Genomic DNA, 45,786 nt, shown 5'->3' with positions numbered 1-45,786 from the left:
GCTAAGTCAGCCCCTGTTGCTCCGGTATCTCCTGTTGCTCCTGTTGCTCCGGTATCTCCTGTTGCTCCTGTTGCTCCGGTATCTCCCGTTGCTCCTGTTGCTCCTGTTGCTCCTGTTGTTCCTGTAGGTGAAACTATATCATATTCTATATTTAAAAATGGTCTTTGTGTTGGTCCCATCCATTCTTCAGATAAATATCCTATGATAGTGTCAATTATATTTTCTATTCCAACTAATGTAATACCATTGTTAGGTTTTACTTCATTAATCCAGTCAACTACTAGATTTGTTATATCAATACTAATAAAATTATTAATATCCGCATCTGTTACATCCACAGAATAAATTGTTGGATCTATTAAAGGTGCATTATTCCAAGTAACTGTATTTTGAAAAAAGTCGGTTTGATTTGTAAATACATTAACAGTTTGTGGCGATAACACTAAATCAGGGGAATCTTTTCTATAAACAAACAATTTTAAATAAGCATTTAATATACTACTTCCTGGAGGAATAGCATTAGTTAAATTAAATTTTAATAGGCTTCTGTAACTATCGTTAGGCTGAACAAACCTTCCTGTAAACAAAACATCTGCACTACCAAAGTTTACATTAGCATTTAACTTAGATATATATGCATCATCCGTAGGCTTAACTTGTACAAATGACATAATTCCATCTCCTTGTTACTTTATCTTTTATCTTTATTTCATTTATTTTTATTGTTCACTCTGTCAATAACTATAGTATGAATTACTATAGTATATGCAGTTATGCTATATGTGTTTATAATAGAATTGCACTTACAACAACAAATATTTCATATTAAGTCTATATTTTAATCATTTTAGCTTTGAAGCTATTTTAATTTTGTATAAGTAAACAAAAATTTATATTATGAATAATATAAATTAGATAATGAATTAAATTTTTTTATACGAGGTGAAAAGCTAATGGACAAGAATATAAGAGTTCTGATTGGAAGCCCTATACGACAAGAATATGAGATATTAGATAACTTTATAAGTTCTCTAAAATATTTGATAAAAGAAAATGTTTTAGTAGAGTATTTTTTTATAGATGATAATGATGATACTAATTCAAGCAACCTTCTTTGCAAATTTTCTAAAGAATCCAATGAAAGAGTAATTATCGAACAAGGTGAGAAAATAGATAATTACATCCGAACAGAAGATACTCATTATTGGAAAGATAATTTGATATGGAAAATAGCAGAATATAAAAATAGAATTATACAATATAGTATACAAAAATCCTATGATTATCTATTTTTAATAGATTCCGATATAATATTGCATCCCAAAACATTAATTCATTTAATTAGTCTTAATAAAGACATCATATCTGAAATTTTTTGGACTAAGTGGAAAAATGATTCTGTAGAATTACCACAAATTTGGTTATATAACGAATATTCACTAGTTCCTAAGAAAAGCTTTGAAGTGTTAAGTCAAGCTGAATCTGATAAAAGATATATAGACTTTATAGAACAATTAAAAAAACCTGGTACTTATGAAGTAGGAGGATTAGGAGCTTGTACACTAATAAGCAAAAAAGCACTAGCTAAAGGTATTAACTTTAATAAAATTTATAATTTACATTTTTGGGGAGAAGATAGGCATTTTTGTATAAGAGCAGCAGCTTTAGGTTTAAAGCTTTATGTTAATACTACTTATCCTGCCTATCATATATATCGGAAAGAGGATATAAAGGGGGTAAAGGAATTTAGAAATAAATGTAAAAACGATTTAAATTCATTGGATAAAAAGTTTTCTGCTGATATGTCTAAATTGGATATCAATGTCTTTATTAAGGAATTTTTAAAAAACTTTTACTCCTATGACTACAGGTATATTAGTACAATTGAGAAAACTAAATACCTGTCTCCTCAATATTTAAACATCTTTAAGCTAAATGAAAATATAATTAAAAATTATATTTTAGAGAAAAAACTACTTTGTACTATAAATATATTAGATATTGCTATTGATACCTTTATGATTGGTGATTCAAAAATTAAAGCAACCTGCAAGTTTCAACTAAATAGTAACGTTAGTACAGAGAATTTATCTAAAAATTACTACTGTCAATTAGTATTGAATACGCAATGTAATAAAGAATGGTTTGTAGATACTATAGAAGTTGAAAATAGTAATAACAAACCGATTTTTGGATTTTTACTTTTAGATTTGTTAGAAGAGAAAGAGAGGATAAATAAAGAAAAAGGTAACAAGTTGACCCTTTCAATGCTAGTAAGAAATGAAAGTAAAAATTTTTTACAAAGAGTTTTAATGCATGCAGCTAAATATATAGATAATGCAGTAATTTTAGACGATGCTAGTGAGGATAATACTGTTGAAATATGCAAAGAAATACTAAAAGATATACCATTAACTATAGTTTCAAATAAAGAGCATAGTTTTAATAATGAGATTATTTTAAGAAAGCAACTATGGAGAATGACTATAGATACAAAGCCCGATTGGATCTTAAGTTTGGATGCAGATGAAGTTTTTGAAGATAAAATACTTGACAATATTAAAATATTAATGAATCAACCTAATTTTGACTATTATGCCTTTAGACTATACGATATGTGGGATGAAAACCATTATAGAGAGGATATCTACTGGCAGTCTCATAAATGCTATAGACCATTTCTAATAAGATATCAGCCAAATTTTAATTATATTTGGAGTGAAAGGCCTCTTCATTGTGGAAGAATTCCTGAAAATATATTCAATCTAAATGGTTGTGTATGTTACACTAGATTAAAACATTTAGGATGGTCAACGCCTCAACTAAGAGAATCTAAATATACTAGGTATTTGCAACTAGACCCAGAAGGAAAATACGGTATCTTAGAACAATATAAGTCTATACTTGATGAAAATCCCAACTTAATTAAATGGGACTAATACTATTATTTAAAAGCGGTTAAACAAAATACTAATACTTTATTAGCATCAGCGCATCCCGAATATCAACAATATGTTTATAGATATTTGGGATGTATATTTTTTCAAAGGTTTTACAAGTATTATATATTATCGTGTTATAATTTCAAATAGTATCATATAGGAACTATATATTCATAGAAAAGTAAACATAAAAAAATCCCGGTGTAGAAAATCCACACTACGGGATTCTGATGGATTTAGGAACAATAGTTGAATGCCCCTAACTCAAAGTTAACTAAACTATTTAGTTTTTGTGTATAATTCTTAATTTTTAGCAACATCCACCTGTACCAGATGCTGCAACTGCTCCAAGAGTCGCGTTATTGATAGCAAGAGTTCCAACTGTAACGGCGCTAGTAACAGTTGCTACTACAGTATAGGTACAACACTCATCATAACAGAAGTTGCAATCACAAATGAAGAATGAGAATGTTTCAGCAAAAAGCAGTGCTGTTTCACTTAGTGTCCATGCAGGTCCAACTGGAACTGGAGTAAGCTGTCCTCTACAAATTTTAAATACTTGAAAATTTATAGTACCTGTAAAAGCAACTGCAGCAACGATATTGCTTGCAAATTCTAATTTAACAGTTGGATCACATAATTTAGAAGTGTCTAAAGTAAGCGAAGTAACTGTAAAAGTAGTTCCTGCTACAGTAGCAGCTGGAATTGTAGTTGAACTAGGGGATCCACATTTTACAACAGTTGTACAGTGTTTTTCTTCTTTTTTGCAAGGATTACAATCATCACTAAAATGAGTTCTTGACATTGAATTCATAATAAAATCCTCCTTTTAATTAAAAATTACTACATGAATAATTGAGCTATCTAGGTATCTATTGAATGTTTCTACTATAATATATGAATCGTGTATAAAAAGGTGATGATAGATACGAACTTTAGTGAGAAATATAACAATATGCCCAAAAACTATTATCACACTTCATGCCTACCTAAATTTTATAGCATTACATTATTCATTTATTAGTAGAACTATCGCTTGGCCTTTCAATTATGAGAAAGATGATAATAGGATTTAATCATCCTCTTCGTCATTATCGTCACAGTCAGGGAACAATGGGTCTAAGTTCTGATCTGGATAGAACTTAGGAATTGGAGCCTTTTCAAATCTTTCACATGGGTCCTCCTCAGGTTCTTCTTCACATGGTTCTTTTGGAACTGGACAATAATCATAGGCCGGAATGAGAAGTTGTACAATAAGCTCACATTTTACAACAATGTAGTAACCTAAAGTGATATCTAGAACATCGTTGCCCTCTTCATCTTGTAGTAATTCACCGCCTAGGGCATCAGCAACCATTTCAAGTTTTATAATATCAGAATCTAAATCTTTTGCTCCATGAACTGGTACAAAACTAGCAGAGATTTGAGCTATAGAATCAGGGCAGTAGAATTTTCCGACTACATCTGTTCTATTAATTTCATAGAATTCACTTTTGTTTACACCATTACAATCAATATAATCCGAATAGAAAGAGATTGTGTAACAAATAACTATTTTTTTAAAACCTGGTTTTCCCTTAAGTGGAGTTTTATCCACAGAGATCAGCTTTATATTGAAATCCCTACTGCCAATATATCTCTTAGGATCTGTAAGGGGCTCACTTCTTAATTCGCAATCTGTTGTATTTGTGTCAGGACCTTCACCATATACAAGACATCTTTTGATTAAGCATTGATCAAAAATCTTAGGTACTTCAATGCAAACTAGTTCAGAAGGATCCGGTAGGCGTCCTTGTTTATTTACAAGACCAGGACGTGGCACAAATCTCTTGAAGTTAATGGACATAAATTCTCCTCCTTTTCAAAAAGTTATAATAAACATAAATTTATTTTAGGTTTACAATATATCATATGTTAAAAAATAAAAGTGGTTACAATAATTACCCTCCCATTTAAAATTTATAACAAATGTTAATTTATTCAAGACCTATAATATATCATATGTCAAAATATAAAAGTGGTGACAATTAAGAGATTATATTAAAATAATTTTTTATTTTATAGAAGAGCATAATGGGTTTCCGTTAAAAATATAATTTCATAAGAGGGGGGAGTAGTCATGAGTAGAGTATATCCCTGGATATATGTCGATTATGCAAATAATATATGGAAGTTTTTTCAAAATAACAATAAAGAATTATGTTACACAATTATGTACGAAGAAGGAAAATGGACAAAAGAAAGTCTGATTGATAAGGAGGTACTAGACTTTACTGTTTACATTACTAATGATGAGACAATACATATAGTATATAGCAATATTAACGGAAATCTAAAATATTGTACCATGAAGAATAAACAATGGTTAGGAAAGAAGCTCTCTCAAATAGAAAGTGATGAATTTGAAATACAGAACTTAAAAGTTGAAATTATCGGTGATGAGATGCATATCTTTTATTTATTAATAGGTAATGATGGTAGCGATCATGGGGTATTAATGCATTGTATATGGAATGGAAAAGAAACAACCGATACTTCATTGCAGGATATTATATTAATACCTAATTTAAACGAACACTATTCAATAAATGTAACTAAAAAGAATAATATTAATGTGTTTTTTATTACCGATGAAGGAGATGAGGTATCTTTAAACTATTGCAGCTTTGAAAATCATAGATGGTCTACTATAAAAAGGCTTTATGGTATTCAAGGAGACGATATATGCTTTGATGTGTTAATGAATCAACAAGATATTCATATATTAAATAAGTCTAGAGAAGATTCTATATATTTTCTGGATCATGTTTGTATAGATATAAGTGGAGAAATCCAAGAATTTAAAGTTCATGAAAGCAGCTCAGAATTAGTAGATCCTTTACTATTTATTAAAAATAACAAATTGTATTCTTGCTGGTTGGAACAAGGTAGGATTTTTTATTCAGGTTTTGATGATGAAAAATGGAATAGTGCAGTTTACTTTAATAGAGGTGATGAACATAAAATCGAAAGATATAATTGTTTTATTTGCTGTGATAATGAGGATTCTATTAAAGCAAGGAAAGTTTATGGAACTAATGAAGTAGATTTGTGCTTGTTTATTCCAAGTCAGTTTGCAATAAATACTAAAGATTCATTAAAATATGAGGTAAGTAAAGTTAATGCAGATACACCTTCTGAAACAGAGATATTTCAGAGTTTAAAACTTGAATTATCTCGTGTAAAATCAGAGAACAAAATATTAGAAAAGAAAATTGCTTCTTTAAGTATGCAGGCAAAGAAGAAGCAAAGATTCATAGAAGAATATGAAGAACGAGTTGCTAGAATATTAGAACAAAAACGAAAGGTAGATGAGAATTGCGCCTTATTCTTTGAATTAAAACAGAACATTCAGAAAGAGTTAGAGGTTACAAAGCAAAAGTTTTTAGAAGAAGAACTTCTCACAACAAATCTTAAAAATGAGCTGAAGGAAATAAAAAAACAATTATCAGAAAGATACGTAATTACAGAAAATTACCAAAGAGAGCTAGAGAATACAAAAGAGCAATTATCTCAAAAAGAAATTTTTATAGTAACTCTTCAAAAAGAACTGGAAGACACAAAAGAAAAGTTATTAGGGGAACAAAATATTAAAACAAGTATTGAAAATAAATTGAAAGAATGCGAATCAGAAAACTTAAAAATTCGACAACAAGTTGAGACGATAACTGAAGAAAATAAGAAACTATATGAAGAACTTAAATTTGAGAAGAATCAATCTATTATGGAACGATTATTAAGAAAGAGATCAAGTGGAATGTAAATCACTTCTAAGCTTTTTTAGCATATAATAGAGTAGTAAGTCTTTACAAATTATATTAGGCGGATACAAAATAGAGGTGATTAATATGAAAACCGAATACTATGATTATATAATGATTTTTACTTCTCATCATAGAGCATTATATATGTATGAACGTCTAATCCGAAAAAATATTAAGGTAAAACTCGTTAATGCTCCTAATAAAATTAATATTAGCTGTACTCAGGCTGTAAAGTTTAAAGAAATTGATATAGAAGTTGTCCAAACCGAATTGAAAAGGAACAATATTTATCCTACTTCAATATATAGGATTATGAGAGAAGGAAAAAATGAAACTTATGAATTAGTTGAATAAGATCTGGTTAAAACCAGGTCTTTTCATGTTTCTATTGCATAATAAACATGTACAAAGCATATTTTTTAGTATAAGTAAGTGATGGGGTGAAATAGAGTCTATGGTTGATAAAAGAGAAAATACTATCTATTATGTATCAAACTTAGGTACGGGTATGGTGTCTATTATTGATGGAGATAGTTATCGCATTATAAAGGAAGTTGAAATTGGTCCAAGGCCTCAAAATATCATCGTAGATGACAAAAATAATGTGTATATAGCCAGTGATAGGAATAGTACAGTCACACTTATTCATGATTTATATGATCTCAATAAAACATGGCATATGCCCAATAATGGAAATATACAAGTGGACTCCTTCGCTCAGAGGATATATGTTTGTAATACAGAAGAAGTATGTATTTATAGTTTAAGAACTGGTGAAAAGATTGGTTGTATAACAGGCTTTATTGCTGCGGCTAGCTTGGAACTTGATAAGAATAGAGAAAAGCTGGTTGTATTAGATATTTTAAAAAATGAACTAAAAGTATATTCTACATCAGATTTTCATTTAATCAAGCTATACAAAAATGTTGGTACTGCACCTAGTTGCTTTCTCATAGGAGAAGATGAAAAGCATGCCTATATTGCTAATAAAGGAGTTACTAAAGGAAGTAATAAATATAATATCTCCATATTGAATCTTGAAGACGGGAATAGTTCGTATATAGATTTGCAAAAGGGATCTATTATTACGGCTTTAGAGAAAAGTGAACTTTTTTTATATGCAGCAAATAGCGGATTACATAGAATTGAAGTTATAGACTTACTAAAAGGAGAGCGTACAGCAATAATCAAAACTACTCTTCCAGAATTGCAAAGACTTCGATTATCTCCTGATAAAAAAATACTTCTTGCAACTAGTCGAAGTAATGATGGAAAAGGCGTACTTGACAGGATTGATACTTATAGTAACGTTATTTTAGATACCTTTACTTTTCAACGAAATAATAGCATTCCATACGATATTGGAATAGTCACTCAGCGCAAGCTTCAAATAGATGAAGAATCTTTTATTTTTACAAGTTCGGAAGACAAATGGAAACAAAAAAATGGAACTATAATACTAGCAAAAAAAATTCTATCTACCTATCAAGAAAAAATGATTTTTTCTGAAGTATTAACTAAATTACCTCTAAAATTAGAAAACATTTCAAGTATAGAAGAAATTATATTCAAAAAGTGTGAAATTATAGATGAAACAAAAAATAGAAAAATTATAGATGCTCGAAAAGAATACTCCATGCTACAATATGACTTTTACATACCTTACTACATAGAGTATAAAGATCAACAGGAACAAAAATCTGTTATTGAAGGAAGGCTTGAAGGAAAGCAGAAAGCTACATTATATATACCAGCTTATGCGGAACAACAGGGGGTTCAATTCGTTGTCAATTCCTTTACTATGTTAACAAATGCTCCAGTGATCATAGACAAAAACTTGAAGTTTGACGTTAGTACTTTAATTTCGACTAAAGTGATTGTAGATGAAATGGTATTTATTCCACTTTGTAAGAACTGTGAAGTCTGTCAAAAGAGAGGTGAAATAAAAGAGTGAGAATAATGACTAACCAAAAATATGATTATTATTTAATTAAGCAGAAAGATGGAAGAGTTCTAAAATTTTGCTATGATAGTCATCAAGGTATATCTTATCAGATACTTATGAAACGAAGCTGGTCAGAGAAGATTAGTATTTATAAAACATGTTTGGAATATTTTTGTGTTCTTGAGGAGTGGAACGGAAAAATTCATGTTTTCTGCCAAGATATTTGTGGTGACCTTATTTTATGCACATTGAAAGAAACAGAATGGAAGTATAAAATTCTTCTTCATATGAAGTATGATGTAATCACACCTATATACATTAGCGCATTCTTTCACTTAGATGATATACACTTGTTATATAATATAGTCGATAATCATACTTATTCGGAAGTACTAATTCATCAAATAGTAAAAAATGGAATACAGAAGAGTTGCCCACAAATAATTACCCAACTAGATTATTGTTCTAAATTTTCATATTGTATTTCTCAAGATTCTAAATCTAACCTAGTTCTATTGAACACTATGTTAGTTGAAGGATACCAATTAATTTCTAAAACTTTTCATATTATTGAAGGGAGATGGGGAAAGGAAGAAGTCATATATACATCTCTCTTACCTTACATAGATTTTACTTTTTGTGTAGAAGAAAATAGAGACCACTATTTGTTTATCACTCAAGACAATAAGTTTAATAGATTGATTTACCAATATAAGGAGATAGGATTACAAAAAAATACTGTACTGTTTCAACATAAAAAAATTGATTCTTGTCTATTAATACTATCCAATAAGGTATTATGGGCTCTGTGGATTTGTGAGGATAAACTTTATGGATGTTTTTCTACAAATTATGGACAAAATTTTAGTATTACAAGGGTATACAGGCACTTTGATAAGAGATTACCTGTAAAAATATTCTATCAGGAATATTCATCAGATAATCAAGATAAATACACTTACCATGAGATATATGCACTGAACCAAAATGGAGAGGAACAATTATTTTTACATGAATCTCTAGAAGATTTAGTTGCTATAGGAGTTGATGATAACAAAAGCTTAAAAATGGAGGTGGAAAATGTAGATTATGATGTAGAAAAGTCAGGAGATTCCTTTACTAAATTGAAAATGCTTGAAATAGAAAAAGAAGAATTGCAACAAAAACTTAGGAGTTCAAAAGAAGAATCAAGAAGATTAAACAAGGCTATAGAGTATGAAAAAGAGGAAATGTCAAAGCTTAAATACCAATTTTATAAAGAAAAGGAAAAAATCAAGTTGTACACAGATGAGAATAGTAAATTAAAAGATAAAATTAGCTATTTAGAGCAAAAGTTATTATTAAAGGATAAGGAAAAAATAATAATTGAAAGAAATTTAATTGAAAGTAAAAAGGAGACAGAAAGTCTAAAACAACAATTAGATTTGCTTAAAATCCATAATTTACCAGCTTCAAAAGAAGCTTCAAAGAAAAGTCCTAATGAGAGCCCTAAACAATCAAAATTTTCCTTAATTAGATGGTTATTTGATGACGAAAATAATTAATAATGAAATTAGAAAACATAACTTGCTATGGGGAGTAATCCTAATAGCAAGTTATAAATAAATTAGGATGTCCAAATAAACCAATGTCCATTATTCCCATCTATAGACTTATCAGCATTCAACCTATCAAGTATTTCTATATCTTCGGGACTTGTGGCACATATGGCAAGCATCCCTCCTTTATTAACCTTTTCCTTCATCTTATTAAAGTTATCAGCAGTACTAATAATCTTTTTAACATTTGCCTCTAATAAGATGTAATCAAAGGAAATATCCTTAAAAATATCAGCTGTTATCTCAAAGACATGTCTTACATTAGTGCTGTATGCTTGCAAATCAGGAACATAGCGCTCATCATCTGTTACAAAAAACAATTCTGTCTCCTGGTTTCCTACTTCTCTATGCAATGTTTTAATCTTGAGTGAATTTGACCCGAAACCAGAGTTTATCCCTAACACATTTACTCTCCCTTTTTCTTTTACGGTCAATACTTCTATAAATTTAGGGTCGTAACAAAAACCGATATTCCATGCGTCTACTCCATACCTGTCAATAAATAATTTTCGACTTTTCCCAAGTGTATTTTCTTTGATTTGTGCTTCTCTTAGTGTCACACTTCCAAAATGATGACAATAGCAATCTTTTGCTAAAATCAACTTATACCCTGCACGCCTTAGTCGCAATGATACTGCATCATCAGAAAATTCGCTATATATAAAATATTTGTCAATAACCCCCACTCCCTTGGATGAAATAACAGTATCACTCCTATAAAAACTAACTGGATTACATAACCTTGTTCGCTCCTCCCATCGAATTGGGTTTGAAATATTATTTGCTTTTGCAAAAGCATTCATTTCATCAAAAGTTGAATATTTTACCGGTATTGTCTGACAATTAGATATATTAGGCGTTGTAGGAACTACCATAGCTATTTTAGGATCTGACTCAATACATTTTATTAAGTTATCTAAGTAATTTTCAGTAACTACAATATCATTTGAGATTAATAATATATATCGTCCTTCATAAATCCTTGAAACTGCACCGAATACCATATTCAAAGAATTAAGTTTCAGTTTAAATATTTTTGTAGGCGACAGGGATTCAAAATATTCATAAGTTCCATCATTAGATCCATTATCTATAAGTATTAACTCATAATTTATATAACTTGGTGTATGTTTTATAATGCTTTCAACACATTGTTTCGTATATTCTAATTTGTTATAAGCAAATACTGCAATTGAAACATCATATTTATATTTGCCAGTTTTCATACTTTTGTCAATGTAGCTATTTCTAGTCATTGGCACAAACTCTTCTTGATAATGTTTTTTTTCTTTTTCTTTATTTCCAAATACACTAGTAAAAAAATAAAAATCATAATAGAAATCTTGTAAAATTGGAATTAATTCAAATTCGATTTTTGAACAAATTTTTTCAGATCTAGTTTTCACCAATTTTAAAATATTATTAATAGAATATATGAGATTCTCACAACTTGCAGATACACTAATAAAGGCATTTTCTTGTTTTATCTGATATGCAAGAGTCTGCAATGTCTGTATCATATTTGTTGCAGACTTTTCAAGTTGTTCAAACTTTCTTGACTCTGCACAACTATTCATATATTCTGCCGCTTCAACTAATTCACTAATGATTTTAAGTACTTGAGCAATTTGTGGTTGGTCTTTAAGCATGTTGGTTATACCTCCTTTAATAACTTTCTTTACAAGTTTCACTATCCTTTGTTTGCAAAACTTTTCTTTTTTTCCTCACAATAATTCTGTTTAATTTAAATATATGACAATGAAATTTATAATATGTTTAAGTTAAAGAAGACTTTAGACTTTTTCACAGTCATAGTCGTTTATGAATATAATGCAAGTAAAACTATTTAAAATAAATTCAGTTTTTAAATAAAAACTATTAACAGTGAGGTGCAATATGAAAGTAGTTATTCTTTGCGGAGGAAAAGGAACAAGAATGAGAGAAGTCACACAATATAGGCCTAAACCTCTAGTTAGCGTAGGAAGTCACCCTATAATCTGGCACATAATGAAGTATTATTCGCACTTTGGTTTTAATGATTTTGTTCTATGTACAGGTTATAAGGGAGAGATGATAAAAGATTATTTTATGAATTTAGAGTGGATGAACAACGATATATCAATTTATATGAATAGAGATAAAAAAATAGAATATTTAACGAAAATAGAAGAAGACTGGAAAGTGACAATTATAAATACTGGGCTAGAAACCCTTACTGGGGGTAGAATAAAAAAAATACAAAAATATATTGATGAAGACAATTTTATGCTTACCTATGGAGATATTTTAAGTAATGTAGATATAAATAAACTACTAGAATGTCATTATAAGAAATCAAAGATTGCTACAATAACTGGTATAAATCCTGTATCCCCTTATGGGGTTTTACGTATAGAAAATGGTATAGTTAAAGGTTTTACTGAGAAACCAATATCACAGGATTTCATTAATGGCGGCTTCATGGTTTTAAACAAAAAAGTTTTTAATTATATTCCTGAAAAGGATTGTTTCTTTGAACAGGAACCTTTAGTAAAATTAGCAACAGAAGAACAACTGTCTATATATCACCATAAGGATTTCTGGACTGCCATAGATACCTTTAAAGATGTTGAAAGAGTAAATACTATGTGGAATGAAAAAAATAGGCCTTGGGCTGTATGGAATTAATGGGAGCGTATACAGATTTGTGTAAATCAAATCTGTATATGCTTTTTTTATGTATGTATAACTGGTATTTGTGGAATAAATAACCACAAAGGATTATGATAGGAGAAAATAAAATGAAACAATTACAAATACCAGATATAGACTTAAAGGCTGTATATCAAGCTACTAGTGAGAAAATAGCCCTAAACGGGCTTCAAACATTAGTTAATTCCCCCCAATCTTTATAAATGCAAATATTCCGAAAGTTATCTATGCGTGTAGGTTGTTTCAGTGTTTATATAACTGATATTAGTCTCTGTAGAAAATTCAATAATGCCTTTTTCACATATTCGTTTTACTACTTTATAACTAAAAGCATTATAGTTCAAAGCCCGTCCACAAGCATAATTAACAGTCTTAGCGTCATAGTTCTTTCTTAGAGAATTTTTCTTTTTAAAATTCATAATCAGAAATTTCTTTACTCTGTTTTTCATAGCTCACTTTACACTACCAACTTTAAAATATTGATAACATTTTTCTTGCATTTTATAAAGATTTAGTTTATCTTAATTATTTTATTTGTTAATTTATCATCTTTAATTTGTCTTTCAATATCATCACTATAATATATTGAACAAATAAATATTGGTTCATCATAAACTTTTAATTGTTCAGGAGATATTATCTTCACTCCAATCATACTTTCACCCTGTTTTTTTCTATCGTTATCCACAAAAGCTTTTATATTCAATTTATTTAAATTAGTATTAGCTAATAACCATGAAGTGTACATCCCCGTTCCCCATACTACCACATCTTTAAACTCAATCAACATATTTTCTAATTCAGTATTTATTCTAATGTGATTTTCTTTTGATTTTTCGATATAAGTATCAATTTCTTTTAAATAATCATCATAAATATAGTTATCTGGCAATAATTTATTATCATTCTTCTTTTTGTAAAATCCAGTTAGAACCGGATAACTTTGTTTTAAAGTTATTATATCTTCATTTTCCTTCAAACTAATGCATGAATACCCATTGATTAGTAATAAATTATTTAAAGATATATTATCAAAATGATTAATATGTTCAATATTAAAATATTGAAAAGGCAAAGTAAAATATTCAAAATACTTTAATACATTAGGCACTTCTATACATAATATGCCATCATCTTTTAGACATTCTATAACCTTTTTTATGGCGTTAGACAAATCATAAATATGCTCTAAAACATTAGATAATACAATACAATCAAATCCTCCATATTCCTTGGAAAGCTCATAAAGTTCAGATGATAAAATATTGCCTTGTAAAGCCTTTATTCCTTTATTCATTACATTACTGACACATACTTTAGATGGATCTAATCCTACAACATTTTTGTATCCTCTATTTCTTAAAGAAAACAGCAGTCCACCATTTGCACATCCTAAATCTAATATACTAGCATCCTTATTATTTAATACCTCCTCTATATGTTTTGATATATTATCAAATCTTACATTATCTCCTTCTGTTACTCCGCTTCCAGTTATTGTAGTATCACTTTCATATTTAGATAAACATTCATAATAGGTATCATAATCTTTTTGTACTGACTTACTATCCAAATATATAAAACCACACTGAATACACTTAACAATATCAAAATTGCTATCTAATAAGTAGTCATCTGGTAATATCATTTTTTGACTATGCAAAACATATCCTTTATTGCAATTACATATAGGACAAATTCTAATTAAATTTTTCTCTCTACATCTATCAATATTTTCATAGTTTCTTTTCATTTTTTACCTCTTTTCAATATTAAAAATTATTAACTTACAATCATAAACACCATTTGGAATATATTTATGTTTCAGCCTAAATTCAGCAACAATACCACGTAAAAAAGGTGTCCGATCATTCAAATCTCGAAGAACATTTATAAAGCTCTTATCATATAATCCAACGCCTGTAAAATGTTCTATTTGCTCTACTTCGGACATCCTTTTTATCAACTTATAATAACTGGAGCGTAAGAAATATATGATTTTACTTTCTTTTGCTGCTCGACTATTGCTTCACTTATTGGAACAACATCGTCTTCTTCATTTATTATTCTTCTTATACCATTCTATAGTCTTACGTACTCCTTCTTTAAATGTTACCAATGGAACAAATCCAGTATCTGCAGTAAGACTTCCTATATCTGCACAAAGAAACATGACTTGATTGGGCGGATATGGTAAATCACCTATTCCAATTTTGACACTAGGGTTAATTTGGTTAATAATTTCTGTAACTGCGTCTTTTAGCAAACATGTATTGCCACTTCCGAGGCAGTACGTTTTTCCATTAACTCCTTTTTCTCCAATTAAATAAAATGCGTTTGCTGCATCTTCACTATAGAGAAAATCCCAGATTTGCTCGCCACTAGTAAAATGCGTCTGCTCACCATTTATAAGTTTAACAATTGTTGACATTGTCAGAGAATACTCATTATCCATTGGACCATACACACTCAAAATACGAGTCCATATATGCCTCAATCCAAGTTGCTTACATAATATGCGACTCATATGTCCTGCACATAATTTCGCAATGCCATATCCATTTTCCGGAAAGGTTGGAGTATACGGTGTCAATTTTCCTTCAACTCTCCCATATTCAGCCTGCGATCCAGCACCTATAAATGTATGACACCCAAGCCGTTTTGCCAAATGTACAGCATCAAGTGTATATTGAACATTTCGATTTTGCAGGTACATGTCATTTCTAGCATCACCAAAAGTGCCTTCCCATGCAAAATGATAAAAAACATCATACTTGTTATCACTTTTTAATACAAAACTTGACATATCAGCTAAACTGCAGATCTCCTTTGTTACAAGAGGATGATCGGGTATCCTATTAGCACGCAACGAATTATTTCTATAAAGAACCAATACTTCAACATGCTTTTTTATAAAATATGAAATCAATGCCATTCCAATAGAACCAGTTGCACCTGATATAACTACTTTTTTTAATGATGCCATATTGAGGCAGCTCCTTTCATTTAACTATATTAAATCTAAATTTTTATTTTCAGCATATTCTGTTTTATCAAGGAACGGGAACATATCATCCATATATGGTGAAACGATTTTTCCATCCGGCAACACCTTTGACGATAGTTTTGGCTCAAAGTTCTGTGATGGGTCAATAATCACCTCACAGATTACAGGTCCTTCAATATCTAACATTTTTCTTACTAAGGTTCTCACTTCATTTATATTGTTGATTTTTATATATGGTATACCATAAGCCCATGCAATTTTATTCATGTCAGGGAAACTTACACCGTTCTCATCGCAGACGCCCACAAGTGGTGGATCAAACAGATTATTCTGAGTTTGTCTTATGGAAAGATATCCATCATTATTTAAATATAATATTTTAATGTTCATTTTGTTATAAACAACAGTTTGTAATTCTTGAATATTCATTTGAAAACTACCATCACCATCTATACAAATTACTCGTTTTCCATCAGTTCCAGTACATCCACCTAATGCTGCTGGAAACCCATATCCCATTGAAGCACATCCTGAATTAGTAAAAATACGCTGCCCTCTTTTTATTTTAGCTGCTTGAAAAGTAATAACACATGCACTTCCATTGCCAGTTATAATATTTTCTCCTTCTTCTAACTCTTCAAATAGCTCATTAATAAATGCATATGGATTTACTGGATTTATCTTTTCATAGTATTTTGGTAATACTGCAGGATACTTTGCATTTATATTCCTGCACCATTTAAGCCATCTCGAGTGTGATTCCTCTTCAGCTTTGTAGTCAGAATCTACAATATCAACCATTAAGTCTTTAACATTCGCCCATACAGGTAAATCTGGCTTGATTGTCGGTTTCTTCAATTCATTTTTGTCAATATCCACTATAATTTTATATGCATTTTTAGCGTAATTCCTATAGTTATAACTAATTTGTCTTATATTAAGTCTACATCCAAGAACAAAAATAAGATCGCTGTTTTCAACAATAAAGTTACCTCCACGGGTTCCTATTGTTCCTGGGCGTCCACAAAACAATGGATGGTCATCCCATAACAAGTCGTGCGCATTCCATGCTGTTGTAACTGGAATTTTAAGTTTTTCGATAAGCGAAATAAATTCATCATATGCACTTCCAAGACGAATGCCTGAACCAGCTATAATTACAGGTCTTTTGGCTTGTTTGATTTTCTCAAGTATCTTACTTGTTAGGTTTTTATCATAAACTGGGTTTTCAATCGGAATTTCATTAGAAGAGAACCCTACCAGATCATCTGTTTCAACAATAGCAGCTTGAACATCTAGTGGAACATCTAACCACACTGGTCCTCCTCGTCCATTTAATGCGAGATAAAGTGCTTTTTCCAAATGATATCTTATTTCTAATGGTTCTGTTATCATATGTGCATATTTAGTCATCGATGAAACAGAAGCTACTATATTATATTCTTGATCCCCAAGCTGCCTAAGTGGAACCTCTGTTGACCACGTTGTTGTTTCTCTTTTAACCTGTCCAGATACAACAAACATTGGAATAGAATCAAGCCAACCTCCTAGCACCCCAGTAATTGCATTTGTACCACCAGGCCCACTAGTAACACAAATTAATGCTAACTTTCCTGTTAATCTTGTATAACCTTCTGCTGCAATTGAAGCTGCTTGTTCATTATGATTATAAATACAATGTAACTTATGATGATGACCAAATGCATCATTCAAATGCATTGCTCCTCCTCCAGTTATCGTAAATACATGTTTAATCCCATTCGCAACCATAAAATCAGCTATATATTTTGCTACTTTTATTTTCATTTCTCCCCTCCTTCTATATGAAACTCTTAATTTCATATACATTATCTGCAGAATACAAACCTCAAACTATAATAATTTTATATTCATTTTTCTATTCTTTGATATTACTTAAGAATGTTAGAAACAAAGCTAATTGCCTGCTTTATCTCCTTTTTTTCTAAATCATGATAGACTTTTAATTGCATATTACCATATAATAGAACTGCTGTTAAATTGTCATTAATCTGCTTCTTGTCTTTACGCATGGCATCTACTATTTTATCCAAATTAAATGAAGTTTGAAGTAAATCAACATTAATTATTTTTTTAATTATTGTTTCTATCCTAGTAACTATATCTTCTTTTAACAATCCACGTTCAAAGGAAATACGATTTGCAACAAGTGTTCCAATAGCAACAGCTGTTCCATGAGGTATCATATAATTACTTACAGCTTCGAATGCGTGTCCAAAAGTATGAGCGAAGTTAAGATGAATACGAATTCCTTTATCAAATTCATCCTCTTCTATAAAACCTTTCTTAAATATTAGTGATTTCTCAACAAACTCGTCTAATGTTTCTTTATTACGTGCTAATAATTGCTCAATATTATTCTCTATTTTTGTTATCCCCTGTTCTCCATACATTATATTAAACTTAACTATTTCTCCTAATCCACTCTTAAAATCATAATCCGATAATGTATTAAAAAATTGAGAACAAATATATATTTGATCTGGTGGATAAAACGTTCCTAATAAGTTTTTATATTGCTTATAATTTAATGATGTTTTACCACCAATGCAGCTGTCACATGAAGCTAAAAGCGTTGTAGGTACAAAGGTCCAGCTTATTCCTCGGTATAAAATATTTGCAACAAATCCTGTAATATCCTGTACAATTCCTCCTCCAAAAGATAACAAATGCACGTTTCTCTTAGCAGGAATTTTTGTCATAACTTCGCATATACTCAAAGCAGATTCAATAGTTTTATTTGTTTCAATAGCTTCTATAATATATATTTTCTCCTTCTGAATATCTTGAAACAAAATGCGGTAATATAAATTATACAAATTTCTATCAATCACAAATAATGCGTTTTCCTTCTTTTTCAACATTTCAACAAACTTAAAATCCTTCTCAATATTAACTATATACTCTTTTGTACTTGATTTAATAATCATTTTCCAGTAAAACCTCCATCTACTACTAACTTTTGACCAGTAATATACGTGTTAGTTTCATGTCCTAAAAAGAAAACTGCTTCTGCTATTTCTTTTGGTTCAGCCATTCTTCCAATTGGAATATTCTTTACTATTTCAACAATTGCATCTGGAGAATTGTTCTTCTTAGTCATTTCAGTGAGCGTAAATCCAGGGCATACTGTATTCACTAGAATATTATGAGCTGCCAGCTCTACAGATAATGTGTTAGTCACTCCATGAATTCCATTTTTTGTAGCACTATAGATAGTCCTGCCTTCCTTTGATACTACTGCCCAAATAGAGCCTATATTTACAATTCTTCCATACTTATTTTCTTTCATTTTTCTAACAAATCCTCTAATCAGTTTTATTGGAGTTATAAGATTAACAGCCATCATTCTATCAATTTCATCATCTTTTATTTGATCAATAATATTTATGTCATTGCAGCCTGCATTATTAATAATAGTGTCAAAATATATATCCTTATAATCATTAATAAATTCTTTTATAGATGCTGAATCCTCCAAATTAAGTTCCACACGAGCAGGTGCTGTTACTTGGTATCCATTCGCTGCAAATTTCTCAGCTATAGCTTTTCCAATTCCTCTGCTCCCACCTGTAATCAAAACTCTTCTCATTAAGTCTCCTTTCCATAATCTAACACAATTTTTTAGTTCTTCATCTGTACATCTATAATCACATATCATATTTTTTCATGATCATATCTCATAATATGAACTTGTAACAAACTCAACATTTATTCTTTTTTTATAATCACTTAGAAAAATCTTTGCATAATTGTTAAGATATTGTGCCTTTTCTTTAGCAAAACTGTATTCCATGTTTGTATTAAAATAGTTCATTTCACTTTCTGAATATCCATCGAAACCAGCAAATCCTATATTTTTAACACCAGCTTTTTCAAGAGCCTTTAACAACATAATAAAAGAATTATCTGGAATTTCAGTTTCTTTATCAATAAGTGAACTATAATTTAACACATAAGAAAAACTTCCATTTGTTTTAGTCACATTAGAAGTGGCTATTGTCTTTAATGTCCTGTAATTATCCTCGCTTAATTTTGTTGCCATCTGAACGTATCTTTTTGAATTTGTTATGAACAAATATTGTGGTGTATAAGCACTACATATATAGTTAATGGAAATGATAATAGGATTTTGTGCATTTATATAGTTTTTTATCTTATCTACATCTGATGCAATGCTCTTCCCCGGACCTATAAGCAATACTAATCTATCCCTAAGCTCAATTTCTAAAGCTTTTATTGCATCAGTATCATCACACTCATTGCGTTGATAATCAAGATATAATGCTTCAATATAGTTTTTGTTATAAAGCAATTTTTTCTCCTTATCAATGCATTTTAATATTTCATTGATTGATTTAATTGATAGTGTTCGTTTATTTAACAGGTACGATACATAATTTGGATGACACTTATTTGCCGCCGAAATATAATAGAATAAATTATAGCCCCAAGGTATCTTATTATATATCTCAATAATGTTAATTTCTATTGCTTCCAACATCTGATTAATGTCATAGCTCTTTTCAAAATTTTCGTTCATATACATACTTATAAGTTCTATAGGTGTATTGCCTGCACTTTTTCCCATACCATAAAGAGTTCCATCAACTAAAATTGTACGATTTACATTCTTATTCAAAACCTCAATGCAGTTGGCATATCCCATTTGAAAGTTATTATGTGCATGATATCCAAGACATATTTGAGGGTTAAGATTCGTATCCATAATATCGAAAATATGAATTAAGTTATCCTGATGCAAGAGCCCATAAGTGTCTACCATTGATATAGCATAAGGCTCCAAATCATTTACAAGTCCTATAAGTTCAAGCAATTCTTCATCATTGTAGCTTGTTATTGAAACAGCTTGTGTAAATACCTTATATCCAAGTGTCTTAATCTGTTTACAAAAATTAATGGCTTCATGCATAATATGCTTTTTAAATATAACCCTAATACCATCAAGATATCCCTCATTGCATGGCTGTATATGCTCAATAGAACATGTTCCATAATCAATCATTCCTACTACCATTGCATTTCCCTTATCAATATTTCCGTATATTCTCTTGACAGATGCAGTGTCCGGCATTATGCTGCGGTTTATATCGAAATCTCTCCGCTCATCCAAAAAACCAACTTCAATTACATCAATACCGGAACTTACTAACCGCTCAAGTATGCTTGTCATAGTATCGTGCCCAAATTCCCAGTCATTCAAATATCCACCATCACGAAGCGTACAGTCTAAAAGTTTCAATTTACTCATGTAATTTTCTCCTCTTTTTACGATCTAAAGATTTTCTTTAAGTTTCTTGTAGTCTTACCTAAATACCTAATATTGGCTAAGAAAATCCTTCAAACACTTAACCATATAATCTAATTTTTCATTATCAATTCCTGGATATACTCCTATAAAAAAAGTATTGTGCAATACCTGATCTGAATATTTCATCTCTCCTGATATTTTACATTCAATATTCTTATATCCTGGATGTTTTAATATATTACCTGCAAATAGGGAACGAGTTTCTATTAGTTTATTTTCTAAATAAATTACAAAATCTCTCTTTGTAAATTTTGCATTTTCTCTTACTGTAAGAGGAAATGCAAACCAAGCTGGATCTGATTTAGGTAATGATTTAGGTAATATCAATCTATCTTCATACTTTTTAAGACAGTCATATAATATTTTAAAATTATATCTTCTTCTTTTGGTAAACTCAGTAAGTTTTTCAAGCTGTTCTATACCCATGCTGCATTGAATGTCCAGTGGCTTTAAATTATAACCTATATTACTATGGACATATTTGTGATCATAACCTTCTGGAAATCCCTCAAACTTAAAATCAAACCTATGTCCACATGCACCATTAGGATTTGCTTCACCAGTCTGACAAAAGCATGCTCTTCCCCAATCTCTTAAGGAAACTGCATTTCTGTAAAGCTCTGTGGAGTTAGTACAAACAGCTCCACCTTCACCCATAGTAATATGATGAGCTGGATAAAAACTGAAAGTAGAAATATCCCCAAAGGTCCCACAATGTTTTCCATCATATTTTGAATCTAATGCATCGCAGGTATCTTCAACAACATAAAGATTATATTTTTTTGCTATTGCCATTATTTTATCCATTTCTGCTGGGTTGCCAAGCATGTGTGTAAGCACAATTGCTCTTGTTTTTTTTGATATTGCATTCTCAATTTTAGAAGCATCTATATTATAAGTATCTTCTTCTATGTCCACAAATACAGGAATAAGACTATTTTGAATTATTGGTGCTACCGTTGTCGGAAAAGCCATAGCAGTTGTTATAACTTCTTCGCCTTTTTTAATAGGATTGTCTATATTAGGCGAACATAATGCACCTATAGAAACTAAATTCGCAGAAGATCCTGAATTTACAACCAAACAATTTTTTATACCTAAATATTCTTTTAGTTTGTCACAAAATTCCTTACCCTTAGGTCCTAGTGTAAGCCAGAAATCTAAAACCGAATCAACTACAGCCATCATTTCTTTTTCATCAAAAACACGACCTGAATAATGAATTCTAGTTTTTCCTGGAATAAATTCTTCTTTTTCTTTTCTTAAGTTATATACTTCTTTAACTCTTTCAAGTATTTCTTTTCTTAAAATACTCTCATCTTTCATTTTTATCCCCCTCAAAGTATATATCTAAAATCAAATATTTTTTTATTATTTAATTTATTATCATTTTTAAATTCATCCCATTTAGTCAATATAACAAATTTATCAGCTTTATTTACAATATCTTCAATATTTTCTGCATACTCGATTGGTAATTTAAATGCTATTTTAAAGTTCTCATTTGCAATAGGATCATAAGCTATTATTTTATTATGTCCCCTTTTAATCATCTCCTCTATTATATCCTTTGCAGGGCTTTCCCTAATATCATCCGAATTAGACTTAAATGAAAGTCCGAGTACTCCTATATATTCATCTTCTTTAATTTCTGAAATAACCCTATCTACAATATGCTTTTTTATGATTTTATTTACATATATTACACTTTTTAAAAGTTCTGCTTTAAAACCTAATTTCTCTGATAATGAATACAAAGCCTTTGTATCTTTTGGAAGGCAATATCCGCCGAATCCACACCCTGGAAAAACATAAGTCGATATATTAGCAGGTGATCCAGACCACCTTCTATCAAGATGTAAAATTTCAAAAGCATTTTTTATATCTATATCTCCAATTTCATAAGCAATCATAGATAGTTCATTAGAAAAACTTATCATAGAGGCCAATAAAGTATTAGATAAATATTTAATATATTCTGCAGTATTTAAAGAAACTCTAAAAATTGGGCAATTAAAAATTTTATAGAGTTTTTCAACTTCCTTTCCTGTTTCATCATCAAATTGTCCTATAACTATTCTATCTGGATTTATAAAATCCCACCATGCACAACCTTCTCTTAAAAACTCTGGATTATTAGCAAGTCCTATATTCTTTCCAACTTCAAATCCACATTTTTCAATAAAGGGAGCAATTTTAGCCGAGGTAGTAGAAGGAGGTACAGTAGACTTCACTATGAATATTTTTGAATCTACTTTTTTTATAATTTTCAAAGTATCCTGCACTGCATTTAAAATATAAGTTAAATCTGCATTTCCCTCTTCATCACTAGGGGTACCTACACAATAAAATATATATTTGCTATTTTGAACTGCTTCTTCTAGGTTATTTGATACTAAAAAGTTTTTATTTAAATTTCTGTTTAATACTTCTTCTAGATTTTCCTCATAAAAAGGAACTTTACCATCTTTAATTAACCTTGTTTTCTCCTTATTTATATCATATCCATAAACCTTGTAGCCTTTCTCGCTAAATCCCAGAGCAGTAGTTAAACCAACAAATCCTAAGCCAACTACTGTAATCACAAATATCACTCCTCTGAATAACTTTCTTCTTTATTAAATTTTATAAACTTTAAAAATCTCTCAACTCCTTCTTCAACATAAATTGATGGATTATAATCAAGCAGTTTCCTTGCTTTACCTATAACAGGACATCTCCTTGAAGGGTTGTTTATTAAATACTCCTTGTCACTAGCCACTTCAAATTTAATATTTATACTATGCCCAAAAATTTCTTTTGCTTTTTTCCTGTAAATTTCAGCAAGTTCTTTTATCGAAATTTCTGGTGTATCTATACCTATATTGAAATAATCAAATTTTCCATGAGTTAAAACTTTTAGATATCCTATTATGGCATCAGCTATATAACAGAAAGTCCTTGTAGGATTTCCATCTGAATACATAACTATATCTTTATTTTCAGAAACAGCTTTTGCAAAATCTGCTGGTACTCTTTTATCATTTAATCTCATACCAGGTCCATAATTATTAAAGGGTCTTGCTATGGTTATTGGTAAATTATATTGTTTTGCAAATAAATAACATATAGTTTCACCAAATCTCTTAGCTTCATCATAACAAGCTCTTGGCCCAAGCATTGAAACATTCCCATTATATTCCTCAGGTGTTGGAATAAAGTTTGGAAAAGGGTCACCATATATTTCACTACTTGAAAAAAATAAGAATCCCTTTATTTCCTTATCTTTATAAAGGTTCAGAAGTCTTCTAAGCCCCCAAACATTAGCATCCAGTGTTTCTATAGGATATTTCCTATAAAAAACAGGAGATGCTATAGATGCCATGTGAATTATAAAGTCATATTGGCAGTCATCTCCTGTTTTTTCTATGTTATCCTTTGTTATATCAAAGTCATATATTTTTATATCTTTATTTTCATTTAATATCTGATAAAGCCAGGGTGCTTTTCCAAGTTTAAAATTATCTAACCCTGTCACGGACTCAATACCAAGTTCCTCCTTTTTATTTAAGAAAAAATTCATAAAATAATAACCTAAAAACCCAGCACAACCAGTTATTAAGATTTTACTTTTTTTAAATTTGTTCTTTTCCGCTTGTGATAAATTATTGTATATATACTGCATATCTTCTAGTACAATCTTGTTTTTTATCATAAAAAATTATTTAGCCTCCAATCCCTAATTATTGCTTTTACATGTACAGTTCCATAATTTTTTAAAAAGCTCTACTAAATATTTATATTCAGTATTGTTATATTTTATTACATTCCACAATAACCTTGAAACAACTTTTATACAATAAATATACTTAATAATCCGCACATAAAAATAAAATCCGAACTAATTGAAAACAAATTAGTTCAGATTTTATTTTGTGCTATCATTTAAAAACGGGTGTTTTTGTTTTTTTTCCTTAGCTAAGTTTATTTGATTTTCCACTAATCTATGCTGCAAATCTATCATTTTATATTTAGCCGATTGAACTTGAAACTTATATTCTTTATTTTCAGCTTTAAGCTCTGCATTTTCCTTTATATATTTCTGAGCTGTTTCTTGAGTTAGTTCTAATTCCTTTGTTAGCTTTTCTATATCTTGCTTCTTTTGTTCCAAGTGCTGATTATTAGAATTGCTTTTTAACTTTAGCTGAAGTTCATCGTTATATTCTTCCATATGCTTAAGTTGCTTCTTTAAAGAGTCTATTTGTTCCATATAACTTTTTTGAGCTTTCTCCATTTGATTTACTTTATTAACAAGTTCCTCATATTCTTTCTGTCTTTTAAGCATATCGTCAACTACATTTACAGCAGAAAGAATAGCTGCAGATGACGTGCTTAATTTGGCATTATTATCCATTATGTTTTTCACTTTTTTGTCTACATAACTAGCCACTTTATGTAAATACTCTTCTTGTTCATCACCTTTTAAGTTATATTCAATTCCATTTATCTTAACTGTTACTATATTCATGTAAACACCCTCTTAGATACTAACTCTTTATTCCAAATTTTTATAACTTTATTCTATCATAAAATCCATATGTATTAAACATTTTATTTTAACTTAGATATAATAAAAAGCAGTATGCTACGCTTTATTTAGTTCATACTACTTTTTATCATAACTTCTATGTTTTTTCTCTTATCTTAGTTGAGCTCCAAGTCTACTTTCTAGGGTTCTAACTATCTTATCATGAACTTTATTCACATCTGCATCAGTTAAAGTTCTATTTTCTACTCTATAAACCATAGAATATGCTATACTTTTCTTTCCTTCTGGGATTTGCTCTCCCTTATATACATCAAACAATTTAATATTCTCTAATATATTTCCACCTTGTTTCCACATTATATCTTCTATATCCTGTACAAGCACTGCATCATCAATTAGTATTGCCATGTCTCTCGTTACAGCTGGAAACTTAGGGAGAGGCTTGTATTTCTTGTCTAAATTTGAATATTTGTATAATATATCAAGATTTAGCTCTGCAATATAACATCTTTCCTCTACTCCATAATTTTCTGCTACATCTGGATGTATTTCTCCTAATGTACCAACAAAATCTTTCTTTATATAAAGTGCTGCTGTTTTACCTGGATGGAAACTTGGGTTTTCACTTTCTCTTTTAATAGAAGCTTTATCAATTCCCAATGCTTCTAGTATATTTTCAACTACTCCTTTTATATGGAAATAATCAACATCGCCATATAATCCGATAGTTACTAAGTTTCTTTCTTCTGGAAGTTTGTTTAAATCTTCGTTTGGTATATAAACCCTTCCCATTTCAAACAATCTGGCATACTCATTGTTTCTTGAATAGTTTCTTGCAAGTGCCTCCATCATAGATGGGATAGTAGTAGTTCTCATTATACTATAATCTTCACCTAATGGATTCTTTATAGCTACCGCATTTCTGAGAATATCATTCTCTGGCAAAAGTATTTTATCAAATACCTTTCTACTTACAAAAGAATATCCTATTGATTGATTTATACCACTTCCTATTAATGCTTCTATTACTTTATCGTCTAAATGTTGTTTCTTACTTTTTCCCCCTCTCATGCTAACACTTTGTATAAGTGTTATAGGAATATTGTTATAACCATATATTCTTGCCACCTCTTCAGCTATATCTTCTTTTATATTAATATCAGCTCTAAAAGTAGGTACATTTATAAATAAAGTATCATCTTTTATTTCTGTACATAATTCCAATCTGTCTAAATAATCCTTCATATCCTCTTTACTAATATCTGTTCCAAGAAACTTATTTACCCATTTGTAATCTACTTCTAAAGAATGAGGTTGACGTCTTTCTGGATATACATCTACTGTTCCATCCATTATTTCTCCTGCACCTAACTCTTCTACAAGATTACATGCTCTATCAATCGCAATTTGGGCCAAGTTAGGGTCTAGATCTTTTTCAAATCTTGAAGAAGCCTCAGTTCTTAGTCCTAGTCTTTGAGAAGAAACTCTTATATTTGTTCCATCAAAAGTAGCAGATTCAAATATTATATAAGAAGTATCATCTTTAACTTCAGAATCTAAACCTCCCATTATTCCGGCAAGGCCTATAGTTGTTTCTCCATTTTTTATATTTAACATATTTGAAGTCAATATTCTTTCCTGACCATCCAATGTAGTAAACTTTTCTCCATCCTTTGCTCTTTCAACCACTATGGTCTTTGATGTTATTTCTCTGGAATCAAATGCATGCATTGGCTGTCCAAGCTCTAACATAACAAAGTTTGTTATATCTACTATATTATTTATTGGTCTTACTCCGGCTTCCAAAAGTTTGTCTTGCATCCATCCTGGTGATGGCTGTATTTTAATATTTTTTACTCCTTTAGCCATATATCTTCTACATAGGCTGTCTCTTACTTCAACTTTTATTTCATTTTCAATATTATCCTTACAACCTACTTTATAGCTTAATTTAGGCATTTTATAAGTTTTATTTAATGTTGCAGCAGTTTCTCTTGCTATGCCTACTACACTTAAACAATCTGGTCTATTTGATGTTATCTCAAAATCTATTATTGCACTTGTCATATCTAAAACTTCTTTTATGTCTTTTCCAATAGGCGTATCTTGTGGTAATATCATAAGACCATGTACAGGCTCATCTCCTGCTATCCCAAGTTCCTCTTCAGAACAGAACATCCCATTTGAAACTACACCTCTAAGTTTACCCTTCTTTATTTTTAAACCTCCAGCAAGGGTAGATCCATGAAGAGCAACAGGTACTACATCTTGTTCTTTCATATTAGTTGCACCTGTAACAATTTGAACAGGTTCAGCTTCCCCTATATCTGCTAGACATACTGATAATTTATCAGCATCAGGATGTTTTTCTATCTTTATTAATTTACCTGTAACAACATTTTCTATTTCATCACCTGTTGTTATAACTTCTTCAACTTTAGAACCACTTAAAGTCAATCTGTCACCTAACTCCTTTGGTGCAATATCTATATCAACATAATCTTTTAACCATTTAACTGGAACTTTCATTTAGAAATCCTCCTTCTCTATTTAAAATTGATAATATTAGAATTGATTTAAGAATCTCATATCACTTTCATAAAGCTGTCTTATATCATCTAATCCATACTTAAGCATAACCATTCTGTCTACTCCCATTCCAAATGCAAAACCACTGTAAACTTCAGGGTCTATTCCACAATTTCTTAGAACTTGCGGATGTACCATTCCACAACCTAGAAGTTCAATCCATCCTTCTCCCTTACATACTCTGCATCCTTTTCCACCACATACAAAGCATGTAGCATCCATTTCTGCTGAAGGCTCTGTAAATGGGAAATGGTGTGGTCTAAACTTAGTTATTACCTCTTCTCCTAACATCTTCTTTGCAAATAATTCTAATGTTCCCTTTAAATCAGCGAAAGTTATTCCCTTATCTACAACCAATCCTTCAAATTGATAAAATATTGGTGAGTGAGTAGCATCAGCTGCATCTGAACGATAAACTTTACCTGGTGACACCATTTTTATTGGTGGCTTTTGATTTTCCATAGTTCTTACCTGAATCGGTGAAGTTTGAGTTCTCAAAACTATATTATCATTTATATAAAAAGTATCTTGTTCTCCTCTTGCTGGATGATTTTTAGGTATATTTAAAGCTTCAAAATTATAATAATCAAGCTCTACTTCTGGACCTTCCTCTATAGTGAAACCCATAGATATAAATGTTTCCTTCATTTGGTCTAATGTTTGTTCTAAAGGATGTCTCTTACCTAAATTTTGTTTTATACCTGGCATTGAAATATCAATTATTTCATTTTGAAGTTTAGCATTCTTTTCTTTATTTTTTGATTCTCTTGAGTATTCCTCTAAAGCACCTTCTATATCTGCTCTTACTTCATTTGCCATCTTTCCAACTAGAGGTCTTTCTTCAGCAGATAATGCACCCATACCTCTTAATATCTGTGTTAACTCTCCTTTTTTTCCGAGATATTTAACTCTAATGTTTTCAAGTTCACCACTATTCTTAGCGCTTTTTAGTTCTTCAAGAGCACTATTTTTTATAGCTTCTAAATTTTCTTTCATTTTTTATTCTCCTTTCAATTGTTCTTTTAAAAAAACAAAAAAGTTCGTCCCTAACAAGGGACGAACTTATATCCGCGTTACCACCCAAGTTGATATTATTAAAATAAATAATATCCTCTCTAATAAATTATCGGTTTTAACCGCTAACTGCTAACTTATCTTCACAATTAGAACTCCGAAGCGAACTTCAACATATAAGCTTTTAAGAAGGCTTTCAGCCTTGACCCTCTATCTCTAAAAAAGCTGCATATATTTACTCTCTTCATCATAGTATTATATGTAATTTTATATTTTTTTATTTTACCTTTATACTCATAAAATGTCAATGCTAATTTGAAATTAATTTTTGTCTTACAGCCTCAAACATCATAATAGATGCTGCTACGGAAACATTTAAGGATTCTGCACCACCAGGCATTGGAATTTTCACTTTAATATCTGCTATATCAATTAATTCAGTACTTATACCATTTCCTTCGTTTCCTACTGCTATTATTACTTTATTATTTAAATCTATATCATAAAAACTTTTATCTGTATCTAATGAACTAACAATTAATCTAAATCCATTGTCTCTTAAGTTCTTTATACTTTTCAAATTATCATCATGTATTACAGGTATATGAAAAATTGATCCCATGGTCGCTCTTAAAGTTTTTTCGTTATATATGTCAACAGTACCCTTTGTTATAACGATTCCTAATGCTCCTGATGCATGTGCTGTTCTTATTATTGTCCCCATATTTCCTGGATCTTGAACTTTATCTGCTAATACATAAAATCCCTGTTTATTTTCTACCTTTATGTTTTTATTATTTACTACTGCAACAACTCCTTGAGGAGTATCTGTACTACTTATAAACTTTAATACTTTATCTGTAACTAAATATACTTCACTGTTTTTTTGCAGCTTATCTTCCATATCAAAGCTTTTCCATTTATCTAAAGCACCTTCACTTATAAATAGTAAAGAAACCTCAAATTTAGATTGTAAAGCTTCTTCAACAAATCTAAATCCCTCAATCAGAAATCTATTACTTTCCGTTCTATATTTTTTTTCCTTTAATTTTTTCACTTCCTTAATTAGGGAATTATCTTTACTCTGAATGATTTCCAAATCATATACACTCCTATCCGCCTATAACATCTAATTTATTTAAATGCTTATACTTACCAATTGCCACTATTATATCACCTTTTAAAATTTTGTAATCAGGAGTAGGCGCTATATTAATATCATCACTTCTCTTTATTGCTACTATGTTTATACCATAACTTGCTCTCAAATTTAATTGTTCTAAAGTTTTATCATTCCATTGTTCACTAGGTATGATTTCTGCAATACCATATTCTGATGATAAATCAATGTAATCTAAAATGCTGCTTGAAACCATATCTTGAGCCACTCTTATTCCTGTATCCCTTTCTGGAAAGACTACTTTATCAGCCCCTATTTTATATAAAATTTTTGCATGAACATTAGTATTTGCTTTTGCAATCACATACTTTACTCCTAATTCTTTAGCTAATAAAGTTGCCATAATGCTATCTTCCATATTCACTCCTATTCCTATAACTGCTACATCAAAATTGCTTATACCTAAAGATTTTAAGCTATCTTCATCTGTAGCATTAGTGCTAATTGCATGGGTTACATACTCGGATATCTCTTGAATTATTTTCTCATTTGAATCTATTGCTAAAACGTCATTGTTTAATTCATACAAAGTCTTAGCAACAGCAGTTCCAAATCGTCCAAGGCCTATCACAACATATTGTTTTTTGTCCATAAGTTTCACCCTCTATCCAATTAAAATTTTATCTTCAGGATACTTTATTGTTCCTGGAATAGTTTTTTGTGCTAAAGATAATGCTAAAGTTAGAGTTCCAATCCTCCCCGCATACATAATAAGGCTTACTATTATCTTACTTGGCACACTTAAATGTGGGGTTAATCCAAGAGTTAATCCTACAGTTCCAAATGCTGAAATCACCTCATAGAGTATATATTCTAATGATGCTGGTTTCTCAATCATACATAGAATGATTGTTCCTATCATAACAACACCTATACCCAATACAGTAACTACAAGTGCTCTATAAACAATCTCTTTTCCAATTCTTCTCTCATATACTTCTGCGTCTCCTCTACCTTTTATAACTGACACGACTGTAATGATTAATAATGCTGCAGTTGTAGTTTTTATTCCTCCTGCCGTAGATCCAGGTGAGCCTCCAATAAACATAAGAAGCATAGTTAAGAATATACCTTCTCCACTCATATCTGCAGTAGAAATAGAGTTAAATCCAGCAGTTCTTGGAACTACTGATGCAACTATTGATGATAAAACTTTTCCCTTCATTTGCATATTACCTATAGTTTTCGGGTTATCCATTTCAAACAAAAACATTAAAACAGTTCCTACCACAATAAGAAATATAGTTGATATTATGACCAATTTTGAATGCAATGAAATTTTCCTTTTATTTTTAAAATAATATATTTCCTGCCATACAAAAAATCCAAGGCCGCCTATAACAATTAGTGCACTTATAGTAAGCAGTATAACTGCATTGTCTGAATAAGGAGTTAAGCTTCTAAAACCACCTATTATGTCTATACCTGCATTACAAAACGCTGAAACAGAATGAAAAATTCCATAATATATGCCTTTGGCCCAACCAAGTTCTGGAACAAATTGCGTTGCTAGTATAGCCGCGCCTGCAGCTTCTACTCCAAAGGTAAAAATCAACAAATACTTTGACATTTTTACTAAACCTTGAATTGTAAAAGAGTTAAGTGATTGCTGTATAACGAGCCTCTCTTTTAATGTGATTTTTCTTCCCATCAATAATGCAATTAAAGTGGCTATAGACATAAAACCTAATCCACCTATCTGTATTAGCATCAATATAACAATCTGCCCGAAATAACTCCAGTATGTTCCTGTATCTAAAGTTACCAATCCTGTAACACAAGTAGCAGAAGTTGATATAAATATACAATCAATAAGATTAGTATAAGCACTCCTTTTAGATGATATCGGCAAACATAATAATACTGCTCCAATTATAATTACTATTATAAATCCTATTGCTAGTATTTGAATTTCATTAACTCTAAAATATTTGTTAAATTTTATTCTCACATTAAATACCCCTTTTTATATGTATTTATAAATTCACTATGCATTATTATGTATAGTTCTACCTACATTATCATCTAATACGTCTGTATCAAATACTGACATTACATTCCATACCAGAATTTTAGTAAATTAATGTAAAATAAAATATATAAAATAAAAAATGCAGCTTAAATGCTGCATTTTATGTATCTATATAGAAAACTCCTCTTCTTACATCAGATGAATACTCACTGAGTAAGCGACCATATCAAAATCAGCACTCTGTGTAAGTGACTATCACCAAATCATAGATTTGGGATATCTGCTTAAGATTTTGGTTCTCTGTTTATGCGTTTAATTGTTTTTTAGCTATATCAACTAATTCAGTGAATGCTTTTGGATCATTGATAGCAATTTCTGAAAGCATTTTTCTGTTGATGTCGATTCCAGCAGTCTTTATTCCATTCATGAATTTTGAATATGAAAGACCATTCATTCTTGTAGCAGCATTTATTCTTGCTATCCAAAGCTTTCTGAAATCTCTCTTCTTTAATCTTCTTCCAACATATGCATTTCTTAATGCTCTGATAACTGATTCATTAGCAGTTTTGAATAACTTGCTCTTGCCACCATAGTAACCTTTTGCAAGTTTTAATATTTTTTTATGATATTTACGAGCATTCATAGCTCTTTTTACTCTTGCCATTTAATAAAACCCTCCTTATCGAACCTGCCTGCTATTAAGCGTAAGGCATTAATGTCTTCATTGTTTTCTCTTGAGTTTCTGAAACATAACCAGCTTTTCTAAGATTTCTCTTAGTCTTTGTGCTCTTTTTTGTTAGTATATGGCTCTTAAAAGCCTTTGCTCTCTTAAGCTTACCTGATCCTGTAACCTTGAATCTTTTTGCTACACTTCTTTTTGTTTTCATTTTTGGCATGATAATTTCCTCCTCTCAATTATGCTTTCTTTGGACTTAAAATTAGTATCATGTTTCTTCCTTCTAATTTTGCTTCTTTTTCTACTACGCAAACTTCTTCAACTTTAGCATAAAAGTTATCTAATATTTTTTTACCTATAAATGAGTAATCAGCTTCTCTACCTCTAAATCTAACTGTTACTTTAACTTTATCTCCTGCAAGTAAGAATTTTCTTGCGTTGTTAGATTTTATAGAAATATCGTGGTCCTCAATAGTTGGACTAAGTCTAACTTCTTTTACATTAATAACTTTTTGTTTTTTCTTAGCTTCTTTATCTTTTTTAGATTGTTCATAAATAAATTTGCCAAAGTCCATTATTCTGCAAACTGGTGGATTAGCATTTGGTGATATCACAACCAAATCTAATTCCTTTTCTTCTGCCATTTTAAGTGCTTCTTTAGAAGATATTACACCAATCTGTGAACCATCGTTTCCTATAACTCTTACTTCTTTTTCTCTTATTTGTTCATTTACAAGAAAATCTTTGTTAATGATTTTCACCTCCCAGGTGGATTAAAATCTACACACTAAAGCATATAAAAAAGGACGGCATTAGCCGTCCTTTGAATACAACACTAGTAATACTAGAATGATTCTTTCATAACCCCACTAGCAATGCTGTAAGGTGAGAAACGGCTGTTTCTTCTTAACAAATGATATTATACTATCTTATATTATTCTTGTCAACACTTTAATTAGTCAACTGCACTTATTTTTTTATCAATCTCTTCAGTTACCTTTGCAATGAAGTCCTCCAATGCCATAACTCCCATGTCGCCTTGTTTTCTACTTCTTACTGCTACATTACCCTCATTTGCTTCTTTATCACCAATAACTAGCATATAAGGAATTTTTTGAAGTTGAGCTTCTCTGATCTTATATCCTATTTTTTCATTTCTTAAATCAGTTTCAACTCTTATTCCCTTTTTCTTTAATTCCTTAGCGATTTTATTTACATATTCTATTTGACCATCAGTTATATTCATTACTTTAACCTGTACTGGTGCAAGCCAAGCTGGGAAAGCCCCTGCGTAGTGCTCAGTTAATATTCCTATGAATCTTTCAACAGAACCAAATACAACTCTGTGAACCATAACTGGTCTGTGTTTCTCTCCATCTGCACCTATATAAGATAGATCAAATCTTTCCGGCATTTGGAAATCAAGCTGACAAGTTCCGCACTGCCAAGTTCTTCCTATACAATCTTTCAAATGGAAGTCTATTTTTGGACCATAGAATGCTCCATCACCTTCGTTAACTGTGTATGGTAGTCCTGCTGCCTCTAATGCGTCTCTTAATCCATTAGTTGCTGCTTCCCAATCTTCATCGCTTCCCATAGAATCCTCTGGTCTTGTTGAAAGCTCAATGAAATATTCGAATCCAAATACTTTATAAAAATCAGTTATAAGTTTTATAACATTTAATAATTCATCTTTTATATTTTCTTTAGTTAAAAATAAGTGAGCATCATCTTGAGTAAAGCATCTAACTCTCATCAATCCATGCAACGCACCTGACTTCTCATGTCTGTGTACTAACCCCATTTCAGCATATCTCAATGGAAGTTCTCTGTATGAGTGTATTGCATTTTTGTAGACAATTATAGATCCTGGACAATTCATAGGCTTTATAGCATAACCTTGCTCATCTATTTTAGTAAAATACATATTTTCTTTATAATGATCCCAATGTCCTGATTGTCTCCATAACTGTTCATTTAAAATTACAGGAGTCATTATTTCGTCATAATCTGCAGCTTGGTGCATTTCTCTCCAGAAGTTTTGAAGAGTGTTTCTTACTATCATTCCCTTAGGATGGAAAAATGGGAATCCTGGTCCTTCTTCATGAATACTAAATAAGTCTAATTCTTTTCCTAATTTTCTGTGATCTCTCTTCTTTGCTTCTTCTAACATATTTAAATATTCATCAAGTTCTGCTTTCTTCTCAAATGCAGTTCCATAAATTCTCTGAAGCATTTTATTCTTTTCGTCACCTCTCCAATAAGCTCCTGCTATTGAAAGTAATTTTACAGCTTTAACTTTTCCAGTGCCTGGTACATGAGGACCAGCACATAAGTCTGTAAAGTCACCTTGCTTATAAAAAGATATAACTGCATCTTCTGGAAGATCTTTAATTAACTCAACTTTATAATCTTCTCCTTTTTCTTCCATAAGTTTTATAGCTTCTGCCCTTGGAAGTTCAAATCTTTCTAGTTTCAAATCTTCTTTAACTATTTTGTTCATTTCTGCTTCTATTTTTTCAAGCATTTCTGGAGTAAATGAAAATTCTGCATCAAAGTCATAGTAAAATCCATTATCTACTGCAGGTCCTATAGCCAATTTAACATTTGGGTATAATCTTTTTACAGCCTGTGCAAGTATATGAGAGGCTGTATGTCTTAATATCCATTTTCCATCAGCATCATCAAAAGTTAATATTTCAAGTTTGCAATCATCATTAACTTCTGTCATAAGTTCTGCCTTTTCTCCATTTATTTTAGCACCTAAAGCTTTTTTAGCTAATGATGTGCTCAATTTAGCAGCGATTTCTGCTACTTTTAAACCTTTTTCAACTTCAAGTACGTTTCCATCTTTTAAACTAATCTTTAACATTGTTTTTCCTCCTAGTTTTTATATTATATAAAATTAAAAATTAAACAAACAAAAAACTCCTCCCAATACATGGGACGAGTATAATCGCGGTTCCACCCAAATTCAACAGCAGCATATTTAGAAATATAAACATAGCATTACTGTTATCTTTGTTCCTTTAACGCAGGTTAACGGATATGCTTACTAAAAGTTCGGCATTCGACTCGAAGGTGGTTTTCAATAACACTTACTCAAAGAACCTTACACCCTAGGGTTCTTCTCTCTTACAGCAGTTTTTATTTACTCTTCCTTGTCTTTGTCTTTAATATTAGATAAATAAAAAAACTCCTCCCAATACATGGGACGAGTATAATCGCGGTTCCACCCAAATTCAACAGCAGCATGTTTAGAAATATAAACATAGCATTACTGTTATCTTTGTTCCTTTAACGCAGGTTAACGGATATGCTTACTAAAAATTCAGCATTCGACTCGAAGGTGGTTTTCAATAACACTTACTCAAAGAACCTTACACCCTAGAGTTCTTCTCTCTTACAGTAGTTTTTATTTACTCTTCCTTGTCTTTGTCTTTACATTGTATATATTATATTACCTAATAAGAACAATGTCAATATACAAATTATAAAATTATTTCAAAAATTTACACTCTATGAATACTTCCCTTAATTTCTTTACACACATTGCATTCATCACAAAAATTAACTCTATCAGTAAATACCTTTTTTATTGTTTCTATTAATTCGTTATTTCTACAATTTTCAGCACAGTGAATTGTTATCTTTTCAGGAGAATTTGTAATTAAGACACTTATCAGAATATCTTCCATATTGGTAGTTTCTTTATATCTTAAGTCGCTTAAATCACTAAACAGTTCTTCTGTTATATTTTTACCATTCTCATCTTGAATGAAATATTCCCCATTGTTATCTATTATTAGATTTATATGTCCTATTTTGCTTTCTTGTACTTCAACAAAGTATTTCAGAAGCTTTATAAATTCATTGTACTCCTTTTCCACCATATATTTTTCAACAACTTTGTCTATTATAGATTCTAAGTTTTCTTTTAATTCTTTCATTCTAAAAGTTATAAAACCATTTATATTTATTTCCTTATTTTCATTTATACACTCAACTATTTTATCTATTACTGCATTTTTTTTATTCATGCAATAAATTGAATTTTCATCAATTATTCTTTCTTCTCCTCTTAAGACTTCTAAACTATTTTGTCTTATCTCTTTTATCTCATCAAATTTCAAAAAGAAATATGTATCTGATAAAAAATTCAGCATATCTTTTTTGTAAAATTCATCTATAACCATGTTATATAATATATTAGCCATATGGATATTAAACATATTTAAAAGTTTATCATTAATTTCTTCGTCACTATAAATTTTCACGAAGTGAGCATTGCAAACTATACTTTCTGAAATGCCTATATTTATTTTCTTATGCTTAAAATATTCTCTAACATCACCTATTTCATCTATAACGTCTTCTCTATTATTATTATAAACAACGGTAAGTAATAGCATTCTCTCACTCCTTTCTTACGAATAGTATGTGTTTAAACTAAATGTATATACAATTTTTTTTTTCCAAATCTCGACAACACTACTATTGCAACATAATACTAAAGCCTGTAGAATATATCTATTAATTCTCTATTAAGAAAGGATTATATTATGGATTATGCTATTGTAGACTATAGAATTAGCGAAGAAGAAAAGTGTAATTTAAAAAAATTAGGTTGTGAAGTTCTAGTTTGCCCACCTTCAAAACTGCTTTACGATGCTATTTGTGGTCATCCAGATGTACTATTGCATATAATTGATAACGAAAACCTTATGGTACATAAAGATATGAATGTCAAATTTGTTAAGCTATTAAAAAAGTTGGGTTTTAATGTATCTTTTTCTGAAAATAATTTAAATTCACTGTATCCTTATGATATCATTTTAAATGCTGTAAATTTGTCAAATTTGTTCATACATAATATAAAATACACAGATTCTGAACTTTTAAAAAAAGTAAGCAACAAAAAACTTATAAATGTTAAACAAGGGTATACAAAATGTTCTACAGCTATAGTAAGTGAAAAAGCAATAATGACTAGTGATAAAAATATAGCAAAAACTTTGTTTAAAGAAAATATTGATGTACTACTACTTCCACCTGGAGATATACTGCTTCCTGGATTAGATTATGGATTTATAGGTGGTTGTTGTGGTCTTTTAGATTATAAATTATTAGCTTTTTATGGTGATTTAAATTATTACACCTATGGAAAAAAAGTTTTAGAGTTTTTAAAAAAACATAGTATAGAACCAGTTTTTTTAAGAAAAGAAAAATTAATCGATAGAGGAAGTCTCTTTATAGCTAGATCGAACCTATAAATTTTTATTATAGAAAAATAAAAAAAGTAACTTATTAGACTAATAAGTTACTTTTTCATTTATTATGGAGGCGCCACCCAGATTTGAACTGGGGAATAAAGGTTTTGCAGACCTTTGCCTTACCACTTGGCAATAGCGCCATATTTTGGAGCGGAAGACGGGATTCGAACCCGCGACGTTCACCTTGGCAAGGTGACGCTCTACCACTGAGCCACTCCCGCGTTATGTGGTGGCTGGACCAGGAATCGAACCAGGGACACGAGGATTTTCAGTCCTCTGCTCTACCGACTGAGCTATCCAGCCAATTCAATTTTATGGCGACCCAGAAGGGACTCGAACCCTCGACCTCCGGCGTGACAGGCCGGCACTCTAACCAACTGAGCCACTGGGCCATAATATGGTGGGCACAACAGGGCTCGAACCTGTGACCCTCTGCTTGTAAGGCAGATGCTCTCCCAGCTGAGCTATGCGCCCACACCAAATACTTAAGACATTTAAGATTATACAATAGGATTAAAATTGTGTCAACAGGTTTTTTATAAAATTCTATTTACTCTTGGCAAGTTTAAGAATTCCCCCTATTTCTTCTGAAGTAAATCTATAGGATTTGTTACAAAAATGACATTTCAATTCTTCTTCTTTACCTTCATCATATAACTCTTGCAAATCCTTTTCTCCTATGCTTATCAAAGCTCTCTCTACCCTTTCCTTGGAACAATCACATTTATATGAAGGTTGTAGACTTTCTAATATCTTCAAATCCATATCATCAAAGATAAAATTTAAAATTTCTTCTATAGACATTCCCTTACTTATCATTTCTGTTATAGATGGTATTTCTTGCAGCCTATATGTTATTAAATCTGCAACTAACTCATTTGCTCCTGGCATCATTTGAATTATAAAACCACCTGCTGCACTTATACTTAAATCTTTATCAACAAGCACTCCTAAGCCTACCGCAGACGGTGTCTGTTCAGAAACTGTAAAATAATATGCTAAATCATCACCTATCTCACCAGTATATATAGGTACTTGACCAACATATGGCTCTTTAAGTCCCATATCTCTTATAATAAACAAGTTACCATTTTTGCCAATAGCTCCACCAACATCAAGCTTTCCTTTTTCATTTGGAGGTAAATCTACTAAAGGGTTACCTATATATCCCTTTACATGACCGTCTGCATGCGCAGTTACTACAACCCCCTGAGCTTCTCCTCCACCTGCAATCTTTATTGTTAAGGAATCACTTTCAGACTTAAGCATAGATCCCATAATGCTTCCTGCTGTAAGCATTCTACCAAAGGCAGCAGCTGCTGTAGGCGCACAACCATGAATTTTAACTCCTTCTCCTACAAGCTGAGTAGTTATAGCTGCTATTATTCTAATATCACCATTTTGAGCCGTAGCTCTCACAATTTTATCTTCCATTGTTTTCCTCCTTTTAGTTGGAAACACTGTGTAATTTACCCCGTTTGCTTCCCTTCAGGCACGAGGTAAATTAACAAGTTCGCTTCCGCTCACAATTTACCAAGCAAAGTTCATTTAGAACTTTAACATCCTTTTCTCACCACATAAACTAATCTCTCAGTTATGTCCTCTATTACTTTATCTTCATAATTATTCATAATCTTAATTATTTCAAAACCTGTTTCACACAAAAATTTTTTAATTTCTTCATGTCTATAAGCTCTCTCACTATGTTCCTCATCAAACCTCTTATAAAGTTCACCTTGCTTAACAAAAAAAGTTAGATACATGTCCACGATATCCTCATCAAGGCAATTCTGCCAAATATAAGTTACATTTTCATCATCATAATTATATGTGTTGTTACCAAGGATACTAGTAAGCTTATAATAAGAATTAATGTCGAATATGAAAATTCCTTCATCCTTCAGATGATTAAATACACATAAAAAATAGCTTTTTAGATTATCACTTTCTAATATATAGTTTGTAGAGTCTAAACAGCAGGTTATAAGATCAAATTTTCTATTTAAGTTAAGTTCACATATATCCTGACATACAAAATTAATCTTATTTCCTTTTGCTCTAAGCTTAGTTTCTGCTTCTGTGAGCATTTCATAAGATAAATCTACTGCCCATATATTGTTAAACTCTGGAGCAAGCTCTCCAGTAATATTTCCTGTGCCACAAGCAATATCTAAGTAGTCTTTTCTGTCTATATTTAATTCATCACATACTTTTAATATTTGCATTGCCCATTTTTTATAATCTATATCGCTATTTATAAGTTCATCATAAATATGTGCAAATTCTTTATAACAATCCATATTAACTTCCCTTCAGAATTTATAAAATATATGATTAAATTATCTACCAATTAATATTATATATTTTTAATACATAAGTCAATAACTTGACCTAAATCAACATTTTACAAGAATAAAATTTTATTATTTATATCTTTCCTCATTTAAAATAACGTCATTTTTAGGTATATTTAATTCTTTCTTTCTTCTAGTCATTATTCCGCCTATTCTTCCTGTTTCTTCTGCAGTTAACCCACTCCATCCGCATTTATCTACTTTATCTCTCAATCCTAATTCATCTGCTATTTCATATTTCAATTTTTCCCGAAGTTTTTCTGCCTCCGTTAATTCTCTATGTGATTTTAGTTTGGATTTTATAACCTTTTTTAATGGTGTTTTGCTCATATTGTACCATCCTCCAGTTCCTCTATCCATTATTTTTTACAGTTAGTAAATTATTTATACCCTAAATATTTCTACCTATTGTCATGGCACTAACACCGTTATAGACAAACACCACCGAAGGTAAACTTATGCTCCGGTATATGTTACCAAGCTTCAGTACTATAAAAACTTTTACTCTCTACCGTTGGTATATACATATTTAAGCTCTATATCAGGTCCAAATGCAGGTGCCATTATATTTTTCACATATTCTCTTTTCAATATTTGCTTATTTCTATATACAGTAGGTGATATTACCGCTTCCTTCGCCACAAGTATATTTTCAGCTTCCTTAAAGTTTTTAATCCTATCCTCATTTTTGTTATCACCCATAGTATTTGCTTTTCTTATTAATGAGTCATATTCATCACTTGACCATCCTGTAGGTATAAGCTTGGTATCTTTTACCCACATATTTAAATATGCTGATGGATCATTATAGTCTCCCCTCCAAATTACACTAGCCATTTGATAGTCTCCAGAGATAATCTTTTTTGAGAATAAGTCATAGTCTACATATTCTACTTTTATATTTACGCCAAGATTTTTACTGTACATTTTTTGAAAAAAATCAGCTATATCCTTTTGCTTTATATCTGTACCCGATTGCAAGTAATTTACTGTAACTTTACCTGGATCACCATCCATCCCCAATTCTTTTAGTCCTTCTATTAATAACTTTTTTGCCTCTTCACTTTTCATACTTTTAATTGGTTCAAAATTAACCTTATCTCTAAAATAAACATCTCCTATTCTTATGCATGGAGGAATCCATCCATAGGCCGGTGTATATACTCCTTTCCATAAACTTTTACTAATTTCTTCTCTATCAAGAGCTAAAGAAAAAGCTTTTCTAATTTTAGAGTTACTAAATAATTTATTATTTTGATTATAAAGTTCAAAATTTACTGATGGTTCCGGCAGCTTTATTATGTCAACTTTTTCATTTTTTCCAATCGTTTTACTATATTCTAAGTTTACATCCTTTGCTAAGTCTATAGATCCATTCAACAGACTATTTAATGAATCTTCACCACCTAATTTTACTAATATCTTTTCAAGCTTTACTGCTTTGTTATCCCAATATGATTTATTTTTTATCAATTCCATTTCTTTATTATGAGTCCATTTGCTTATTGAAAAAGGACCACAAAAAGCCATTGTATCTAATTCCTTTCCGTACTTATTACCAAATTTTTCTATAAGATCTTTCCTTTGTGGCTGCATTACTTGATAACTAGCCAAATCTAAAAAGTATGCACAAGGTGCTTCCAGTACAATTTCTAAAGTCTTCTCATCTACGGCTTTAATACCTATTTGCTCGCTTTTAGATACGGTTTTATCTGATTCAGTGAAATTCCTAGCACCTTTTATAGGATATAATAAAAACGCATTTTGTGAATTAATCTCGGGATCTAAATTTCTCTTGATACCATATTCATAATCCTCGGCTGTTACTTTCTTACCATCGGACCATTTGTTATCTCTTAAGTGAAATGTCCACTTCAACCGATCTGATGATACCTCCCAACTTTCAGCACCTGCAGGCTTGACTATATTCTTTCCGTTTTCATCTACTTCACTCCTAGTCAGTGCTTCATTCACTTCATAAAGAATTTGAGAAGAATAAGAATCACTTGTCTTGGATTGGTCTAAAGTTTTAGGTTCTCCCTCTAACTCAATACTTAAATATTGCTTTAAATCAGTTTTTTTCACTTCTGAATGAATTTTATTTGAACTTTTATTACATCCTACTAAAGAAAAAATTATAAAAATCATAACTAAACATAGCACATTTTTTTTATTTTTCACTAAAACGCCTCCTTTTTATATCATTTGTAAATATAAAACATTTACTCCATAATATACATTTTTACTACTTAACAAATTTTTATTCAATATAGTTATACAGAACAAATATTTTTATTTACGCATAAAAAAAACTTGAAATGTATAAATACCTATGTTAAACTAATTGTAATTTAATAACGAATTTACCTTAGGGTAGAGGCGCTGTAATTAATAGTATTTATTCCTAGTCGACGGACGTTTGAAGATTAAAGAAAGGAATTATAGCCGAAGAAAATGATTTGGTAAAATTATTTTCTGGCTTTGCATATAATATATGCAAAGTTGTCACTTGAGTTTATGTGTTGTTTATGCATAACCTAATTATACACAAATTGTATAATTCCATTTTGGAAAGTGGAGAGCTACAAAGGGTACACGAAGTTGCATTTGTATTTTTATGCAGCAGAGGTGTTCCTTTGCTGCTTTTGTTTTACAAAAAATTAGGTGCAACTTATATGATTTAATAAATTTAAAGCAGTTTTTGCAATACATTAAGCATTTTTAGCAATAAATTATGCAAAACTATAACATATAATATAACTATCTTTAAGTTATTAAATTTCTCTTTAATAAAGTTTAAAATTCTTGACTCCTATGAGATCGGAATTTTGCAAATAATAATCAACAAAATTTAGGGGGTATTTAAGATGAAATACAATGTAGCAGTAGTTGGCTGTACAGGAATGGTTGGAAGAAAGTTTATCGAAGTATTACAAGAAAGAGATTTTCCAGTAAATGAAATTTATTTTTTTGCATCTGCAAGATCTGCTGGAAAAGTATTAAAATTTAAGGATACAGATGTCACTGTTGAAGAATTAAAAGAAGATAACATCAAAAATAAGAAAATAGAATTTGCATTATTTTCCGCCGGTGGAGATGTAAGTAAAGAATTTGCTCCTATATTTGCCAAATATAATGCTACTGTTATAGATAATAGTAGCGCATGGAGAATGGACCCTGAAGTACCTTTAGTTGTTCCTGAAGTAAATCCTGAAGATACTAAATGGCATAAAGGAATAATTGCAAATCCTAATTGTTCAACAATACAAGCTGTAGTTGCCTTAAAGCCTTTACACGATAAATACGGAATAAATAGAATAATATATTCAACTTATCAAGCTGTATCTGGAGCTGGAATGAGTGGTTACAATGATTTACTTGAGGGCTACAAAGGAAATCCACCAAAAAAATTCCCTTATGCTATAGCTGGCAATGTTCTTCCTCATATAGATGTATTCCTTGACAATGGATACACTAAAGAAGAAATGAAAATGATTAATGAAACTCAAAAAATACTACATGATGATAGCCTAAAAATCACAGCTACTACAGTAAGAGTTCCTGTAGTATATGGTCACAGCGAAAGCATAAATGTTGAATTAAAAAATCAATTTGAATTAGCTGATGTATTTGAACTATATAAAAATGCAAATGGAATAGTTTTAAAAGATGATGTTAAAAACCTTGTTTATCCACTTCCAATAGATGCCGCAGGACATGATGAGGTTTATGTTGGAAGAATCAGAAGAGACTTCAGTTTAGATAATGGACTAAACTTATGGGTTGTTGCTGATAATATACGTAAAGGTGCTGCTTCCAATGCAATCCAAATAGCTGAATATATGATTAGTGAAAATAATGCCAAATAATTTATGCTGAATTTTAATATAATTATAATGTATAAAAATATTTTTAATTGAGGTGTTTTGTATGAGTTTATTTAAATGTTCCGGTGTTGCTATAGTAACCCCATTTAACGAAAGTGGAGTGGATTTTAAAAAATTAGAAGAATTACTCGAGTGGCATATTAAATCTGGTACAGATGCTGTAATAGTTTGCGGTACTACTGGCGAAGGATCTACAATGACTGAACAAGAGAGAAAAGAAGCAATAAAATTCGCAGTTGATGTAGTAAATAAAAGAATTCCTGTAATAGCAGGCACAGGAACAAACAATACTGCTGCATCAATAAATATGAGTAAATGGGCTGAAAGCATAGGAGTGGACGGACTTTTAGTAATAACTCCTTACTACAACAAAACCACCCAAAAGGGACTTGTAGAACACTTTAAAGCTATTGCTACAAGTGTTAAAGCTCCTATAATTGTATACAATGTTCCTGGAAGAACAGGTATGAATATTACTCCAAAAACTTTGAAGGAGCTATGTCAGTTCGATAATATAGTTGCTGTTAAAGAAGCTAGCGGAAACATAAGCCAAATAGCTGAAATTAAAGCATTGTGTGGGGACAGACTTGATATATACTCTGGAAATGATGATCAGATAATTCCTATACTTTCTTTAGGCGGCGTAGGCGTTATATCTGTGCTTGCAAATGTAATCCCTAAGGATACTCATGATATGTGTGAATTATTCCTTGCTGGTAAGACTAAAGAAGCTTTAAAATTACAATTAGATTCTTTAGCTTTAACTAATGCATTATTCATAGAGACAAATCCTATCCCTGTAAAAACGGCTATGAATCTTTTAGGTATGAATGTTGGAAACTTAAGGCTTCCACTGTGTGATATGGTTGATTCAAATCTAGAGATTCTAAAAAAAGAATTAAAAAATTATGGACTTTTAAAATAGTATCATAAAAATTATGCGACGCAAAATTTTT

General features: G+C 30.6%; 39 protein-coding genes, 5 tRNA genes, 1 riboswitch and 4 other annotated features. Of the genes, 9 read left to right on the top strand and 35 right to left on the bottom strand.

Going from position 1 to position 45,786, the window contains the following annotated elements:
* The coding region (locus I6U48_RS07810) for a DNRLRE domain-containing protein (RefSeq protein ID WP_218319853.1) at positions 1-671 on the bottom strand (671 nt) is incomplete at its 3' end.
* A 282-nt stretch (positions 672-953) separates the two neighbouring features.
* On the opposite strand from I6U48_RS07810, the gene I6U48_RS07805 reads away from it, so the two are divergent.
* Positions 954-2,939: a glycosyltransferase gene (locus I6U48_RS07805; protein ID WP_218319852.1), complete on the top strand. Its 1,986-nt coding sequence runs from the start codon at positions 954-956 to the stop codon at positions 2,937-2,939.
* A 313-nt stretch (positions 2,940-3,252) separates the two neighbouring features.
* On the opposite strand, the gene I6U48_RS07800 is transcribed toward I6U48_RS07805, so the two are convergent.
* Positions 3,253-3,756 (bottom strand): DUF4489 domain-containing protein, encoded by a 504-nt coding sequence (locus tag I6U48_RS07800; protein WP_218319851.1) that lies wholly within the window; start codon positions 3,754-3,756, stop codon positions 3,253-3,255.
* 258 nt (positions 3,757-4,014) lie between these two features.
* A complete protein-coding gene (locus I6U48_RS07795) occupies positions 4,015-4,788 on the bottom strand; it encodes a hypothetical protein (RefSeq protein WP_218319850.1) in 774 nt (257 codons plus the stop codon).
* Between the two features lie 273 nt (positions 4,789-5,061).
* Here I6U48_RS07795 and I6U48_RS07790 point away from each other — a divergent pair, with 273 nt between their 5' ends.
* The 4 genes from I6U48_RS07790 (at position 5,062) to I6U48_RS07775 (ending at position 10,234) form a co-directional block, all read left to right on the top strand.
* Positions 5,062-6,744: a coiled-coil domain-containing protein gene (locus tag I6U48_RS07790; protein WP_218319849.1), complete on the top strand. Its 1,683-nt coding sequence runs from the start codon at positions 5,062-5,064 to the stop codon at positions 6,742-6,744.
* Between the two features lie 85 nt (positions 6,745-6,829).
* On the top strand, positions 6,830-7,099 hold the full coding sequence (locus I6U48_RS07785; RefSeq protein WP_218319848.1) for a putative Se/S carrier protein: 270 nt from the start codon (positions 6,830-6,832) through the stop codon (positions 7,097-7,099).
* Between the two features lie 100 nt (positions 7,100-7,199).
* The gene (locus I6U48_RS07780; RefSeq protein WP_218319847.1) at positions 7,200-8,699 is read left to right on the top strand and encodes a YncE family protein; all 1,500 of its coding nucleotides are present in this window, start codon (positions 7,200-7,202) and stop codon (positions 8,697-8,699) included.
* A 5-nt stretch (positions 8,700-8,704) separates the two neighbouring features.
* The gene (locus I6U48_RS07775; protein WP_218319846.1) at positions 8,705-10,234 is read left to right on the top strand and encodes a hypothetical protein; all 1,530 of its coding nucleotides are present in this window, start codon (positions 8,705-8,707) and stop codon (positions 10,232-10,234) included.
* Positions 10,235-10,296: 62 nt separating this feature from the next.
* Here I6U48_RS07775 and I6U48_RS07770 read toward each other — a convergent pair whose 3' ends face one another.
* A complete protein-coding gene (locus I6U48_RS07770) occupies positions 10,297-11,937 on the bottom strand; it encodes a glycosyltransferase (RefSeq protein ID WP_218319845.1) in 1,641 nt (546 codons plus the stop codon).
* Positions 11,938-12,184: 247 nt separating this feature from the next.
* Between I6U48_RS07770 and rfbF the strand changes: the two genes are divergently transcribed.
* Positions 12,185-12,955 carry a glucose-1-phosphate cytidylyltransferase gene (gene rfbF / locus I6U48_RS07765; protein WP_218319844.1) on the top strand — a complete coding sequence of 257 codons (771 nt, stop codon included), beginning with the start codon at positions 12,185-12,187 and terminating at the stop codon, positions 12,953-12,955.
* A gap of 245 nt (positions 12,956-13,200) precedes the next feature.
* On the opposite strand, the gene I6U48_RS07760 is transcribed toward rfbF, so the two are convergent.
* The 22 genes from I6U48_RS07760 to ytxC all read right to left on the bottom strand — a co-directional run bounded on the left by I6U48_RS07760 (position 13,201) and on the right by ytxC (position 37,728).
* Complete coding sequence (locus I6U48_RS07760) at positions 13,201-13,428, bottom strand: hypothetical protein (RefSeq protein ID WP_218319843.1); 228 nt, start codon at positions 13,426-13,428, stop codon at positions 13,201-13,203.
* A gap of 62 nt (positions 13,429-13,490) precedes the next feature.
* A complete protein-coding gene (locus I6U48_RS07755; protein ID WP_218319842.1) occupies positions 13,491-14,732 on the bottom strand; it encodes a class I SAM-dependent methyltransferase in 1,242 nt (413 codons plus the stop codon).
* A gap of 3 nt (positions 14,733-14,735) precedes the next feature.
* Positions 14,736-14,933: a glycosyltransferase family protein gene (locus I6U48_RS07750; protein WP_446681751.1), complete on the bottom strand. Its 198-nt coding sequence runs from the start codon at positions 14,931-14,933 to the stop codon at positions 14,736-14,738.
* Positions 14,934-15,035: 102 nt separating this feature from the next.
* Entirely contained in the window at positions 15,036-15,965 is a 930-nt protein-coding gene (locus tag I6U48_RS07745; protein WP_218319841.1) for an NAD-dependent epimerase/dehydratase family protein, read from the bottom strand.
* Between the two features lie 24 nt (positions 15,966-15,989).
* Positions 15,990-17,792 (bottom strand): thiamine pyrophosphate-binding protein, encoded by a 1,803-nt coding sequence (locus I6U48_RS07740; protein WP_218319840.1) that lies wholly within the window; start codon positions 17,790-17,792, stop codon positions 15,990-15,992.
* 104 nt (positions 17,793-17,896) lie between these two features.
* Positions 17,897-18,955, bottom strand: a complete 1,059-nt coding sequence (locus I6U48_RS07735) for an AroB-related putative sugar phosphate phospholyase (cyclizing) (RefSeq protein ID WP_218319839.1) — start codon at positions 18,953-18,955, stop codon at positions 17,897-17,899.
* A complete protein-coding gene (locus I6U48_RS07730; RefSeq protein WP_218319838.1) occupies positions 18,952-19,617 on the bottom strand; it encodes an SDR family NAD(P)-dependent oxidoreductase in 666 nt (221 codons plus the stop codon). Before I6U48_RS07730 ends, I6U48_RS07735 begins: the two co-directional genes overlap by 4 nt.
* 81 nt (positions 19,618-19,698) lie before the next feature.
* The gene (locus I6U48_RS07725) at positions 19,699-21,297 is read right to left on the bottom strand and encodes an aldolase catalytic domain-containing protein (protein ID WP_218319837.1); all 1,599 of its coding nucleotides are present in this window, start codon (positions 21,295-21,297) and stop codon (positions 19,699-19,701) included.
* A 66-nt stretch (positions 21,298-21,363) separates the two neighbouring features.
* Complete coding sequence (gene rfbH, locus I6U48_RS07720) at positions 21,364-22,683, bottom strand: lipopolysaccharide biosynthesis protein RfbH (RefSeq protein ID WP_218319836.1); 1,320 nt, start codon at positions 22,681-22,683, stop codon at positions 21,364-21,366.
* 11 nt (positions 22,684-22,694) lie between these two features.
* Positions 22,695-23,942, bottom strand: a complete 1,248-nt coding sequence (locus tag I6U48_RS07715) for a UDP-glucose dehydrogenase family protein (RefSeq protein ID WP_312890928.1) — start codon at positions 23,940-23,942, stop codon at positions 22,695-22,697.
* 5 nt (positions 23,943-23,947) lie between these two features.
* Positions 23,948-25,051 (bottom strand): NAD-dependent epimerase/dehydratase family protein, encoded by a 1,104-nt coding sequence (locus I6U48_RS07710; protein WP_218319834.1) that lies wholly within the window; start codon positions 25,049-25,051, stop codon positions 23,948-23,950.
* A gap of 213 nt (positions 25,052-25,264) precedes the next feature.
* The gene (locus I6U48_RS07705; protein ID WP_218319833.1) at positions 25,265-25,864 is read right to left on the bottom strand and encodes a cell division protein ZapA; all 600 of its coding nucleotides are present in this window, start codon (positions 25,862-25,864) and stop codon (positions 25,265-25,267) included.
* Between the two features lie 171 nt (positions 25,865-26,035).
* A complete protein-coding gene (pheT, locus tag I6U48_RS07700; protein WP_218319832.1) occupies positions 26,036-28,414 on the bottom strand; it encodes a phenylalanine--tRNA ligase subunit beta in 2,379 nt (792 codons plus the stop codon).
* Positions 28,415-28,450: 36 nt separating this feature from the next.
* On the bottom strand, positions 28,451-29,470 hold the full coding sequence (gene pheS, locus I6U48_RS07695) for a phenylalanine--tRNA ligase subunit alpha (protein WP_218319831.1): 1,020 nt from the start codon (positions 29,468-29,470) through the stop codon (positions 28,451-28,453).
* A 53-nt stretch (positions 29,471-29,523) separates the two neighbouring features.
* Positions 29,524-29,748: a binding site (T-box leader), on the bottom strand.
* A gap of 50 nt (positions 29,749-29,798) precedes the next feature.
* On the bottom strand, positions 29,799-30,587 hold the full coding sequence (locus I6U48_RS07690; RefSeq protein ID WP_218319830.1) for a TrmH family RNA methyltransferase: 789 nt from the start codon (positions 30,585-30,587) through the stop codon (positions 29,799-29,801).
* Positions 30,588-30,600: 13 nt separating this feature from the next.
* Positions 30,601-31,260 (bottom strand): potassium channel family protein, encoded by a 660-nt coding sequence (locus tag I6U48_RS07685; protein ID WP_218319829.1) that lies wholly within the window; start codon positions 31,258-31,260, stop codon positions 30,601-30,603.
* A 12-nt stretch (positions 31,261-31,272) separates the two neighbouring features.
* Positions 31,273-32,619: a TrkH family potassium uptake protein gene (locus I6U48_RS07680; RefSeq protein ID WP_218319828.1), complete on the bottom strand. Its 1,347-nt coding sequence runs from the start codon at positions 32,617-32,619 to the stop codon at positions 31,273-31,275.
* Positions 32,620-32,944: 325 nt separating this feature from the next.
* A complete protein-coding gene (gene rplT / locus I6U48_RS07675; RefSeq protein ID WP_218319827.1) occupies positions 32,945-33,304 on the bottom strand; it encodes a 50S ribosomal protein L20 in 360 nt (119 codons plus the stop codon).
* 34 nt (positions 33,305-33,338) lie between these two features.
* Positions 33,339-33,536 (bottom strand): 50S ribosomal protein L35, encoded by a 198-nt coding sequence (gene rpmI, locus I6U48_RS07670; RefSeq protein ID WP_218319826.1) that lies wholly within the window; start codon positions 33,534-33,536, stop codon positions 33,339-33,341.
* Positions 33,537-33,555: 19 nt separating this feature from the next.
* Positions 33,556-34,077 carry a translation initiation factor IF-3 gene (gene infC, locus I6U48_RS07665; RefSeq protein ID WP_218319825.1) on the bottom strand — a complete coding sequence of 174 codons (522 nt, stop codon included), beginning with the start codon at positions 34,075-34,077 and terminating at the stop codon, positions 33,556-33,558.
* A gap of 31 nt (positions 34,078-34,108) precedes the next feature.
* Positions 34,109-34,230: a sequence feature (ribosomal protein L20 leader region), on the bottom strand.
* 41 nt (positions 34,231-34,271) lie between these two features.
* Entirely contained in the window at positions 34,272-36,188 is a 1,917-nt protein-coding gene (gene thrS, locus I6U48_RS07660) for a threonine--tRNA ligase (protein ID WP_218319824.1), read from the bottom strand.
* A 67-nt stretch (positions 36,189-36,255) separates the two neighbouring features.
* Positions 36,256-36,493, bottom strand: a binding site (T-box leader).
* A gap of 30 nt (positions 36,494-36,523) precedes the next feature.
* Positions 36,524-36,761: a binding site (T-box leader), on the bottom strand.
* Positions 36,762-36,828: 67 nt separating this feature from the next.
* Complete coding sequence (gene ytxC, locus I6U48_RS07655) at positions 36,829-37,728, bottom strand: putative sporulation protein YtxC (RefSeq protein ID WP_218319823.1); 900 nt, start codon at positions 37,726-37,728, stop codon at positions 36,829-36,831.
* Positions 37,729-37,878: 150 nt separating this feature from the next.
* On the opposite strand from ytxC, the gene I6U48_RS07650 reads away from it, so the two are divergent.
* On the top strand, positions 37,879-38,589 hold the full coding sequence (locus I6U48_RS07650) for a DUF6873 family GME fold protein (RefSeq protein WP_218319822.1): 711 nt from the start codon (positions 37,879-37,881) through the stop codon (positions 38,587-38,589).
* Positions 38,590-38,654: 65 nt separating this feature from the next.
* Here the strand turns inward: I6U48_RS07650 and I6U48_RS07645 are convergent.
* From I6U48_RS07645 to I6U48_RS07605, 9 genes are all read right to left on the bottom strand, one after another.
* Positions 38,655-38,729: transfer RNA gene (locus I6U48_RS07645), tRNA-Cys, on the bottom strand.
* A 6-nt stretch (positions 38,730-38,735) separates the two neighbouring features.
* A tRNA-Gly gene (locus tag I6U48_RS07640) sits at positions 38,736-38,810 on the bottom strand.
* A 6-nt stretch (positions 38,811-38,816) separates the two neighbouring features.
* Positions 38,817-38,892, bottom strand: a tRNA-Phe gene (locus I6U48_RS07635).
* A 12-nt stretch (positions 38,893-38,904) separates the two neighbouring features.
* A tRNA-Asp gene (locus I6U48_RS07630) sits at positions 38,905-38,981 on the bottom strand.
* Between the two features lie 6 nt (positions 38,982-38,987).
* A tRNA-Val gene (locus I6U48_RS07625) sits at positions 38,988-39,063 on the bottom strand.
* Between the two features lie 72 nt (positions 39,064-39,135).
* A complete protein-coding gene (gene hslO, locus I6U48_RS07620; RefSeq protein WP_218319821.1) occupies positions 39,136-40,023 on the bottom strand; it encodes an Hsp33 family molecular chaperone HslO in 888 nt (295 codons plus the stop codon).
* Between the two features lie 122 nt (positions 40,024-40,145).
* On the bottom strand, positions 40,146-40,889 hold the full coding sequence (locus I6U48_RS07615) for a class I SAM-dependent DNA methyltransferase (protein ID WP_218319820.1): 744 nt from the start codon (positions 40,887-40,889) through the stop codon (positions 40,146-40,148).
* Between the two features lie 123 nt (positions 40,890-41,012).
* Positions 41,013-41,273, bottom strand: a complete 261-nt coding sequence (locus I6U48_RS07610; RefSeq protein ID WP_218319819.1) for an alpha/beta-type small acid-soluble spore protein — start codon at positions 41,271-41,273, stop codon at positions 41,013-41,015.
* A gap of 171 nt (positions 41,274-41,444) precedes the next feature.
* Positions 41,445-43,124: a peptide ABC transporter substrate-binding protein gene (locus tag I6U48_RS07605; protein WP_312890926.1), complete on the bottom strand. Its 1,680-nt coding sequence runs from the start codon at positions 43,122-43,124 to the stop codon at positions 41,445-41,447.
* Between the two features lie 185 nt (positions 43,125-43,309).
* A riboswitch (Lysine riboswitch) is annotated at positions 43,310-43,536 on the top strand.
* Between the two features lie 274 nt (positions 43,537-43,810).
* Between I6U48_RS07605 and I6U48_RS07600 the strand changes: the two genes are divergently transcribed.
* Both I6U48_RS07600 and dapA read left to right on the top strand, forming a co-directional pair.
* On the top strand, positions 43,811-44,812 hold the full coding sequence (locus I6U48_RS07600) for an aspartate-semialdehyde dehydrogenase (protein WP_218319818.1): 1,002 nt from the start codon (positions 43,811-43,813) through the stop codon (positions 44,810-44,812).
* Positions 44,813-44,873: 61 nt separating this feature from the next.
* Positions 44,874-45,755, top strand: a complete 882-nt coding sequence (gene dapA, locus I6U48_RS07595) for a 4-hydroxy-tetrahydrodipicolinate synthase (RefSeq protein WP_218319817.1) — start codon at positions 44,874-44,876, stop codon at positions 45,753-45,755.
* Positions 45,756-45,786 lie beyond the last annotated feature (31 nt).

The sequence above is a fragment of the Clostridium thailandense genome, assembly GCF_019207025.1.
Lineage (GTDB): Bacteria > Bacillota > Clostridia > Clostridiales > Clostridiaceae > Clostridium_AM > Clostridium_AM thailandense.
This window is presented reverse-complemented; position numbering and strand designations above follow the sequence as displayed.

Excerpts from the sequence above, each read along its gene's own strand:
- I6U48_RS07805 (WP_218319852.1), top strand. The coding sequence starts at position 954 with ATGGACAAGAATATAAGAGTTCTGATTGGAAGCCCTATACGACAAGAA.
- I6U48_RS07800 (WP_218319851.1), bottom strand. The coding sequence starts at position 3,756 with ATGAATTCAATGTCAAGAACTCATTTTAGTGATGATTGTAATCCTTGC.
- I6U48_RS07795 (WP_218319850.1), bottom strand. The coding sequence starts at position 4,788 with ATGTCCATTAACTTCAAGAGATTTGTGCCACGTCCTGGTCTTGTAAAT.
- I6U48_RS07790 (WP_218319849.1), top strand. The coding sequence starts at position 5,062 with ATGAGTAGAGTATATCCCTGGATATATGTCGATTATGCAAATAATATA.
- I6U48_RS07785 (WP_218319848.1), top strand. The coding sequence starts at position 6,830 with ATGAAAACCGAATACTATGATTATATAATGATTTTTACTTCTCATCAT.
- I6U48_RS07780 (WP_218319847.1), top strand. The coding sequence starts at position 7,200 with ATGGTTGATAAAAGAGAAAATACTATCTATTATGTATCAAACTTAGGT.
- I6U48_RS07775 (WP_218319846.1), top strand. The coding sequence starts at position 8,705 with ATGACTAACCAAAAATATGATTATTATTTAATTAAGCAGAAAGATGGA.
- I6U48_RS07770 (WP_218319845.1), bottom strand. The coding sequence starts at position 11,937 with ATGCTTAAAGACCAACCACAAATTGCTCAAGTACTTAAAATCATTAGT.
- rfbF (WP_218319844.1), top strand. The coding sequence starts at position 12,185 with ATGAAAGTAGTTATTCTTTGCGGAGGAAAAGGAACAAGAATGAGAGAA.
- I6U48_RS07760 (WP_218319843.1), bottom strand. The coding sequence starts at position 13,428 with ATGAAAAACAGAGTAAAGAAATTTCTGATTATGAATTTTAAAAAGAAA.
- I6U48_RS07755 (WP_218319842.1), bottom strand. The coding sequence starts at position 14,732 with ATGAAAAGAAACTATGAAAATATTGATAGATGTAGAGAGAAAAATTTA.
- I6U48_RS07750 (WP_446681751.1), bottom strand. The coding sequence starts at position 14,933 with ATGTCCGAAGTAGAGCAAATAGAACATTTTACAGGCGTTGGATTATAT.
- I6U48_RS07745 (WP_218319841.1), bottom strand. The coding sequence starts at position 15,965 with ATGGCATCATTAAAAAAAGTAGTTATATCAGGTGCAACTGGTTCTATT.
- I6U48_RS07740 (WP_218319840.1), bottom strand. The coding sequence starts at position 17,792 with ATGAAAATAAAAGTAGCAAAATATATAGCTGATTTTATGGTTGCGAAT.
- I6U48_RS07735 (WP_218319839.1), bottom strand. The coding sequence starts at position 18,955 with ATGATTATTAAATCAAGTACAAAAGAGTATATAGTTAATATTGAGAAG.
- I6U48_RS07730 (WP_218319838.1), bottom strand. The coding sequence starts at position 19,617 with ATGAGAAGAGTTTTGATTACAGGTGGGAGCAGAGGAATTGGAAAAGCT.
- I6U48_RS07725 (WP_218319837.1), bottom strand. The coding sequence starts at position 21,297 with ATGAGTAAATTGAAACTTTTAGACTGTACGCTTCGTGATGGTGGATAT.
- rfbH (WP_218319836.1), bottom strand. The coding sequence starts at position 22,683 with ATGAAAGATGAGAGTATTTTAAGAAAAGAAATACTTGAAAGAGTTAAA.
- I6U48_RS07710 (WP_218319834.1), bottom strand. The coding sequence starts at position 25,051 with ATGATAAAAAACAAGATTGTACTAGAAGATATGCAGTATATATACAAT.
- I6U48_RS07705 (WP_218319833.1), bottom strand. The coding sequence starts at position 25,864 with ATGAATATAGTAACAGTTAAGATAAATGGAATTGAATATAACTTAAAA.
- pheT (WP_218319832.1), bottom strand. The coding sequence starts at position 28,414 with ATGAAAGTTCCAGTTAAATGGTTAAAAGATTATGTTGATATAGATATT.
- pheS (WP_218319831.1), bottom strand. The coding sequence starts at position 29,470 with ATGAAAGAAAATTTAGAAGCTATAAAAAATAGTGCTCTTGAAGAACTA.
- I6U48_RS07685 (WP_218319829.1), bottom strand. The coding sequence starts at position 31,260 with ATGGACAAAAAACAATATGTTGTGATAGGCCTTGGACGATTTGGAACT.
- rplT (WP_218319827.1), bottom strand. The coding sequence starts at position 33,304 with ATGGCAAGAGTAAAAAGAGCTATGAATGCTCGTAAATATCATAAAAAA.
- rpmI (WP_218319826.1), bottom strand. The coding sequence starts at position 33,536 with ATGCCAAAAATGAAAACAAAAAGAAGTGTAGCAAAAAGATTCAAGGTT.
- thrS (WP_218319824.1), bottom strand. The coding sequence starts at position 36,188 with ATGTTAAAGATTAGTTTAAAAGATGGAAACGTACTTGAAGTTGAAAAA.
- ytxC (WP_218319823.1), bottom strand. The coding sequence starts at position 37,728 with ATGCTATTACTTACCGTTGTTTATAATAATAATAGAGAAGACGTTATA.
- I6U48_RS07650 (WP_218319822.1), top strand. The coding sequence starts at position 37,879 with ATGGATTATGCTATTGTAGACTATAGAATTAGCGAAGAAGAAAAGTGT.
- hslO (WP_218319821.1), bottom strand. The coding sequence starts at position 40,023 with ATGGAAGATAAAATTGTGAGAGCTACGGCTCAAAATGGTGATATTAGA.
- I6U48_RS07615 (WP_218319820.1), bottom strand. The coding sequence starts at position 40,889 with ATGGATTGTTATAAAGAATTTGCACATATTTATGATGAACTTATAAAT.
- I6U48_RS07610 (WP_218319819.1), bottom strand. The coding sequence starts at position 41,273 with ATGAGCAAAACACCATTAAAAAAGGTTATAAAATCCAAACTAAAATCA.
- I6U48_RS07600 (WP_218319818.1), top strand. The coding sequence starts at position 43,811 with ATGAAATACAATGTAGCAGTAGTTGGCTGTACAGGAATGGTTGGAAGA.
- dapA (WP_218319817.1), top strand. The coding sequence starts at position 44,874 with ATGAGTTTATTTAAATGTTCCGGTGTTGCTATAGTAACCCCATTTAAC.